A 42,547-nucleotide genomic window follows, 5' to 3' on the forward strand; every position below is an offset into this window, starting at 1 on the left:
GCTACCATTTACAGCTAAATTATTCCCTGAAAATTCTTCACTAGGAATTCCATTCAAAAAGGTAGATATTACTATATTTCCAAGAGCAGAAACGCTAACTAAATTAGAGTTTTCAATTTCAAAACCAGCATAGGTTCCTGATGGGTAATCTGTAATTTGGTCTTTAACAGCAATGCTTCCTGAAGCTTTTAAGTTTACCGTCAAATTAATGGACGCATAATCCGTTATGCTAGAGCTGATAACATTGTTAGGGTTGTCAATACTGCCCACTGTTAACAGTCCAGTAATTCCCGTATGTGCTAAATCAATTGCGACAGGGAAAGTAGGGAGGCTTAAAGTTGTTGCAATATTACAGTTTAATACTGGGCCGGCACAATATTCTCTAGTAACAGCATGATAAACATTAGTTGAACTTAATAAATTAACTCCACCGTTGAACACAATTTTAATTCCATCAAAAGATTCGTTAGTGTTGAAACCAACAATGTATTCATTAGAACCAGATAATAAATCGAGACTTAATAAAGAAGAGCCAGAGAAATTTTCTTTTACAGTGTCTCCGCTATAGGTTATTATTGAAATTCCATTTAATAAACTCAAAGAAAGTAAATTTCCACCAGTACCAATCTTAAATCCAGCAAAAGTCCCCGCAGCGTATGTTTTGCTAGTGTTTTTTACTTTTATTTCGTGAAAGACACCAACGCTTACTGCTCCAAAACTTGCAGTAGTATAATTAAATATGTCATTATCTATTGCATTGGCTTTATTTGATATGCCACAACCTAATAAAGGTAGGCATAGTCCTGTCGTTTTTGTCTCTATCTTTATATTAGTTGATGTTAGGGTATTAACAAGCGGAATTGGGATTTCAGCATTACATTGTCCATATGAATTTATGGACATCAAAATAACAGCTAAGTAGAATAGTATTTTGTTAAATCGTCTAAAACTGGTGATTTTACTAAATACTTCAATAAATGATTTTGGGTAAATTTTTCTCATAATCTATTACTTTAAATTTAATTTGAATAGGTAAAGATGACCCTTGTCAAATGCAAAATTTTGTATAGTATATGAGGTTACAAAATTGATTTAAGTGGGGCACAACTATCAACCTTTACCAAAATTAGCCCATTCCTAAAAGAATATGAATCGAAAGGTCTAGATATAAAACTACATATGAATAGAAATAAACCGATGCTTGTTAAAATAAAATCCGATAAATTAATCATATTAATTCTTACAAAATAAACTATAATTTTGTTATATTTGTTAGATACCATGGTTTCATTGTAGCAAAATAGTCACTCATTTATAGCGGCTAGTTTTTTAAAACAGTAAAAGTGTCTAATCAATTAAACTATTTTTTTTGAAAAAAATATTAAATGTATTGTTCTTTAGAAACTTAAAACAGACTAGAACAATAACCTTGTTTTTAATAATTGTCATTTCTTGTTCGATGTTGATATTGCTTAATTTTTATACAATTAAGACACTATCTGCTACTAGAGCCTATGTTAATGGAGAATCTCAGTATTCTAAAGGCCATAAAAGTGCTGTAACTAGCTTGATTTCCTATTTATTTACAGAGGAAGAAATTTATTGGATGGATTTTAAAAGAAATTTAGATATTCCATTAGGGGATGCAACAGCAAGAATAGCGATTCAAAGTAATTTGGATATTAATGTTGTAAAAAAAGGATTTCGAGCAGGAAAGAATCATGAAGAAGACTTAGACGATATGATCTGGATTTTTAAAAATTGCCAGTCTTTTTCATTTTTTAAAAAGGCTGTGGGAGAATGGGAAAAAGGAGATTATCTGAATATTCAGCTTTATAAAATGGGATATGAAATTCATTCAAACATAATACGAAAGAAGCTAGACAATGTTGACAAGAATACGTATTTGTCTAAAATATCAATCCTTACTCATAAAATCAACATTAATCAAGATGCTTTTTCAAATTCATTTGGAGATGGAACCCGAAAAATTAGAAACTACCTTATTTATACTAATGTTTTTTTTATTTTAATAATTATTTCTTCTGTTAGTTTTTATTATAGTAAAATGATACGGAAATTGGTTTATTCAAAACACAGACTTACTAGTCAGAAAAAACAGTTTAAACAAATTATTAAAGATTTAGAAAAAACAAAAGAAGATCTTTCTACGGGCATAATTCAACATAAAAAAATAATTGGAACCATTAGTCATGACATTAGAAGTCCTTTGAAATATATTCAATTAATATCTAAACATTTAGAGAAAGAAACTTTGAAAAATAAGGATTTGGTTTCCAATAAATATGCTAGTTCAATTTCAAAATCGAGTTCTCAATTGTATAACTTTACTAAAACTCTAATACAATATTCTAAGATTTATATGGAGGATAGAAGTTATGTTCAAAAACCATACTCCATTCATAGTTTATTCGAAAATAAAAAAGATTTCTTTGAGGAAATAGCATTAAGTAAAGAGACAATAATAAGAAATACAACGAGTAAAAGCTTACAGTCAACAGTTAATATCCGTATTATGTCCATCATAATTCACAATCTTTTGGATAATGCAATAAAGAATACTTCTAAAGGGAGTATTGAATTAGGGGCTAAATCAGTTGGTGCAAAAACAACTTTTTGGGTAAAAGATACAGGAATCGGGATGAATCAAGATATAATGGATTATTATGCCAATTTAATTAAAAACAAGGATCCTGAAAAACTAATTTTAAGCACATATGGGATAGGGCTTCATTTAGTTTTAGAGCTTTTAATAATTATTAAAGGGCAAATGTTTTTCTCTAGTATTCCAAATAATGGAACGACCATTACGATTGAAATAAATCAATCAAAAAAACAAATCACGAACTAAATTTTAAAAACATGCAAAAAAATATCTTAATTGTTGATGATCATTTAGTAGTTAGAACAGGGGTTTCTATAATTTTAGAAGAAAAATTCAAACATTTTACTATTTTTACAACTGAAGATTATAAGGAAACATTAGCAATACTGGAAGATCAGAAATTTGATTTAATTATTTTGGATATTAATATTCCAGGAGGTAAAAACACAACCATGATTCCTGAGATAAAAGAGATTCAGCCCCTTGCTAAAATTTTAATTTTCTCTGTATATGAAGAAGAAACCCATGCCTGTCCTTATATTGTTGCAGGAGCTAACGGTTACCTTAATAAATTGAGTGATAAGAAAAAAATTATTAATGCGGTAGACACCATTCTGAAAACAGGAAATTACCTTACTGCTGAAATTGTTAATGCACTAATCAATGCTTCAACTAATAAAGAAGCGATCAATCCACTCGATAAATTGTCTAAAAGAGAACTCGAGATTTCGGAACTATTAGTGAAAGGGGATGGTAATATTGAGATAGCTAATAAGTTGAATATCCAGCTAACTACTGTTAGTACTCACAAAAATAAAATATTTCAAAAACTACACATTAAAAACATTATAGAATTAATGTCTGTTTTTAATAAAACGATGGGGTTGTCAAAATAAAAATTAAAGGAATTAGATAGATGTTCCTCATGATACGTTACAGAATGATTTCCATAAAAAAAGCTCCTGAAACAATTTTCAAGAGCTTTTTATTATGTAAAAGAATCTAATTACTTGTACATATTTTGCATTTCGTATGCAAAAGTGTCATAATCTACTTTTTTGTCTACCAACGATAGTGCTTTTGTAATGATGTAGTTGATGTTACTTGGAGTGAAACCTAAACCAACACCAATTTTTTTCAACATCATTTCTTGTTTATCACCTAAATGGTGATCTACATGTACCATTCTTGCCAAGTCATATAAACGCTCCAATCTTTGCGTATATAGGTACGGTGGGTTGATTGGATATTTTGTTGGATTGTCTAATATCTCTTCATATTCAGAAGCCGAAATTTCTAGTTTCGTAGCTAGTTTGTCTAAGAAGTTTTTTTCCTCTGGCGCAACAACACCGTCAGCAAGGGCAACACGAACAATGGCAGAAAAATGACCTTTATTTCTCTGTTTGAATTCGCTATCAAATAAATCTGAAAATGACATAATTATTGTTTTTTTATGGTACAAATATAATCCATTTTTTAATTTTTTAAATTCTATTTATTATATATTTAAGACTAATAGATTTTTCTTCTTAAAATATAAAAGTACAGGACTATTTAAGACTCCAATCGGTCGTTTTCAAAAATAATTGTAAGTTTACAGTCCCATATCAATTTAATTTATATTTCCTATGTCAGAGTTTTGGATTTATTTTCAATTAGGATTAAAACATATTCTTAATGTGTATTCCTATGATCATGTTTTATTTTTAATTGCATTGTCTGTTCCCTTTAGTTTTAAGGATTGGATGCGTATTTTGCTGTTGGTTACTTTGTTTACCATAGGGCACACCATGTCACTATTATTAGTTGTTTTTGGTATAGTAGCCATCAAAGTAAGCGTGGTAGAAATGTTGATCCCTATAACAATATTAATTGTAGCGCTCTTCAATTTATTTACAGCGGGTAAAACAAATAAAAAGGAAAGCATCAACCTGATATTTTTTGTTACTTTGTTTTTTGGTATCATACACGGTTTGGGTTTTTCAACTTATTTTAAAACTATTGTAGGAGGTAGTACAACTTCTAAGTTGTTGCCAATGTCTGAATTTGCTTTGGGAATTGAAGCCGCTCAAATTATTGTAGTTTTTGTGGTGCTTATTCTCTCATATATTGTTCAAACTTTCTTTAGGTTTTCAAAAAGAGATTGGACATTGGTAATGTCTGCGTTTATAATTGGAGTGGTATTGCCGATGATTATTGGAAATGAAATTTGGTGGAGATAAAATGGAAAAAAATAAATTGAATAAATACGACAAGGCCTATCTTCGAATTGCCACTGAATGGGGATTATTATCTTATTGCAAACGTAAAAAAGTAGGAGCTATCATTGTTAAAGACCGAATGATTATTTCTGATGGTTATAATGGAACGCCTTCTGGATTTGAAAACTGTTGCGAAGATGAAGAAGGACTAACGCGTTGGGATGTTTTACATGCTGAAGCTAATGCTATTTTGAAAGTGGCTAAATCGACACAGTCTTGTGAAGGGGCTACATTATATATTACGCTTTCACCTTGTAAAGAATGCAGCAAATTAATTCATCAATCAGGCATAAAAAGAGTAGTTTATCATAATGGATATCGTGATGATTCAGGGATTCAATTTTTGAAAAAAGCAGGTGTTGTGGTTGATCAGATCTCAGAATTAGAGGAATAGATGAAATTTAGCCCAAAATATTTGCCTATTCTTATTAGCGTTACTTTTGCCATTGGTATCGTGTTGGGAGAATGGATGCATACCTCGGACGAAGGTGTTTTTTTGGCTAAAAATAGTTCCAAAACAAAACTTAATAAGCTAATTGATTTTATCGAAAATGATTATGTGGATGATGTTAATACGGATTCAATAGTGAATAGCACCGTCGATAGAATCATGGAACAATTGGACCCTCATTCTGTTTATGTGCCTCCTAGCGAGCAAGTTCGTGTTGCTGAGAATATGCGTGGGGATTTTGTAGGTATTGGTGTTAATTTTTATATGTTCAGAGATACTCTAGCGGTAATCCGACCAGTGGAAGGCGGTCCTTCGGCTAAAGCGGGGATCAAAGCAGGTGATCGAATTTTGTTTGCAAATAAAACGAAACTTTTTGGTCGTAAATTACCTTCGGATAGTTTGTACTCTAAATTAAAGGGTGTTTGTGGTTCTTCTATCCATCTTTTAGTGTATCGAAAATCAGAACAAAGAAAACTAAAAATTATACTTCAAAGAGATATTATTCCGTTGAAAAGTGTAGATGTTTCACTAATGCTGAATTCTAAAATAGGGTACATTAAAGTCAATCGTTTTGCTGAAACAACTTATAACGAATTCAGATCAGGTTTGTTGCGATTGAAAAAAGCAGGTATGAATAGTTTGATTGTGGATCTCCGTGAAAATGGTGGTGGATATATGGAAAAAGCTATTGAAATTGCAGATGATTTCCTGAAAGACAATCAATTGATTGTATTTACTAAAAATAAAAAAGGAATGATTCAAAAGACTTTTGCAACTAAAGATGGGATTTTTGAGCAAGGAAGACTTTATGTCTTGATTGATGAAAATAGTGCGTCTGCTAGTGAAATTTTAGCGGGTGCCATTCAGGATAATGACCGAGGAACGATTGTAGGACGACGTTCTTTTGGAAAAGGTCTGGTACAACGTGAAATGGATTTTGATGATGGATCTGCTGTCCGATTAACCGTGGCGCGTTATTATACCCCTACTGGTCGCTCGATTCAAAAATCGTATGAAAAAGGAGCAGATTCATATTTTAAAGAATCAGAATCTCGTTTTTTGACGGGGGAATTATACGAAAAAGACAGTATCAAAATTGCAGATAGCTTGAAGTTTAAAACACCAAAAGGACGAATCGTTTACGGTGGAGGAGGTATTGTTCCTGATGTTTTTGTGCCTATAGAGGTCGAAGATGCAAATGTTAATTATTTGATGCAATCAGGAATTGTTGGGAATTTTGTTTTTGAACAATTAGATCGTGATAGAACGCTGTTTAAAAATACAAGTTTTGATAATTTCCTTGCTAAAATGAATACAACGAATCTTTATTTTAATGAATTTCAGTATTTCATTTCTAAAAACAGATTAATGCTGAATTTAATCAAAAATAAAGAGGTTGTAAAAAGGTATCTCAATGCTGAATTTGCGAGACAACTCTATGGAGAAAATTACTATTATCAAATTCTATTGAAAGAAGATAAGATGGTAAAAGCAGTTTTGAGTAAAAAATGAGACAATTTTTGATTGTAGAGTAAACATTCTCGATCGCAGATTTTGTGTACAACAGACGCATAACTCTTGATTGATTCTTGACTTTCCTAACGCGTACTATCGTGTGCGTGCGTTTGTGTTCCGTCGTTCCAAAGCGTAAGAAGATCTGTGGCAACCGCTGCGCCACTACCGGCTGCAATCGCAAGTTGACTTCTCCATCCTGCTAATGTTCCTATAACATATATTCCGTCATTGACTAGGTGATCGTTGTTTTTTAACTGTATGCGTTGTTTTGCAGGAAGAGCCTTTTGATGTGTTTCTACATACTTCATCAATCCTTCGATGTCAAAAGTGTTTGCAGAGCCAATACCTACAACAATACTTTTTGTTTCGTAGCTGTTTTTATTAGTTATGACAGTGAAATCAGGAAATTCTCCTTCGATTTTAATAACTTTTTCTGCTGGGATTTGGGTGATATGTGGATACGTTTCGGCTAAATGTTTTGTTGAATTGTTTAACAAATCAGCGCCAAGTGTGCCTGGAGGGATTCCGTATGCATTATTAAAAAGAGCATCTTGAAGAGAAGAAGTTTTTTGGTGAGTAAAAATCCCGATTTTTTTTTGCGTGGCAAATGCTTTGTTTTTAGCAGAGCCTAAAACCAAGGCACAGGAAATACCAGATACACCACCGCCAATAATTAGAGTGTCAAATTTCATTAGGGTCTGTCATTCATTTTTTCTTCAATCTTTTTTGATATTCTAAAAATCAAAAGGATTAAAATAGCACAAAATGAAGCTGCAATTCCAATGAAGGCAACAGCACTATCGCCATGAAATGGATCTTTGAAATCTAACATTGTAATGTTAAAAATGATTAGTGCGACAGCCAAAAACACTAATATGTTGATTAAGATTTTCATAAAATGTTTATTTTTTTGTGATTGTCATAAAGGCTTGTATTTAGGGTATTTGCTTTTATTTTTAATTGAGTGTAATTGCCTTTACTTGTTATATTATGGTGTAAAATTATAAAAAATATATTTAAACGAAGAGACCTTTAACATTAGCAGCAAATAATTTAACAGCGATAGCAAGTAGAACAATACCAAAAGTTTTCCTAATGATACCTAGTCCGTTTTGACCTAATAATTTTTCAATTTTTGCAGAGGATTTGAGGACAACATATACGATTATAATGTTAAGAATGATTGAAATTACTATGTTTATAGTATGGAATTGGGATCGTAAAGAGAGCAATGTTGTCATGGTTCCTGCTCCAGCAATAAGAGGAAATGCAATAGGAACTATAGAGGCAGAACTCGCTTCTTCATCTCGATAAATACGGATTCCTAAAATCATTTCTAATGCCAAGAAAAAAAGCACAAAGGAACCTGCAACGGCGAAGGAGTGAACGTCAATACCTACAATTTTTAAAAATCCTTCTCCTATAAATAGAAAAACAAGCATAATAATTCCAGCAACGAGGGATGCTTTTTCTGATTCAATTTGTCCGTGCTTTTTGCGTAAATCAACAATGATGGGGATAGAGCCCACGATGTCAATTACAGCAAAAAGCACCATTCCAACGGTGAATATTTCTTTTAAGTCTAATTGCATATTGAATTTTTTACAAAGCTAGGGCTTTCCTTTTTAATAGAAAGTTATACTTTAATTGATTTGTTAAAATGTGGATTTTGTTTTTATCGCGTGTTAATGCTTCATTTTACAACTTTGTTTTGCTTTTGTTTGACTACCTTTGCACTTTATAATCACAGTATTTACAATCCATGTTTCAATTAGGAAAAACCATCGTTTCAGAAGATATTTTAGAGAAAGAATTTGTATGTAATTTATCTGCTTGCAAAGGAGCTTGTTGCGTTGATGGTGATGCCGGAGCACCTTTGAGTGAAGAAGAAACTAAGATTTTAGAATCCATTTATCCTAAGGTAAAACCTTTTCTTCGCAAAGAAGGAATTGCGGCGATTGAAGCACAGGGAACTTGGACTACAGGAACGGATGGGGATCTTGAAACACCGCTAATTGACAATAAAGATTGCGCTTATGTGATTTTTGATGGTAAAACTGCACTTTGTGGTATTGAACAAGCCTACAATCAGGGTATTGTAGATTGGAAAAAACCCGTTTCTTGTCATTTATACCCTATCAGAATTAAAGATTTCACAGAGTTTGCAGCAGTAAATTACGATAAATGGGAGATTTGTGACGATGCCTGTTCTTTAGGTAAGGAGTTAGAAGTTCCAGTCTATAAATTTGTCAAAGAAGCTTTGATTAGAAGATTTGGAGAAGACTGGTATGCGGAGCTAGATTTGGTTGCCCGAGAATGGAAAAAACAAGGTCCGAAAAAGCAATAAAACCCTTTGTTTATAGTCTTTTAGAGCTCATTTTGATTGTGTAATTCTTATTTTTAAGTAACTCCAACTATTTGTTTTGTAGCGGGTTACGATTTTAACAAATGACTTAGTTGTTTTTTTGTTTTGTTAAGAACTATGTTTGATTGTGGATAAGTTTGACTTTTAAAATCCGCAATATTTTGCCACCTTTGTATCTTCGAAAATGCAATTTTTCAACAATAATATTCATTAAAATAAACATATATATGTCTCAAGTTGAACCAATTTTACAAGAGAATAAAAATCGTTTCGTAATTTTTCCTATAAAACACCACGATATATGGGAGTTTTATAAGAGTATGGAAGCTAGTTTCTGGACTGCTGAAGAAATCGATTTATCACAAGATTTAAATGACTGGAATAACAAGTTGAGTGATGATGAAAGATATTTTATCAAACATATTTTAGCTTTTTTCGCCGCTTCTGATGGAATTGTAAATGAAAACTTAGCAGAAAACTTTGTGAATGAAGTACAATATGCTGAAGCTAAATTCTTTTACGGTTTCCAGATCATGATGGAAAACATTCATAGTGAGACTTACTCGTTATTGATTGATACGTATGTGAAAGATGAAACTGAAAAAGATGAATTATTCAATGCTTTAGAAGTTTTTCCAGCAATTAAGAAAAAAGCGGATTGGGCTTTACAATGGATTGATTCAGATTCATTTGCTGAACGATTGATTGCTTTTGCAGCAGTAGAAGGGATTTTCTTCTCAGGAGCTTTCTGTTCTATTTACTGGTTGAAAAAACGTGGATTGATGCCAGGTTTGACTTTCTCTAACGAATTAATTTCACGTGACGAAGGGGTTCACTGTGATTTTGCAGTGCATTTACACAACCACCACTTGATCAATAAAGTACCTAAAGAAAGAATCAGAACGATTATTGTGGATGCTTTGAACATCGAAAGAGAGTTTATTACAGAATCATTGCCTGTAAGTTTGATTGGAATGAATGCGACTTTGATGACACAATATTTAGAGTTTGTTGCTGATAGGCTTTTGGTAGAATTAGGTTGCGAAAGAGAATACAATATTGCGAATCCATTTGACTTTATGGACATGATTTCGTTGCAAGGAAAAACAAATTTCTTTGAAAAGAAAGTAGCCGAATATCAAAAATCAGGTGTGATGAATACGGATGGTGATGCTCAAAAAATTAGTTTCGACGCTGATTTTTAATTGGAATGTAAATTTCCTAGCCTCGATAGCAGTGGAAATCCTTTACGACAGCTTTTTCTGCTGGCATAAAGATTGAAACGAATTGCTTCGTCAGTTCGGCTTTCAGCCTCGTGTGCGGGATTAGCTCCAAAAAAATATAATGCCCGGGATTAGTTTCCCAAAAACAAATTAACAAATACCCAAGAAATAGAAAAGGGATTTTCTGTTTTGAAAAAAAAATGAGCTTATGTACGTAATTAAAAGAGATGGTAGGAAAGAACCGGTAATGTTTGACAAAATCACAGATAGGATTAAAAAACTATGCTATGGTTTGAATGATTTAGTAGATGCTGTGAAGGTGGCAATGCGTGTTATTGAAGGACTTTACGATGGAGTTTCGACATCAGAATTAGATAATTTAGCAGCAGAAACGGCAGCATCAATGACTATTGCGCACCCAGATTACGCACAACTAGCGGCTCGTATTGCTATTTCTAACTTACATTCTAATACAAATAAATCGTTCTCAGAAACAATGGACGAAATGTATCATTATGTAAACCCAAGAAATGGTCAAGAGGCACCGTTGTTATCTGAAGAAGTACATAAAGTAATACAAGAAAATGCGGAGTTTTTGAATTCCCATATTATATATAACAGAGATTTTAACTACGATTATTTTGGTTTTAAAACACTAGAGCGTTCGTATTTATTGAAAATTAATGGTAAAATCGTGGAGCGTCCACAACACATGTTGATGCGTGTGTCAGTTGGAATTCACTTAGATGATTTAGAGTCGGTTTTAGAGACGTATGACTTGATGTCTAAAAAGTTCTTTACGCATGCAACTCCTACGTTGTTTAACTCTGGAACTCCAAAACCTCAAATGTCTTCATGTTTCCTTTTGGCAATGAAAGATGATAGTATTGATGGGATTTATGATACGTTGAAAAACACGGCCAAAATCTCGCAATCAGCAGGTGGAGTGGGACTTTCTATTCATAATGTACGTGCCACAGGCTCGTATATTCGTGGGACTAACGGAACGTCAAACGGAATTGTTCCTATGTTGCGTGTCTTTAATGATACGGCGCGTTATGTAGATCAAGGTGGTGGAAAACGTAAAGGTAGTTTTGCGATTTACATCGAAACTTGGCATGCGGATATTTTTGAATTCTTAGATTTGAAAAAGAATACAGGGAAAGAAGAAATGCGTGCTAGAGATTTATTCTTTGCCATGTGGACTTCGGACTTATTCATGAAACGTGTACAAGAAAATGGAGATTGGACTTTAATGTGTCCTAACGAATGTCCTGGATTGTACGATGTATATGGTGAAGAATTTGAAAAAATGTACACCAATTATGAAAAAGCTGGAAAAGGTAGAAAAACCATCAAAGCTCATGAATTGTGGGAGAAAATTCTAGAATCGCAAATTGAAACTGGAACTCCTTATATGTTGTACAAAGATGCAGCCAACCGTAAATCAAACCAAAAGAATTTAGGAACGATACGTTCATCAAACTTGTGTACGGAGATTATGGAATACACTTCTGCTGATGAGGTAGCGGTATGTAATTTGGCTTCACTTTCATTACCAATGTTTGTAGAGAACGGGAAGTTTGACCACGAAGCATTGTTTACAGTAACCAAACGTGTCACAAGAAACTTAAATAAAGTAATTGATAGAAATTACTACCCTGTAAAAGAGGCGGAGAATTCTAATTTGCGCCACCGTCCAATTGGTCTTGGTGTTCAAGGTTTGGCAGATGCTTTCATCATGTTGCGCATGCCTTTTACATCGGATGAAGCTAAAAAATTAAATCAAGAAATTTTTGAAACGTTATACTTTGCTGCGGTAACCGCTTCGATGGAAGTAGCCAAAGAGGAAGGACCTTACTCAAGCTATGAAGGTTCACCAATCTCTCAAGGAGATTTCCAACATAATTTATGGGGAATTAAAGACGAAGAATTGTCTGGTCGTTGGGATTGGACAGGGTTAAGAAAAGAAGTATTGCAACACGGTGTTCGTAACTCATTGTTAGTAGCACCTATGCCAACTGCTTCTACTTCTCAAATTTTAGGAAACAACGAAGCATTCGAACCTTATACATCAAATATTTACACTCGTAGAGTACTTTCAGGAGAATTTATTGTCGTAAACAAGCATTTACTACACGATTTAGTAGAACGTGGATTGTGGAATGAAACGTTAAAACAAGAATTAATGCGTAACAATGGATCCGTTCAAGATCTAAACATTCCACAAGACTTGAAAGAATTGTACAAAACAGTTTGGGAAATGTCGATGAAAGATATTATTGATATGTCACGCCAGCGTGGGTATTTTGTAGATCAATCACAATCATTGAACTTGTTCATGCAAAATGCTAATTACTCTAAATTAACATCAATGCACTTCTACGCTTGGCAATCAGGATTGAAAACAGGAATGTACTATTTGAGAACCAAAGCAGCGGTTGATGCGATCAAGTTTACGTTAAACAACGATAAAAAAGAACAACCAGTTGCCGAAGAAGTAAAAACAGACTCGATTGATATTAACGAATACAAAAAGATGATTCTACAAGCTCAAGCAGGTGGACCAGAAGATTGTGAAATGTGTGGGTCTTAAATTTTCTTGAGAAAATAGAATAAAGAATAAAGAGAAGCAGCTATCCATTTTTGGATGGCTGTTTTTTTTGAAGCTAATCCCACTATTCGTTTCAATCTTTTTATTTTTAAAGAAAATAGTGATAGTACACAAAGTTAATTTTATCAAGAAGCATTATTAGATATTGAAGATGTCGTTCTTTGGTATAAAAAACAATGAGTAGTATTTCTTTATGATTTTGAACTTTGTATAGGAGTAGGAATTGCTATAATTAAAAAAAATAAATATGCTTTTCAGAAAACTCTGAAAATTTCCAATATGATTACGTATTCGTCTTAACGAATCCTTAAAATTCATTATTACTCGATGAAGTTCCGGGAAATTTTATCATTTCAGATTCTTTATGTGTCTTATTAGTAAAAATTAACCTAATGGATTGTAATTCGTCTATTCATCGATAATTATTTGTGCCTCTTTGTTGTTTTTTGTTCCATCAAGGATCCTAAATTAGTTGCATCGTCTTTATCGATAACCTTTACAATAATGCGTATAATTGCATTTTTTACTTAAAAAAAGAACCTCATTTTATAGAAGATAGACGCTTTAATCAATCTATGTCAGTTGTAAAATTTTCTTAAAAATCAAGCAAACTAAGGACGCTTTCCGAATTGCTTATCTTTCCATTTCTTTTTTTATTAAACATACGTATCTAGTCTTTTTAAAAAAGGGATAAGTCAATAATCCTATAAATAAAAAAAGGATAGTATAACATAAATGCGTTTCTATCCTTTTTTGTGACCGCGGAGGGGTTCGAACCCCCAACCCTCAGAGCCGAAATCTGATATTCTATCCAGTTGAACTACGCAGCCAATAATAATTTAAAATTAAGAAATTAGGATTTGGGATTTTGCAATTCCTTAATACTAATTCAAAAAACCTAATTTTTAAACTAATAATTTTTTAACAATCGAAGAAATGGTTTTACCTTCAGCAGTTCCACCTAATTGAGCAGATGCCAACCCCATTACTTTCCCCATTGAAGCAATTCCTGAAGCTCCAGAGTCTGCGATGATTTTTGCGATGATAACTTCGATTTCTGCTTCACTTAATTGGGCAGGTAAGAATTTCTCAATAACAGCAACTTGAGCTAATTCTGGCTCTGCTAAGTCAGGTCGGTTTTGTTCTGTATAAATACGAGCACTTTCTTTTCTAGTTTTCACTAAACGTTGTAGCAATTTAACTTCATCATCTGCAGTAATTTCTTCTTTAGATCCTGAAGCCGTTTGCGCTAGCAATATTTCTGATTTAATAGCTCTCAAAGCTTCTAAAGCTACTGTATCTTTTGCTCTCATGGCTGTTTTAATATCGTCCATGATATTTGCTGATAAACTCATATTCTTGTATTTATTTGATGTATCGTTATTCAATTCGATTGTTCCATTATTATTAAGCATTATCTTTTGCCCCAGATGGTAGTGAAAAGCATTTTGAGAGCCAATGGATTTTTTTCTTGTATTTAAAAAGCGACCGCAGGAAGCTCTTTTAAATACTTAGAAAAAACCATTTGGCGATAAAATCTTGTAACGGACAGCTGGATTAAGGCCCAAAAAATTTCTTCCTTAAAAATAGTGATGCGAAGATAAAAAAAATAACCCGAAAATTAAATTCAATTTTCGGGTTAACTTATTGAGATAAGCAGAATATTAATCTACGTTGTCGTGTAAGTAAGAATTATTAGAACGCAATTGCAAATCATTATTACTATCCGTACCAACTGATATTCTTGAGTTTGTATTGTTTGTTTGTTGATTAGAAATATCAATCCCTAAACGTTTGTATGCTGGCTCTTTTTCGTATTCATCTACTTTAGATACATTATTATGGAACTTATAGTTGAATTCTTTTAATTTTTTTCTTCTTTCGTCAGCTCTCAATCTCAAAGTTTCTTCGATCGTCATTTCCATTGGAGAAATATCTTCAAACTTTACTTCTTCTTTTTGAGACACATCTACTTGTTTCATAGTGATGTTCAATTCTTCAGGAATTACTTCTTCTACCACTTTAGCAACTGGCTTAGATGACATCAATTCGTTTTCAGCTTCCATGTACTCTTCTAACGAATATTTAATAATTCCGTTATCAGACAATTCAGTAACTGGAACAAATTGAACTGGTTGATTTACTTTGATTTCACGAGTTTCGTTAGTCAATTCAAAAATTGTATTCTCTTCCTTCACCTCTACTTTTGGCTTATCAATAGGCAAGTCAAAAGTAAAAGCTGTTTGTTCTTGTCTTTCAACAGCTTTTGGCTGTTCTACTTGTTTTGCTTCAACTGCTCTTGGCGCTGTAAAAGTAAAGTCAATATCTTTGATTGGAGAAACAATTTCGAAAGTAACATCTAAATTCTTAATGAATTCTGACATCATTACTAAATCATTGTTTTCAGCTACTGGAGTTACTACTGGAGCAACAGTAGCTACTGGCTCAGGAACAAACACTGGTTCAGGTGCAACTTCTTCTTCAATCAATTCAAAAACAACTCTTTTTTCTTCTTCTTTATTCGATACTGATAATTCAGCATTAACATCAAAAGATTGAACTGTATTTTGAGATAAGTTATACACACTTTTTTGTTCGTCTTCAAGCGTGTGGATAATCTTTTTTGGTTCTGTATTTACAATTCCATTTTGTTGTTCAATATCAAAACCTGTTGCAATAATTGTAACAGCAATAGCATCACCAAGAGTATCATCTTCACCAACTCCCATAATAATATTAGCATTGAATCCAGCTTCGGTTTGAATGTGGTCATTAATTTCACCTATTTCATCCAAAGTGATTTCATTTGAGCCAGAAACGATGAGCAACAATACATTTTTGGCACCTGTAATTTTATTATCATTTAACAATGGAGAATCTAAAGCAGAAACAATAGCTTCTTTCGCTCTATTTTGTCCTTCAGCAACTGCAGAACCCATTATTGCAGTTCCACTATTAGACAATACCGTTTTAGCATCACGTAAATCGATATTTTGAGTATAGTGATGTGTAATCACTTCAGCAATACCTCTAGAGGCAGTTGCTAATACTTCATCCGCTTTAGAAAAACCCGCTTTAAAACCTAAGTTTCCGTATACTTCTCTTAATTTGTTATTGTTAATAACAATTAATGAATCTACTTGCTTACGTAATTTTTCGATACCATTTAAGGCTTGCTCCTGACGCACTTTTCCTTCAAAACTAAAAGGTAACGTTACAATACCAACCGTAAGAATTTCTCTTTCTTTGGCTAACTGCGCAATTACTGGAGCAGCACCTGTACCAGTACCACCACCCATTCCTGCTGTAATAAACACCATTTTAGTGTTGCGATCCAACATCTTTTCGATATCAGCAATGCTTTCAATAGCCGACTGTTGCCCTACATCAGGATTTGCTCCTGCTCCTAATCCTTCAGTAAGATTTACACCTAATTGAATTTTATTTGGCACAGTACTGTTTTGTAATGCCTGTGAATCAGTATTACAAACAATAAAATCCACTCCTTTTATACCTTGCTTAAACATGTGATTGATGGCATTGCTTCCGCCTCCACCTACACCTATGACTTTGATTACATTTGATTGATTTTTTGGTAAATCAAATGAAATACTTCCAAATTCTGAGTTGCTCATCATTTTATTTGGTTTTTGATATTAATACTAACTATTATTATTACTGCGTTTCTTTTAGGGTAAATCCCTATTCTGCGTTATCTAAAAAATCTTTAATCTTATCTACATAACGATCAAAAAATGATCTCTTAATTTTATCTCCTGTAGATTCTTCATTTTTAGAATGCACCACAGCACGCTCTTCTTGTTCTTCTTCTTGCGGCATTCGCTCGTATTGATTAGTAATTTGTTGTACAGGTTCACGATAAAAAGCAGCCTTAGGTTGTACCAACTCTTCTAAACGTACAGCACTCTGTGAATTATTATCAATACTATTCATCACCAATCCCACAGCCGTTGCATATAATGGACTAGAAAATTCCTCATCTGAATCACCTGCTAAATGTTCATTTGGATATCCAATTCTAGTATCCATTCCAGTTATGTATTCTACCAACTGTTTGATGTGTTTAAGCTGTGCTCCTCCACCAGTAAGTACAATACCTGCAATTAGTTTCTTGCGAGGATCTTCATGACCATAAGCTTTTACTTCAGTAAAAACCTGTTCAATAATCTCCACTACTCTAGCATGAATGATTTTAGATAAGTTTTTCAACGAAATTTCCTTTGGTTCTCTTCCTCTTAATCCTGGAATTGAAACAATTTCATTATCTTTATTTTCACCAGGCCAAGCAGAACCAAATTTTACTTTTAATAATTCGGCTTGTTTTTCAATAATAGAACAGCCTTCTTTGATATCTTCTGAAATAACATTTCCTCCAAAAGGTATTACAGCTGTATGACGAATAATTCCATCTTTGAAAATAGCTAAATCGGTCGTTCCTCCTCCTATATCAATTAATGCTACTCCAGCTTCTTTCTCTTCTTGGCTCAAAACCGCATCCGAGGAAGCTAATGGTTCTAAAGTCAATCCCGATAATTCGATACCTGAACTTTGAATACAACGCCCTACATTACGTATTGATGATGCTTGTCCTACTACTACATGAAAACTAGATTCTAGTCTTCCTCCGTACATTCCTATTGGCTCTTTAATTTCTGATTGCCCGTCAATTTTAAATTCTTGTGGCAAAACATGAATAATTTCTTCTCCTGGCAACATTGCCAATTTATTCACTTGGTCAATCAATAATTGAATATCCGCACCTCCAATTACTTCTTCTGGATTATTTCGACTGATGTAGTCCGTATGTTGAATACTACGAATGTGTTGCCCTGCAATTCCGACTACTACATCTTTAATTTTATATCCTGAATTGTTTTCAGCTTCCTGAATAGCTTGTTGTATGGACTGAATAGTTTGAGTAATATTATTTACAACCCCTCTAGCCACACCTAAACTTTTAGATTTCCCGACTCCTAAAATTTCGAGTTTTCCATACTCGTTCTTTTTACCAATCATGGCAACAATTTTGGTCGTCCCAATATCTAGACCCACTGCAATGTTCTCTTTTTCCATTATCTATTATTTAGTGCAAACTACTTGTTGTGTAAACCTGAGATCAATTTTCGTATACTTGTATAAAGAACTATCTAAAATGGCTTTTTGAAAAAAAGCTTTATAATTTTTAAATTTCCCATCAACATTTATGATACTACCAAAATCTATTTGATAATTAAAATCTCTATTAAGCATTTTTAAGCTTCCGTTTGGCATAATTTGAATCGCAATGATATTTTTTTTCAAAAAATCATCGTCATAAATAATGCGAAATAAATCCGCTAATTTCTCTCTGTTTTTTTCATTAATCTTGCCCGAAACAAGTGGAACTCTAGCTGTAAAATTATCGGATAAAGGCATTCTACTTCCCTCATATCCAATATAAAAAGAACTATTACGATCAAAAACCCTAGCTATAGGAGTCTTTTGTTTAACCACTGCTTTAAGAACACCATCAACACTTACAAATACGTCTGATTTCTCAATCATTTCATTTGAATTTAGGGTATTCTCTAGCTTATTCAAAGCTAATTTATCTTTTTCAATGCTTGAAGCGTTCCTATTATTTTCTATTAACAATTTATTAACCGTTTCCTTTTTTAAAAAAAGAGCGTTATCCCCTACAAAAATAACCACAGATCCCTTCAGTTTTCTACTTTTATTTCGATATGAAGTAAACGAAAACATGGAAAACAAAATGACTAACATAAGAAACAGTCTAATATTTGTCCAATTAAATAGTTTTTTCATTTAATGCTGATTTTATTGTTCCTACTAACTCACCAATATCACCTGCCCCAATCGTAACAATTATTGCTGCATCAGAAGCTAAAATAGTTGGTATCAATTTTTCTTTTGAAACTAATTTCTTATTTTCAGAAGTCATTTTCCCCATCAACCATGTTGAAGTTACCCCTTCCATAGGCAGTTCACGAGCAGGATAAATATCCATTAGAAGCACTTCATCAAAAGCAGACAAACTCTTTGCAAAATCATCTGCAAAATCATTGGTTCTACTAAATAAATGAGGTTGAAAAACAGCTAACACTTTTTTATTTGGATACAACTCTCTTACCGCTTGATGCACGGCGTTAATCTCTGTTGGATGATGAGCATAATCATCAATATAAACTAAATTTTCTTTTTTAATTTGATATGAAAACCTCCTTCTAATTCCTTTAAATGAAGCCAAAGCCATAGCAATAGCATCAGTTGGAGTACCGTAAATATCAGCCATAGCAACAGCCATTAAGGCATTCATCAAATTGTGTTTTCCGGGTAAACCAAAACGAAAATCTTTCAAAATTCCATTTGGTGTTTTTATATCAAAAACGTAACTACTATTTTCGATTCTTACATTAAAAGCATTATAAACCGCTTCTTCATTGACCGCCACCGTAATCCCTTTTAAGGGTAATTCTTTGGTAATAATTAAATCCTTAGGATCTTCAATTTTATCGGCAAACTCTACAAATGATTTTTCTATTTCATCACTCGTTCCATAAATATCCAAGTGATCCGCATCCATTGATGTTACACAAGCAATATTGGGATGTAAATGCAAAAACGAACGATCAAATTCATCCGCTTCAACTACAGTAACTGTTTTCCCACTACCTATTAAATTAGAGTTGTAATTCTCAACAATCCCACCAATAAAAGCAGTAACATCAGCACCCGTTTCATATAAAATATGTCCCAAAATACTTGAAGTAGTCGTTTTTCCATGAGTTCCTGCCACAGCAAAACAAAAAGTATCTTTAGTAATTATCCCTAAAACTTCGGCTCTTTTCTTAACATTATAATTTCGCTCCAAGAAATAATTCCATTGTGAATGTGTTTTAGGAACAGCTGGCGTAATTATCACTAATGTATTTTCAACATAATAATTGGACGGAATCAAATTAATTCGATCTTCAAAATGAATTGAAATCCCGTTCTCTATTAACTCTGAAGTCAATAAAGTTGGCGTTTTATCATACCCAGAAACATCCTTGCCAATATTTTTAAAATATCGCGCCAAAGCACTCATTCCTATGCCTCCAATTCCAATGAAAAAGACATTTTGTATTTGATTTAAATTCATTTTAAAATTCAATTATAAGTAGTAATTTCAATGACAATATCAATTATCAAAAATCAAAACCACTACTCTATTAATTATTTACATTTACTATTATCATTGCTATTTTATCAATTTCACAATTTCGTCAGCAATTTGCTTTGTTGCTTCTGGCATTGCTAATTCTTTAATATTTTCACTTAACTGCAGTTGCTTTCCTTCGTCTTTAAGCAAAGCTTCAAAAACCACGCTGAACAAAGAATCAAGTTCATATTCTTTCAATAACAAAGCGCCTTTTTTATCTACAATAGCGTTTGCATTTTTTGTCTGATGATCTTCAGCTACATTAGGTGATGGAATAAAAATTACTGGTTTCCCAACAATACATAATTCCGAAACAGAGGAAGCACCCGCTCTCGAAATAATCACATCGGCCGCAGCATAAACCAAATCCATTCTTTCGATAAATGAAACAACTTTCACATTCTCTGAATTGTATTTTTTATATTCTTCAAAATAAAGTTTTCCACATTGCCATATCACTTGAACATTTTGAGCAATAATACTATCAAGTTCTTTTTCTATCAATTGATTGACTCTACGTGCTCCTAAACTTCCTCCTAAAACTAATAGCGTTTTTTTAGTTGTATCAAGTTTAAAATACAAAAGGGCTTCATTACGCTTGCTTCCAATAGCTATTAAATCCTGACGCACTGGATTTCCAGTTAGTATCATTTTTTCTTTTGGGAAAAACCGTTCTAAGTTCTCATAAGCCACACATATTTTATGGGCTTTTTTGCTCAATAATTTATTAGTAATTCCAGGGAAAGAATTCTGTTCTTGTATAACAGTTGGTATTCTTAGCATAGTAGCCATTTGCAATAATGGCCCGCTGGCAAAACCGCCAGTTCCTATTACCACATCCGGGTTAAACTCTTTAATTATTTTCCTAGCTCTCAGTAAACTATCTAACAATTTCACAGGAAACAACGCATTTTGCATCGTTAATTTCCTTTGCAATCCAGCGATCCACAATCCTTTTATTGCATATCCTGCTTGAGGAACTTTTTGCATCTCCATCTTATCTTCTGCGCCTACAAAAAGAAATTCAGCATCAGGGAAACGAGATTTTAATTCATTGGCAATAGCAATCGCAGGATAAATATGTCCTCCTGTTCCACCACCACTTAATATGAATTTATAAGGTTTCATTGTATCAAAATTTAGATTACTATTTATTCAAAACGGCATTCATAGGATTAGAAGATTTGTCTTCAATTGAATAATCACTCGCTACTGATCCTTCGTCAGCCGAGAGTTGCGCATCAATTAATTTCTGCAAAGCTTCTTCACGTTTAGCAGCTTCTTTTTGTTCTTCTTCAATTTCCTCTTCTTTTTTCGTTACACCAATAATGATTCCCAGTGCAATACAAGTCATCCAAATAGAAGTTCCTCCACTACTAATCAATGGCAACGTTTGTCCTGTTACTGGTAATAATTCAACTGCAACAGCCATATTAATCATGGCTTGGAAAATCATGGGAAAACCCAGACCTATTACTACTAATTTCCCGAAAAGCGTATTGGCTTTATGAGAAGCCACTACAAAACGAAAAAGCAATAATAGATACAACATCATAACACCAAATCCTCCAATAAGACCGTATTCTTCTACAATAATTGCAAAGATAAAATCAGATGAAGATTGAGGCAAGAAATTCTTTTGAACGCTTTTCCCTGGTCCTAAACCGTAAATTTTTCCAGATGCAATCGCTATTTTGGCTTTCTCAATTTGATAATCATCTTCATCAGGATTAGTACCGCTAAAGTTTTTAATTCGGCTTTCCCAAGTGGCTACTCTATTAAAAAATTTAACATCGGGAAAAGCTTTTGAAACCAATACAAAAAAAGTAAGAAAAACAATTCCTGAACCAACAATAATACCAATATATTTCAATGGATATTTACCTATAAAAACCAGCATTAATATCATTGAAAAAATCAACGCAGTAGTCGAAAAATTAGAAGGCAAAATCAACATTAAAGTAAAACCCACAGGTGCCCAAAGTTCTTTTATCGAATCCACAAACACAATAGGTTCTTCTCTAGTTTTTGACAGATAACGAGCAACAAAAACATACAAAACTAAGGCTGCGAATGTAGAAGGCTGAAATGACAATCCTACAACTGGAATTTGAATCCATCTACTCGCATTAGCTCCTCCAATCACAGTTCCTTTGACCATTGTAATCAATAAGATTACCCAAACAATAACCAACATCCACTTTGATATGTATCGAAAATATTGATAGGGAACTTTATGAACAAAATAAATAATCCCAAAACCGCAACATACGTGAAAAAAATGTTTAATCAAGTACCCTAATGTATTCCCGGTACCATGACCTAGATATGCCAAATTACTACTCGCACTAAAAACAGGCATAAACGAAAATAAGGCCAACAAAGCCACAAAGGACCATATCCCTTTATCTCCCTTTAAATTGTTTATTAGTTGTTTCATTTCTTTTTAGGTTATAGGTTATGTGTTATTAGTTATTAGTTAAGCGTTATGTAATAAGAAAGTCAAGCTCCTTCATAACTCTTAACTTCTAACTCCTAACATCCCTTTACAAATTCTGAACTGCTTGTTTAAACTGATTGCCTCTATCTTCATAATTTTCGAATAAATCGAAACTTGCACATGCTGGCGAAAGCAAAACCGAATCTCCTCTTTCTGTCAAACGTTGTGCCATAATCACCGCTTCGCGCATATTTTGTACCTCAATCATCATATCGACTACATTTCCAAAAGCATCGATAATTTTTTTATTATCAACACCAAGACATATAATCGCTTTTACTTTCTCACGAACCAATGACATCAATTCATTGTAATCATTTCCTTTATCAACTCCACCTACAATCCAAACCGTAGGCGTATTCATACTATCCAAAGCAAAAAAAGTAGCATTTACATTTGTTGCTTTTGAGTCATTAATATATTGTACATTTTGAATTTTCAACACTTTTTCCAAACGGTGCTCTACCCCTTGAAAATTAGATAAACTTTCACGAATTGTTGCTTTTCTAATTTGCATCAATTTTGCCACAGAAGTTGCTGCCATTGCATTTTTCATATTATGCTTTCCTTCTAAAGCAATAGTTTCCGTTTCCATTTTTAGTTCGTCTTGGTTGATTGTTACTTCCATAATGTTGTTTTGTATAAAGGCTCCTTCATTAAATGTTTTTGTTAATGAAAAAGGAATTAGTTTTGCTTTTGTATTGTTACTCTTTAACCAATTTGTTATTGCTTCATCATCTGCATCATAAATCAGATAATCTTCCTCCGTTTGATTCATTGTTATCCGAAACTTCGAATCGATATAATTTTCATATTTATAATCGTATCGATCTAAATGATCTGGACTTATATTGGTTATTATAGCAATATGCGGTCGGTAATTAATGATTCCGTCTAGCTGGAAACTACTTAATTCCAAAACATAGGAATCATAGTTTTCATCCGCTACTTGCCATGCAAAACTTTTTCCAATATTACCCCCTAAGCCGACATTCAATCCTGCTGATTTCAACAAGTGATAAGTCAACATCGTTGTGGTTGTTTTCCCGTTACTTCCTGTTATACCTATAGTAAGTGCATTTGTAAATTGAGCAGTAAATTCAATTTCCGAAATAACCGAAATTCCTTTAGCTACTAGTTTTTTTATTATAGGTGCCTTATCAGGAATACCAGGACTTTTCATTACAACATCCGCATTGAGCACTATGTCCTCAGTATGCTGTTCTTCTTCCCAGCTTATTTCATGATCTATAAGAACTTGTTTGTATTTATCTTTTATCTTTCCAAAATCAGATACAAATACGTCGTATCCTTTTTTCTTTCCAAGAATAGCGGTACCTACACCACTTTCTCCACCACCTAATACTACTAATCTCATCCTATCTTAATTTTAATGTCACAATAGACAAAATGGCTAGTAAGATGGCTACAATCCAAAATCTGGTAACAATTTTACTTTCGTGATATCCTTTCTTTTGATAATGATGATGCAAAGGAGACATCAAAAATATTCTTCGGCCTTCGCCAAAACGCTTTTTGGTATACTTAAAATAACTCACTTGTAAAACCACTGAGAGATTTTCAACCAAGAAAACCCCACACAATAAAGGAATCAACAATTCTTTTCTAACAGCAATAGCCAAGACTGCAATAATTCCTCCAATAGTCAAACTCCCTGTATCTCCCATAAAAACAGAAGCTGGATACGAGTTATACCAAAGAAAACCAATCAATGCTCCTACAAATGCAGAAATAAACACAGTCATTTCTCCAGAGTTAGGGATATACATAATATTAAGATAATTCGAGAAAATAATATTCCCTGAAAGAAATGTAAAAATACCCAATGCGAGCACCGAAATAGCTGATGTTCCCGCTGCCAAACCATCAATACCATCCGTTAGATTTGCTCCGTTAGAAACGGCAGTAATAATAAAAATTACAATTGGAATAAATACCAACCAAGCCCATTTCTCATATCCATCACCTGTCCATGCTAAAACTTCAGCATAATCAAATTCATTATTCTTAAAGAAAGGAATTGTTGTTGCTGTTGACTTCTCTTCTACTGGAGCAGGATAAATCATGTTTTCTGTTGGAACTTTAAACACGTCCCTTTTACTAGTATCTGTTCGAACTACAACATCTGGACTAAAATACAATACATAACCAACAATCAACCCTAAACCTACTTGCCCAAAAACTTTAAAAATACCTTTTAATCCTTCTTTATCTTTTTTGAATATCTTTATATAATCATCAATAAAGCCGATAGTTCCCATCCAAAGTGTGGTAACAATCAACAACACAATATAAATATTCTGTAATTTGGCAAACAAGATAACGGGAATCAAAGTAGCAAAAATGATAATCAATCCTCCCATTGTAGGCGTTCCTGCTTTTTCATTTTGTCCAGCTAAACCTAATTCACGAACCGTTTCACCTACTTGTTGTCTTTGAAGAAAAAGTATCACTTGCTTACCATAAATAGTAGATAACAAAAGGGATAAAATAAAAGCCAAACCAGATCTGAAAGTAATATACTGAAATACACCTGTCCCAGAAATGTTCAGCGTTTTGTTTAAATATTCAAATAAATAGTATAACATATATGTTGGTTTATTTAGTTAGTAGTTATTTACTAAGTAGTTCTAATAATTCTTTTACTGTTTCCATATCATCAAAATGATGACGAACACCATTAATCTCTTGATAGTTTTCGTGTCCTTTTCCCGCAATTAGAATAATATCATTAGACTGAGCTAATTGACAAGCTGTTTTTATGGATTGTTTTCTATCCGTTATTGCTAATACTTTTTTATAATTATGTGCCGCAATTCCTTGTTCCATTTCATTAATAATCACCTCTGGATCCTCATTCCTTGGATTATCTGATGTTAGGATAACTTTATCGCTCAATTCCGCAGCAATACTTGCCATTATAGGACGTTTGGTTTTATCGCGATTGCCTCCACAGCCTACCACGGTTATCAATTGTTCGTTTTTTGTTCGAATATCATTAATGGTTTTCAAAACGTTCTCAAGAGCATCAGGCGTGTGCGCATAATCAACAATCGCAGTAATATTAGTATCTGAAACAATAAATTGAAAACGTCCTGAAACACTTTCTAAATCAGACAATAATCGAAGTGCTTCCAAACTATCTAAACCAAGTTCCGTAGCTGTAGCATAAATTGCCAAAAGATTATAAGCATTAAAAGTACCAATCAACTTAACCCACACCTCATTATCATTTATTTTCAACAACAGTCCCGATAATTGATTTTCTAGAATTTGCGCTCTGAAATCAGCATACGATTTTAAAGCATACGTCAATTTTTTTGACACTGTATTTTGCAACATCACCGCACCATTTTTATCATCAATATTCGTGATTGAAAATGCCGTTTTAGGGAGGTTATCAAAAAATGATTTTTTCACATCTCTATATTCTGCAAAAGTGGCGTGATAATCCAAATGATCGTGTGACAAATTGGTAAACACACCGCCTGTAAAATGCAAGGCTTCAGTTCTTTTTTGATGTATACCATGAGAACTTACTTCCATGAAACAATAATCAACACCCCTTTCTTTCATTTCAGCCAAATAATGGTTGATAGTAATCGAATCTGGAGTAGTATGAGTGGCTTTATATTCGGTTTCGTCCACCATAATTTTGACAGTCGAAATCAAACCTACTTTGAAACCTGCTTTTTTAAACAATTGAAATAATAACGAAGCGATTGTAGTCTTACCATTCGTTCCTGTTATCCCAACCAATTTCATGTTTTGAGAAGGGTTACCAAAGTAATTTGCCGCCATAAAAGCTAGTGCTTTATTCGTATCCTCAACTTCTACATAAGTAATTCCAACTTCTAGCTTCTCTGGCAAAGTATCACAAACAATAGCAATAGCTCCTAATGAAATTGCTTTTTCAATGAAATCATGACCATCTGAAAGTGTACCGCGAATAGCGATAAAAACATCATTGGCCTCGATTTTTCTTGAATCAAACTCCATTTTATTTATCGCAATATCAGTTGAGCCTTTTAAAGATTCAATTGCTACTTTATACAATATGTCTTTTAATACAATCACAGTAATTCTAATGTTATGGTTGTGTTCTTAATTATATTTTGTCCCGCTTGAAGCGATTGTGTATTTACTTTACCTATTCCATTTGCAAAAACCCTCAATCCTAAATTTTCTAATAAAGCAATTGCATCCATCCCAGGCATTCCTTTTACATTAGGAATATGTTGCTGTGGTTTTTGTAAACTAACAAAGTAATTCTGATAACTTTTCTCTTGCTTTTCTATCTTTTTATTGATGTTTTTAATTTCGTTTGTCGAAGGAACATCTGTAAAAATTTTTTGTGCAATTCTTTTAAAAACAGGACCTGCTACATCAGCGCCATAGTAATTATTCATAGAAGTATTAGGCTTATGTACCACGACAATACAAGAATATTTAGGCTGATCCGCAGGGAAATACCCCACAAAAGAAGAAGCATAATACAAAGCTGACTTTCCTTCTTTTCCTCCATAATTCATCTGAGCTGTTCCTGTTTTTCCAGCCATAGAAAATTCTTTTGAATACAACTTAGAACCCGTTCCTTTTTTAACAACATTCTCTAAAACAGCTTTTAGTTTTTTAATCGTTTCCAGTGAACAAACCTTTGGATTAATAACTTCTGTATCGAATTTTTTAATTGTTTTGTTCCATTCTTTAATTTCCGATATAAATTGCGGTCTTACCATCACTCCATTATTTGCAACAGCATTATAAAACGCTAAAGTTTGCATAGGGGTAATTGAAACTTCGTATCCAAAAGCCATCCATGGAAGTGAAATTCCTGACCAGCTTTTATCTCCAGGATGTGGGATAATTGGCCTTCCTTCTCCTTTGAGATGCAATCCTAAAGTTTTATCCAATCCGAAATTTTTAATATGATTTACAAATTTTGATGGATTATTTTTATAATTATTATACACCGCCTGAACCATTACTGTATTTGATGATAGCTCAAATCCACGAGCTAAAGAAATCTTCCCATAACCACCCGTATGTGAATCCCGTACAGATCTTCCATAATATTTAACTACACCACCATGTGTATCATAGACGGTGCTGGTATCGGCTACTTTGTCTTCTAAAATTGCCATTAAATCAACTAATTTAAAAGTAGAACCAGGCTCATGAGATTCGGCTACTGCGTAATTGGTAGTTTCATAATAAGTTCCATCATTAGCTCTTCCTAGGTTCGCAATCGCTTTTACTTGACCCGTATGTGATTCCATTACCACAACACATCCATGATCTGCTTGATAATCCTCTAATTGTTTCAATAAAGCGTGGTGTGCAATATCCTGAATAAAGACATCAATAGTCGAAATCACATCATATCCATCCTGAGGATCTACTTCATTCAAATCCCGTATTGGTTTCCATTGACCTTTGGCAATTTTTTGTTTTAAAATCTTTCCATCTTTCCCGTTTAAGTAGTCACGATATGCCCATTCTATTCCTTTACCTTCAAAAGAATTTTCACCTATTTTCCGTTCGTAACCAATGGTACGCTCAGCTATTTTCCCTATTGGATGTTCCCTTACTGTTTTTTGTTCCACAATAATCCCTCCTTTATAGGCACCTAATTTGAATAATGGAAATCCTTTGATTTTAATATAATCTGTATAGCTCAAATCTCTAGCGATCAAATAATAGCGATTATTAGTCGCTCTTGCTCTACGAAGTTGGTTTTGATAAAAACTGCTTGATTTATCCAAAATTGTTGCCAATGAATCCGAAAGAGCTGCTACGTTTTTTTCAAACACTTCTGCTTTTGGTGCCAAAGCGTCAAAACGAATCACATAATTAGGAATAGAAGTCGCTAATAAACTCCCATCAGCTGAATAAATATTTCCTTTATTAGCAGGGATTACAAAATTACGAACCGTTCTTTCTTTTGCCAAACCTCTATAATACTCCCCTTCAACCCACTGAATATTAGTTAATTTCACAGCAATAGCTATTGCCATCAAAAAGATCACAAAAGCCACTAGGTACATTCTATACGATATGTTTTTATCCTCTACTGCCATATTTTTTTAAAAAAACCTTTTTCTTCTTCTTTTTTGACTTTAATCTTTACTGGAGGCACTGTTGCAGGATATATTTCCCTAGACTCCATTTTTGCAGAAACAGTAGACTCCATTTTTAATTTCATCAATTGTGAACGTCGGTCTACAAATTCCGAACGCAATTCTTTTACCTCGCCTGTTAGCGCTGCGATTGCAAATACCTTTTGTTCATATCGTTGCGTGTTTGCAATCATTATAATTGCCAAAACGATTATAAAAACAATAAAACGCCAATTCTTAATCGCATCATCATCGATAAGAAACTTTGCTTTCAATATGTCGTATAAACCGTGTTTCATTTTTCCTCTCCCCGACCCTCTCCAAAGGAGAGGGAGACTGGGCGTTATCAGTTAATATTGATTTTTTTTCGAATCTTTAAATAAATAATAAATTGTAATTATTATTTCTTTTCAGCTATTCTTAATTTTGCACTTCGAGCTCTATTATTGACTTTTATCTCGTCATTACCTGGAATGATTAATTTTCCAACCGACTTAAACGGAACTGAAAAATTACCAAAGAAATCACGTTCGGGTTCCCCTTCAAACATTCCATTTTTTATAAATCTTTTTACCAATCTATCCTCAAGAGAGTGATACGAAATAACACTTAAGCGTCCTTCTGGATTTAATATTTCTAAGGATTGTTCCAAGAACTCTTTCAAAACATCCATTTCTTTATTTACTTCAATACGAATAGCTTGATAAATTTGTGCTAATATTTTATTGCGAACTCTCTCTGGCAAATATTTCGCTAAAACTTCTTTTAAATCATCTGTAGTTTTGATAGGCATTTCCTCTCTTGCTTCTACAATTGTTCGTGCTAATGCTGGTGCATTTTTCAATTCACCATAATCATAAAACACCCGTTTTAGATTCGCATCATCATATTCATTAACTACTTTATAAGCGCTAAGAGTATTTTTTTGGCTCATTCGCATGTCCAAATCAGCATCAAAACGAGTTGAAAAACCTCTTTCAGGAACATCAAATTGATGTGAAGAAACTCCTAAGTCACCTAAAATCCCATCCACACTTCTTACTCCATAAAAGCGCAAGAACCGTTTGATGAATCTAAAATTTTCATTAATTAAAGTAAATCGTTCATCATCTAAAGCATTTGCTAAAGCATCTTCATCTTGATCAAAAGCAAACAATTTTCCGTTTGGCCCTAATCGACTCAAAATCTCTTTTGAATGCCCTCCTCCACCGAAGGTTACATCTACATATATTCCGTCTGGTTTGATATTCAAACCGTCAACTGATTCCTTAAGCAAAACTGGATTATGATATTCCATTGTCATCGTCATTTAAATTTCCCATTACATCCTCGGCAAGGTCTGCAAAATCAATATCGTCGCCATTTATTGATTGTTCATACAAGTCTTTGTCCCAAATTTCAACAATATTTACTGCCGATGAAAAAACAACATCTTTAGTGATTTTTGCAAAAACAACTAGATCTTTTGGCACTAACAATCGTCCCAAAGAATCGATTTCTACCATTTTTACCCCAGCGGTAAAACGACGAATGAAATCGTTGTTCTTTTTAACAAAACGATTGAGCTTGTTGATTTTAGCCATCATTAAATTCCATTCATCCATAGGATACAATTCCAAACAAGGTTGAAACACGGAACGCTTCAAAACAAAACCGTCTTGAAGAGATGCAGCAAGTTGCTTTTTCAAAGGTGCAGGTAAAAGCACCCTACCTTTGGCATCAACTTTACACTCATATGTTCCTACAATTGTATTCAAGAAAACTGTATTAAATGATTTAAGCAAAAATATAAAAAATTATACCACTTTCTACCACTTATTACCACTTTGTTGATAAGTTTAACCACTTTCCTTTAAAAGAGCTTAATTTTTAGACGCTCAGCTTGTTAGCACTCACAAGAAACCTGCGTAAGAATATTCATTGCCATGCAAAATCCATTAATTTTTTCGCAAAAAATTAACGATAAAATCCATTTATACACAAGCAAAAAAAGATCGCAAAAACTACATTTTCAGATTATCAAAATAGTATGCAAATAAAAAATACTAACAAGAAATATTCTAGTCAAAAAAGAGATTCAAAAATTCTTTTTTACTTATTAAATCCTATATTTGTGAAAATTGAAATCTGGAAGTATTAAAATGGAAGAAAACTATAAGAAAGAAGGTAGATACAGCTATTATGAAGCTGGCGAAGGAACACCTATTGTAATTTTACATGGTCTGATGGGCGGACTAAGTAATTTTGATGCTGTTGCTAGTTACTTTTCAGACAAAGGATACAAAATCGTTATTCCAGACTTACCTATTTACACCCAAAGCATATTAAAAACCAATGTAAAAGCTTTTGCAAAATACGTAAAAGACTTTATTACATTCAAAGGATTTGATAGAGTTATTCTACTTGGAAATTCATTAGGCGGACATATTGCCTTATATCATACTAAAATGTATCCTGAAAAAGTAGCCGGACTCGTAATAACAGGAAGCTCAGGTCTTTACGAAAGCGCCATGGGGGACAGCTACCCAAAAAGAGGTGATTATGAATACATCAAGAAGAAAGCCGAAGATGTGTTTTATGATCCAAAAGTGGCTACACCAGAACTAATTGACGAGGTTTACGCATCTGTAAATGATCGAATAAAATTGATTAAAACCTTGACTATTGCTAAAAGTGCAATACGTCATAATATGGCCAAGGATTTACCTAAAATGCACGTACAAACTTGTATTATTTGGGGAAAAAATGACAAAGTAACCCCTCCTGAAGTTGCTGATGAATTTAAAAAACTACTCCCCAATTCAACTTTATACTGGATTGACAAATGTGGTCATGCTGCTATGATGGAACAACCAGAAGAATTCAATCAATTACTAGAACAATGGCTTACTAAAACCAATTTATAAGCCTCCCTAGCTAATTTATATATTAAAAAACATGAAAATTAATACTGCCGAATTTATAATAAGTAATTCCGATGTTGCAAAATGTCCAAAAGACTTTTTACCCGAATATGCTTTTATAGGTAGATCAAACGTAGGGAAATCATCATTAATCAACATGTTGACTAACCAAAAAAAATTAGCCAAAACCTCAGGAAGACCTGGGAAAACACAACTTATAAATCACTTCTTGATTAATAAAAATTGGTTCTTAGTTGATTTACCTGGTTATGGTTATGCAAAGGTTTCTAAAAAAACAAAATCAGTTTTTCAGCAATTCATAACGGATTATTTTGAAACAAGAGAACAGTTAGCTTGTGCTTTTGTACTAATTGATATTCGTCATGATGCACAAGCAATTGATATTGAATTCATGTCCTATATGGGAGAAAGTGAAATACCGTTTTGTATTGTTTTTACTAAAGCAGACAAAATCAGCAAAACAAAAATAGACTCACATATAGCGGCTTATAAAAAACAAATGTTTGCGAATAACTGGGCCGAAATGCCTCCCTATTTTGTTACCTCTGCAACAGAAAGCCTTGGAAAAGAAGACTTATTAGGATACATAGACGAAGTCAATCAAGAAATATTCAAAAACAACAATCAGTTTTAATACCTTTTGAATACAAAATAAGAAACCCCAAAAACAGTATTTATTTGTTTTTGGGGTTTTTCTATAAAAGAGCTAACCTTAAAATATTACTTTACTTAAGAGACCATTCTAACAACTATTAATAAATAGTTTATAAAGCAACAAGAACTGTGAATTTTATTTCTTGACAAGTGTTATTTTCATTTCTTCATTTTCTAAAATTAACTTATCACTTTGAATTGTACTTTCATATAAAAATGGCGTACCTGTCTCATCCTTAATTGTCAAGTTTTTGCCCTTTTTTGTTAAAGTATAAATTCCATCTGTAAAATCCCTTTCTAAATGTCCGTTTACATGTCCATCGTGGGTAAAAGTTAAAACTCCATTGGTCAAAATATCATTTTTAACACTATCAGATAGAGGTGTTTTTGCTTCAACTTCGGTTATTTTCCAGGAATCAACTAATTTGTTTCGCTTTTTACCACACGAAACCATAAATACAGTTAATAACACAACTCCAAATAAAAATAGTTTAGATTTTTTCATAATTTTTCAGATTATTAAATTAAACATGAACAAGTTACAAAAAAATAAATTATTATTTACTATTTCAAAATATAGCGATACGCAAAACAAATTATTTATAAATCTATCACCTTTTAAAAACAAACCAATAAAAGTATTGATTTGTTTTTGAGGTTTTTCAATCGCTAATTTAAAATATGAATGCCATTCGTATTACAATTGCCCCAGACAGCGGCGACAGCCCAGACTGAAAAAATATTTTTTTTTAACAGGTGCTACAGAGCGACTAGAAGAAGCTCCTGTAATGACTTAGTAAAAAAAGCTGTTTAAAAGAGGGCTATAGCAAAAGGCTGATTGAGACTTTGAAAAACTATTTTCCTCCTGTCAATTCTAATTTCTCAGCAAAATACTCGCAGAAATCCTTCATAGTTGCTGCCATTTTTTCGTCACCAGTAGCGCGGTGAAAAGTATCAGACATAGCCACCAGTGTTTGATGAAAGAAAATCTTCATTTCGTCAACAGGCATGTCTTTTGTCCACAAGTCGATACGCATACTCTCTTTGGCTTTGCTATCCCAAATTGAAAGCATAATAGCTTTCGCTTCCTCTAAGGCAACTCCACCGTCCTGAGCTGACCACAATAATTTTTCAGGGATTCGGTTTTCATCTAATTCTACTAGAAATTTAATTTCTGATCTGTTTTTATCTGACATTATTTCTTGGGTTTGTATTTTGATTTTTCAAATATTTCTTTTGCTTCTATACTAAGTAGCTCTTTCAAAGAAACCTCATTATTATCCATAAACGATCGTACGATTTGCCAACCTATCCAAGCACCTACTTGTCCTGGACTTTCATTATCAATTTCTAAATAAAATTTAGAAAAAGGAGCTGCATTTACAAATCGAGAGCCTAATTTTTGATCATCACTATAAAGCATTTCTTTTTCTATAAAATATTCCCACATATAGACTTCATTTTCTTGACACCATAGTAATTGCTCTGGTGTATACCCTATTTTATCAGCATCAGAATAATTTGTAATCAGTTCATCCTTTAAGTACAATTCTTTTCCAGCATATATGATTTTTGAAAGGAAATTTTTCTCCAAATTAGGTTTCATCTTATATTTAAAAAAACTAGTAACCACATCAGGCATGATTTGCGTTTTTTCGAAATTTTGCTTAATATAATTCGGGAATTGATAAAAACGATGCTCTTTTCCTAGATATAATTCTAGGGCTATCACTACTAAACTATCTGTATAAATTACTTTATTATTATAATCCATATCACCAATAATAGTAACTACTTTAGGTGTTTTAGTCTCTGGGAAATAATATTTAATATGTTTAAAAGTGTCCTCAAATTCTGTTTTTACAGGTTCAAAATCAGCATATTTTTTTTGAACTTCTCGATACAACTCTCTCCATTGTGGATTTTGCATCTTTTCTAACCACACTTCATCATTATTACCCGCAGGAAAAAACAAAGGAAACACTTTTTTGATCTTATCTAAATCTTTAGGTGCTGTTTCAAAAAAAGCCTTATCAAAACGTTCCACCTTAATATTGACAGAAATATCATCTATTATCTTCTCGGATTTACTCTTTTTTCCACAAGACATAAAAAAGAAACTCAGAAGAATAGGAATAAAATATAATTTCATTTTATTTTAATTAAATTTGTATCGGAAAAATTATCCATTTGCATCACATTAGTAACTGATTGCAAATATACGGATTCCTACTTTTTAAAATTGAAACAAATATGACTAAAAAAAGTACAATTCCAGTTGAAAAGGTGAACACTCACATTGTCAACTGGTTAAAAACATATGCGGAATCCGCAAAAGCAAATGGTTTTGTTATTGGAATTTCGGGAGGAGTTGACTCTGCTTTGACTTCTACTTTATGTGCACAAACAGGTCTAAAAGTACTATGCGTTGAAATGCCCATACACCAACATGCGAGTCATGTAAGCCGTGGACGTGAACATATTGAACAATTAAAAAAACGTTTCCCAAATGTTTCTAATGTTGAGACCGATTTAACACCTGTTTTTGAAGCTTTCAAAAAAGAAGTTTCTACTGATTTTGACGAAAAAAAATTACAACTTACTTTGGCAAACACAAGGGCTCGTTTGAGGATGACTACTCTATATTACCATGGTGGTGTACATGGATTATTAGTTGCTGGAACAGGCAATAAAGTAGAAGATTTTGGTGTTGGATTTTACACTAAATATGGAGACGGAGGTGTTGATATAAGCCCAATCGCTGATTTATTAAAATCAGATGTATTTGCTTTAGCAGCTTTTTTAAAAGTTCCCGAATCAATATTAACAGCTATGCCTTCAGATGGCTTATTTGGTGACGAAAAAACAGATGAAGAACAGTTAGGCGCTAGCTATGATGAATTAGAATGGGCTATGTTAGCCAATGAAAAAGTACTAGCAACAGCTACCTTTTCAGAAAGAGAAAAAGTAGTTTTTGACATCTACAATCGACTAAACTTGGTCAACCAGCACAAAATGAATCCAATCCCTGTTTGTATAATCAATAATATTTATTAATTTTGTCGTAAAAAACTTGCTATATTGTTTTTTTTTGACTAATTTTATTTCCCCATCTCTAACAAACTCAACTTAAATATAAATAAATACCACATAAAATTAAATACCATGATAAAAGTTTGTTTAGCTGATAGCTTACCCGTAGTACACTTTGGAGTAAAATCATACTTCAAGGACCATGCCGATATTTCAATCGTTGCCAATGTTGGTAGCTTTTTGATGATTCGCGACATCCTTCTTACAAAAGAAATTGATGTTTTAATATTAGATTTAGAACTAGAAGGTCTTTCAAGCATTTTCGAAGTAAAATCGATTTTGAAAAACTTCCCTAAAACTAAAATTATAATTTTCAGTGGACTTTCAGAACAAATTTATGCCCCTAACGCAATTAAAGCTGGTGTATCAGGATATGTTCATAAGAAAGAAAAATTAGAAACTCTTGGACAATCCATTATTAAAGTAAACCAAGGAAAAATCATTATGAACGAAACCGTTAAGAAAAATTTAGCTTTAATTGCTAAACAAAACAAAAGCGAGCGTTTGTACAGAAAATTATCAAACCGTGAGGTTGAAGTTTTACGTTATTTAAGTGGTGGTAAAAAGAACCACGAAATTGCTGATATCTTAAACCTAAACGAGAAAACGATTAGTACCTATAAATTGAGATTGTTGACTAAATTAAACGTAACCAACTTGGTTGATCTAGTAAACAAAGCAAAAACATTAGAAATCGTTTAACTAAAACGAGACATTACTCTTCCTAATTTTTTTGAAAAAGAATTTGTAAGCGTAATGTAATCCATAATCATTAACAAAGACTCCGTATTATCTACCTCAGATGATATGGAGTTTTTTAGTTCTTCTATAATACTCCCCACTAAATACCATCTCATTGTTAGGATTGTTTCGCTCACATTCTGAGCAATAGTATCGTTCTTGGTCTTTGGAAAAATATTTTGTCCTTCCCAATTATGCATGACCAATTTCTCATCTTCCATCAAGATATCTGTAACTTCTTGCGCATATTCAGGGGGTAAATGCATTAAATACTGCTCTAAACTGAAACTTTCATTTTGCAAATAATGATTAATTAGATCATTAAAAATAGCTCTAAATAAAGAATTAGCCAACTCCACCTCATCTTCCTGAAGACTAAGATAAATACGCTGAAAAACTTTTAAGTTTTTTTTCTCGGTTACGGTTACTATTTCACCCTCATCATTAGCTTTTAAAAATGTATCTTCAAACTCCTCTTCTTTATTCCCATAAAGCAATAAAATTTCAATTATTTTGCGTTCCAGACGATATAAAATATCAACTTTTTCAGAGGATTGAGGATTTTCATTTTTTACAACTACAAAAGACTTTTGCTCCTTTTTAGCTTTCTTCTCTACCTCAACAACATCTTTCTGTGTCAATTGTGCCAAAGTACTCACTAAAACCTGTTCGGAAATATCCATGATTCTTGAACATTCCTGAATATAGACTTCACGTTGTATTCTATCTGGAATTTTAGAAATACTAATTACCATATCCCGAATCAAATCGGCTTTTTTGATAGGATCATTCTTTGCTTCATCCATCAAAAGAGAAGCTTTGAACTGAATAAAATCTTTGGCATTATTTTCTAAATAAGCCACTAAATCATCATAAGACGATTTTTTAGCAAAACTATCTGGATCTTCACCGTCAGGAAAGGTACATACCTTGACATTCATTCCTTCTTCCAGAATCAAATCAATTCCTCTAACCGAAGCTCGTAAACCCGCAGCATCACCGTCAAAAAGCACGGTAATGTTTTTTGTCAAACGATTGATTAATCGGATTTGGTCTGGCGTTAAAGCTGTCCCTGAAGAGGCTACAACATTTTCGATTCCGGATTGATTAAATTGAATGACATCCGTATATCCTTCTACCAAATAACAATTGTTTTGTTTTGCAATAGCTTGCTTAGCTTGAAAAATACCATACAATACTTTACTCTTGTGGTACAAATCACTTTCTGGTGAATTAAGGTATTTAGCCGCTTTTTTATCATTCGTCAAAATTCGACCTCCAAAACCTAAAATTCTTCCAGACATACTTTGGATAGGGAACATCACACGTCCTTTGAACCTGTCAAATGGACGATCGTCTTTTGGAATTGTAAGTCCGGTACTTTCTAAAAATTCTAACTTATATCCTTTTCCTAAAGCTTCTTTAGTGAAAGCATCCCAAGTTTCAGGAGAATAACCTAAACTAAATTTTTTAATGGTTTCATTAGTAAATCCTCTTTCTTTGAAATAAGAAAGCCCAATAGCTTTTCCTTCTTCAGTATTCAAAAGTGTTCTATGGAAATAATCTTTTGCAAATTCAGACACTAAATACATACTCTCACGAGCATCCATATTTGCTTTTTCTTCATTTGTTTGTTCGGTCTCTTCAATTTCAATATTATACTTTTTGGCTAAATACCGAATCGCTTCAGGATAAGTAAAATGTTCATGCTCCATTATAAAAGCAATCGCATTTCCTCCTTTTCCAGAACTAAAATCTTTCCATATTCCTTTAGCTGGTGAAACCATAAAAGAAGGAGAACGCTCATCTGAGAACGGACTCAAGCCTTTGAAGTTGCTTCCGGCACGCTTTAATTGCACAAAATCACCAATAACCTCCTCTACACGAGCAGTTTCGAAAACAGTATCTATGGTGGCTTTTGTAATCAAATGTAGAAATTTAAAGATTGTAGAATTTAAAGATTGCAAAATTACACAATCCGAATCAAAAGAATCTATTTTTTTCTTTCGATAACGTAATTCACCATTAAAACTAAGGCTTTTTTATATTCAGACTCAGGATAAGCATCCAAAAGAGAAAGGGCTTCTTGTTGAAAAGTAATCATTTTATTTTCGGCATACGCTAGACCATTATTATTTTTTACAAAAGCAATTACTTCTTTGACTCTTTTTTTGTCTTTATTGTGGTTTTTAATCGAATTAATCAACCACCTTTTTTCATTAGAAGTACAAGTATTTAAAACATGAATTAAGGGCAACGTCATTTTTTGTTCCTTGATATCGATACCTGTTGGTTTGCCAATAGCTTCCTCAGAATAATCAAACAAATCATCCTTAATTTGGAATGCCATCCCTATGAGTTCCCCAAATTTTCGGATATTCTCCACTTGAACTTCGTCGTCAATAACGGATTTAGCACCAAGAGCACAACAAGCAGCTATAAGTGTTGCTGTTTTTTTTCGGATAATTTCATAATAAACATCCTCTATTATATCAAGTCTTCGGGCTTTTTCGATTTGAAGTAACTCCCCTTCACTCATTTCACGCACTGCAACCGATATGATTTTAAGCAAATCAAAATCGCCATTATCTATAGAAAGTAATAATCCTTTTGAAAGTAAATAATCACCAACTAAAACTGCAATTTTATTTTTCCAAAGTGCATTGATAGAAAAGAAACCTCTTCTCCTATTACTATCATCCACTACATCATCATGTACCAAAGTAGCAGTATGAATTAGTTCAATTACAGAAGCACCGCGATAAGTTCGTTCGTTAACTTCGCCTCCTGAAACCATTTTGGCAGTTAAAAAAACAAACATAGGACGCATTTGTTTTCCTTTTCTATTGACAATATAATAGGTAATACGATTTAACAACGCCACTTGTGAAGTCATCGATTCATAGAACTTTTTTTCAAAAAGCTCCATTTCCTTAAAGATGGGTTGTTTTATTATAGTAGTAACATTCATTTCGATTTCAAATATACTATTTTAATAAAAAATACAACTCATTAATTTTTAATATAACACAGGCTACTTTTTTAAATTCAAAAAAAACAGTTCTAAAAATTAAATATAAGCGTTAGAATTTCTCTAATTTTAATTATTTTTTCTAAATTAGCCTATTAATTCAAAAAAACATTAATCACACTAAACCAACCCTTTATCAAAAACCAATTCTTATGAAAACAAAAACAAGAATACTAGGAATACTCCTTTCAATTGGATTATTTATTAGCTGTACTCCAAAGGATAACGCTGATACTGACAACACCCCTTTGGCGGCTGATGATGTAACCACTGAATCAAAAATTGACACTGCTATAGAAGATATTACACTCATTGTTGAAGATCAAAACGCATCACAACAATCTGCAGCTTCTAAATCAAATATTGCTGTTGTAAGGTTTCTACCTGACTGCGCTGAAGTAACTGATGCTTCAACTACTGAGAACTGGATTAAGATAATTAATTTTGGAGATACCCCTTGCACCCTTAGAAATGGCAATACTATTAAAGGAAAAATTACCGTTAGTTTTTTAAAAACAAAACAAGAAATTCTTGTTTTATCCTATAAATTTGAAAATTTTTACCACAATGGCAATCTTATAACTGGAGACCACAATATTGAATTAACCAATAAAAGCACCGCAACACTTGTCACATCTCACCCTGTTATGACTCATAATATTCAGACGACTGTTACACTAGAAAACGGAAAAAAATATATTAGAACAGGAACTATTATTAGAGAGCTAATCGAAGGATATGACAATTATACTTGGAGTGACAATGTGGTGTCTATCACAGGAAACACAAGTACAACACTTCCTACAGGAGCAAAAGTAAACAAAACAATAATAATTCCTTTTCTAATCAAATCGAGTTGTACTAAACCTTACCCAGTAAAAGGAAGTTTTACAATTGAAAAAAACAACATTGACGGTACAGTTGATTTTGGAGATGGCGAATGTGATAATAATGCCACTTTTAAATTTAAAGGTATCACTTTTCCTATCGTCCTTAGCGGTAAATAAAAAAGTAAAATTAAAAAATCCCTTTTAAAACTGAATGTTTTAAAAGGGATTTTTTTTGCCTTAAACTTCTTTATTAGCTAACTGTCCGCAGGCAGCATCGATATCTTTTCCCCGGCTTCGGCGTACTTTTACGACGATACCTATTGCTTGCAATCCTTTGATATACGCATTAATTGCTTCTTCTGACGCTTGTTGAAATTCGCCATCATCAATAGGATTGTATTCAATCAAATTGACTTTACAAGGAACGTATTTACAAAATTTAACCAAAGCATCAACGGATTCTTTATTATCATTTATTCCTTTCCAAACTACATACTCATAAGAAATTTTACTTTTTGTTTTTCGGTACCAATATTCTAACGATTCACGCAATTCAGCCAAAGGAAAATTAGCACTAAAAGGCATAATTCGTGCTCTGATTTCATCAATTGCAGAATGCAAAGAAACCGCTAGCTTAAATTTAACTTCATCATCAGCCAGTTTTTTGATCATTTTAGGAATTCCTGAAGTAGAAACCATAATTCGTTTTGGTGACATTCCTAAACCTTCCTCAGAGGTTATCATTTCAATTGCCTTCAATACATTGTTATAATTCATTAAAGGCTCACCCATCCCCATGAAAACGATATTAGACAAAGGATGATTGTAATATAATTTACTTTCTCTATCAATAGCTATTACTTGGTCGTAAATTTCAGCAGGTTCTAGATTACGCATTCTTTTTAATCGTGCAGTAGCACAAAAATTACAATCTAAACTACATCCCACTTGACTAGAGACACATGCAGTAGTACGTGTTGCCGTAGGAATTAAAACTGACTCAACCACTAAACCATCATGTAAACGAACTGCGTTTTTTACCGTACCGTCTTCGGAACGTTGCATCGTATCTACTTTGATATGATTGATTACAAAATGAGTTTCAAGCATTAATCTTGTAGCTTTGGCCAAATTGGTCATATCCTCGAAACTGTGAGCTCCCTTGCTCCACAACCATTCATACACTTGATTTCCGCGGAAGGATTTATCTCCATGGTTCACAAAAAAATCACGTAGTTGTTCTTTGGATAAGGCGCGGATGTCTTTTTTCTCGATTTGCATGGGGCAAATTTAAGGTTTTTTGATGATTTAAAGCTTTGTAGTAAATTTAAAAAAACACCGTCCGCTCTAAAAATAAAAAAACCACTATGAAACGATTCGTTTCATAGTGGTTTTTTTTTATTTAATTTGAGCTTTTAACTACTCATTCAACATTTTCCAAAGTTTGTCCTTTAACTCAACTAATCCTTGTTGTGCCATTGAAGAAATAAATAAATACGGAATATCTTTGAAAGCCACATCTAGTTCGACTTTTAATTCGGCTTTTAATTCGTCATCTAGCATATCACATTTGGTAATAATCAACAAACGTTCTTTATCAAGCATTTCAGGGTTGTACTTAGTCAACTCATTCACTAGAATATCATATTCGCCTTTAATGTCTGGTGTATCTACTGGTACCATAAACAATAAGGTTGAATTACGCTCAATATGACGCAAGAAATAATGTCCTAATCCTTTTCCTTCAGCAGCACCCTCAATAATCCCTGGAATATCAGCAATTACAAATGATTGAAAATCTCTGTAAGCCACAATTCCTAAGTTAGGTTTTAAAGTCGTAAACGGATAATCAGCAATTTTAGGTTTTGCAGAAGTTAAGACTGAAAGCAAAGTTGATTTTCCAGCATTAGGAAAGCCTACTAACCCAACATCAGCCAACACTTTTAATTCTAAAATCACATCCATCTCCACTCCAGGTAAACCTGGCTGAGAGTAACGAGGAGTTTGATTTGTTGAACTTCTAAAATGCCAGTTTCCTAATCCTCCTTTACCACCACGAGAAAGAACTTGTTTCTCACCGTGATCTGTAATTTCGAATAATATTTCGCCTGTTTCTTTGTCTTTAACAACCGTTCCTAATGGTACTTCGATAAATTTATCATCACCGTCTGCACCTGTACTTCGGTCACCAGATCCGTCTCCACCATTCCCAGCTTTGACATGACGAGCAAATTTCAAGTGAAACAACGTCCAAAGTGCTTTGTTTCCTACTAAAATCACGTGACCTCCACGTCCTCCATCACCACCATCAGGTCCACCTTTTTCAATAAATTTTTCTCTATGTAAGTGCGTAGATC

General features: G+C 33.1%; 39 protein-coding genes and 1 tRNA gene. 13 read left to right on the forward strand and 27 right to left on the reverse strand.

Translation table 11 applies throughout. The features are described 5' to 3' along the window. Nucleotides 1–1,002: hypothetical protein (locus WBQ70_RS06090; RefSeq protein WP_423911757.1), on the reverse strand; the 1,002-nt coding region annotated here is incomplete at its 3' end. A 367-nt stretch (nt 1,003–1,369) separates the two neighbouring features. Between WBQ70_RS06090 and WBQ70_RS06095 the strand changes: the two genes are divergently transcribed. Both WBQ70_RS06095 and WBQ70_RS06100 read left to right on the forward strand, forming a co-directional pair. Beyond that, nucleotides 1,370–2,872 (forward strand): sensor histidine kinase, encoded by a 1,503-nt coding sequence (locus tag WBQ70_RS06095; protein WP_423911758.1) that lies wholly within the window; start codon nt 1,370–1,372, stop codon nt 2,870–2,872. An 11-nt stretch (nt 2,873–2,883) separates the two neighbouring features. Further along, on the forward strand, nt 2,884–3,522 hold the full coding sequence (locus tag WBQ70_RS06100) for a response regulator (RefSeq protein ID WP_423911761.1): 639 nt from the start codon (nt 2,884–2,886) through the stop codon (nt 3,520–3,522). Between the two features lie 110 nt (nt 3,523–3,632). On the opposite strand, the gene WBQ70_RS06105 is transcribed toward WBQ70_RS06100, so the two are convergent. Next, nucleotides 3,633–4,064 carry a TerB family tellurite resistance protein gene (locus WBQ70_RS06105; RefSeq protein WP_423911763.1) on the reverse strand — a complete coding sequence of 144 codons (432 nt, stop codon included), beginning with the start codon at nt 4,062–4,064 and terminating at the stop codon, nt 3,633–3,635. A gap of 190 nt (nt 4,065–4,254) precedes the next feature. On the opposite strand from WBQ70_RS06105, the gene WBQ70_RS06110 reads away from it, so the two are divergent. From WBQ70_RS06110 to WBQ70_RS06120, 3 genes are read left to right on the forward strand one after another with little or no spacing between them, the layout of a single operon-like run. Continuing rightward, nucleotides 4,255–4,848, forward strand: a complete 594-nt coding sequence (locus tag WBQ70_RS06110; protein ID WP_423911766.1) for a HupE/UreJ family protein — start codon at nt 4,255–4,257, stop codon at nt 4,846–4,848. Between the two features lies 1 nt (nt 4,849). Next, the gene (locus WBQ70_RS06115) at nt 4,850–5,281 is read left to right on the forward strand and encodes a deoxycytidylate deaminase (protein ID WP_423911768.1); all 432 of its coding nucleotides are present in this window, start codon (nt 4,850–4,852) and stop codon (nt 5,279–5,281) included. Next, nucleotides 5,282–6,850 carry a S41 family peptidase gene (locus WBQ70_RS06120; protein ID WP_423911769.1) on the forward strand — a complete coding sequence of 523 codons (1,569 nt, stop codon included), beginning with the start codon at nt 5,282–5,284 and terminating at the stop codon, nt 6,848–6,850. 86 nt (nt 6,851–6,936) lie between these two features. Here the strand turns inward: WBQ70_RS06120 and WBQ70_RS06125 are convergent, their stop codons facing one another. The 3 genes from WBQ70_RS06125 to WBQ70_RS06135 all read right to left on the reverse strand — a co-directional run bounded on the left by WBQ70_RS06125 (nt 6,937) and on the right by WBQ70_RS06135 (nt 8,445). Continuing rightward, nucleotides 6,937–7,545, reverse strand: coding sequence for an FAD-dependent oxidoreductase (locus tag WBQ70_RS06125; protein ID WP_423911772.1), 609 nt, complete (start codon nt 7,543–7,545; stop codon nt 6,937–6,939). Next, on the reverse strand, nt 7,545–7,748 hold the full coding sequence (locus WBQ70_RS06130; protein ID WP_423911773.1) for a hypothetical protein: 204 nt from the start codon (nt 7,746–7,748) through the stop codon (nt 7,545–7,547). Before WBQ70_RS06130 ends, WBQ70_RS06125 begins: the two co-directional genes overlap by 1 nt. Before the next feature lie 121 nt (nt 7,749–7,869). Next, nucleotides 7,870–8,445 (reverse strand): MarC family protein, encoded by a 576-nt coding sequence (locus WBQ70_RS06135; protein ID WP_423911775.1) that lies wholly within the window; start codon nt 8,443–8,445, stop codon nt 7,870–7,872. A 170-nt stretch (nt 8,446–8,615) separates the two neighbouring features. On the opposite strand from WBQ70_RS06135, the gene WBQ70_RS06140 reads away from it, so the two are divergent. The 3 genes from WBQ70_RS06140 to WBQ70_RS06150 all read left to right on the forward strand — a co-directional run bounded on the left by WBQ70_RS06140 (nt 8,616) and on the right by WBQ70_RS06150 (nt 13,037). Beyond that, nucleotides 8,616–9,200: a DUF3109 family protein gene (locus tag WBQ70_RS06140; RefSeq protein WP_423911778.1), complete on the forward strand. Its 585-nt coding sequence runs from the start codon at nt 8,616–8,618 to the stop codon at nt 9,198–9,200. 245 nt (nt 9,201–9,445) lie between these two features. Continuing rightward, nucleotides 9,446–10,423: a ribonucleotide-diphosphate reductase subunit beta gene (locus WBQ70_RS06145; protein WP_423911781.1), complete on the forward strand. Its 978-nt coding sequence runs from the start codon at nt 9,446–9,448 to the stop codon at nt 10,421–10,423. A gap of 226 nt (nt 10,424–10,649) precedes the next feature. After that, entirely contained in the window at nt 10,650–13,037 is a 2,388-nt protein-coding gene (locus WBQ70_RS06150; protein ID WP_423911784.1) for a ribonucleoside-diphosphate reductase subunit alpha, read from the forward strand. Nucleotides 13,038–13,811: 774 nt separating this feature from the next. On the opposite strand, the gene WBQ70_RS06155 is transcribed toward WBQ70_RS06150, so the two are convergent. From WBQ70_RS06155 to mraZ, 15 genes are all read right to left on the reverse strand, one after another. Further along, nucleotides 13,812–13,885 (reverse strand) — tRNA-Arg (locus WBQ70_RS06155). A 75-nt stretch (nt 13,886–13,960) separates the two neighbouring features. Beyond that, the gene (locus WBQ70_RS06160; protein WP_423911849.1) at nt 13,961–14,410 is read right to left on the reverse strand and encodes a GatB/YqeY domain-containing protein; all 450 of its coding nucleotides are present in this window, start codon (nt 14,408–14,410) and stop codon (nt 13,961–13,963) included. A 309-nt stretch (nt 14,411–14,719) separates the two neighbouring features. Continuing rightward, the gene (ftsZ, locus tag WBQ70_RS06165; RefSeq protein ID WP_423911787.1) at nt 14,720–16,693 is read right to left on the reverse strand and encodes a cell division protein FtsZ; all 1,974 of its coding nucleotides are present in this window, start codon (nt 16,691–16,693) and stop codon (nt 14,720–14,722) included. 64 nt (nt 16,694–16,757) lie between these two features. Next, a complete protein-coding gene (ftsA, locus tag WBQ70_RS06170; RefSeq protein ID WP_423911790.1) occupies nt 16,758–18,149 on the reverse strand; it encodes a cell division protein FtsA in 1,392 nt (463 codons plus the stop codon). 6 nt (nt 18,150–18,155) lie between these two features. Further along, nucleotides 18,156–18,881, reverse strand: coding sequence for a cell division protein FtsQ/DivIB (locus tag WBQ70_RS06175; RefSeq protein ID WP_423911792.1), 726 nt, complete (start codon nt 18,879–18,881; stop codon nt 18,156–18,158). Next, nucleotides 18,865–20,217 (reverse strand): UDP-N-acetylmuramate--L-alanine ligase, encoded by a 1,353-nt coding sequence (gene murC / locus WBQ70_RS06180; RefSeq protein WP_423911794.1) that lies wholly within the window; start codon nt 20,215–20,217, stop codon nt 18,865–18,867. Before murC ends, WBQ70_RS06175 begins: the two co-directional genes overlap by 17 nt. Before the next feature lie 99 nt (nt 20,218–20,316). Then, nucleotides 20,317–21,405: an undecaprenyldiphospho-muramoylpentapeptide beta-N-acetylglucosaminyltransferase gene (gene murG / locus WBQ70_RS06185; RefSeq protein WP_423911796.1), complete on the reverse strand. Its 1,089-nt coding sequence runs from the start codon at nt 21,403–21,405 to the stop codon at nt 20,317–20,319. Nucleotides 21,406–21,424: 19 nt separating this feature from the next. Beyond that, on the reverse strand, nt 21,425–22,717 hold the full coding sequence (locus WBQ70_RS06190) for an FtsW/RodA/SpoVE family cell cycle protein (RefSeq protein WP_423911799.1): 1,293 nt from the start codon (nt 22,715–22,717) through the stop codon (nt 21,425–21,427). Nucleotides 22,718–22,823: 106 nt separating this feature from the next. Further along, complete coding sequence (gene murD, locus WBQ70_RS06195) at nt 22,824–24,155, reverse strand: UDP-N-acetylmuramoyl-L-alanine--D-glutamate ligase (RefSeq protein WP_423911802.1); 1,332 nt, start codon at nt 24,153–24,155, stop codon at nt 22,824–22,826. Nucleotide 24,156: 1 nt separating this feature from the next. Beyond that, complete coding sequence (mraY, locus tag WBQ70_RS06200) at nt 24,157–25,386, reverse strand: phospho-N-acetylmuramoyl-pentapeptide-transferase (RefSeq protein WP_423911805.1); 1,230 nt, start codon at nt 25,384–25,386, stop codon at nt 24,157–24,159. 25 nt (nt 25,387–25,411) lie between these two features. Beyond that, nucleotides 25,412–26,875, reverse strand: a complete 1,464-nt coding sequence (locus WBQ70_RS06205; RefSeq protein ID WP_423911807.1) for a UDP-N-acetylmuramoyl-L-alanyl-D-glutamate--2,6-diaminopimelate ligase — start codon at nt 26,873–26,875, stop codon at nt 25,412–25,414. Next, complete coding sequence (locus WBQ70_RS06210; protein ID WP_423911810.1) at nt 26,872–28,878, reverse strand: penicillin-binding protein; 2,007 nt, start codon at nt 28,876–28,878, stop codon at nt 26,872–26,874. Before WBQ70_RS06210 ends, WBQ70_RS06205 begins: the two co-directional genes overlap by 4 nt. After that, entirely contained in the window at nt 28,869–29,216 is a 348-nt protein-coding gene (locus tag WBQ70_RS06215) for an FtsL-like putative cell division protein (protein ID WP_423911814.1), read from the reverse strand. Before WBQ70_RS06215 ends, WBQ70_RS06210 begins: the two co-directional genes overlap by 10 nt. A gap of 101 nt (nt 29,217–29,317) precedes the next feature. Further along, on the reverse strand, nt 29,318–30,226 hold the full coding sequence (gene rsmH, locus WBQ70_RS06220; protein WP_423911815.1) for a 16S rRNA (cytosine(1402)-N(4))-methyltransferase RsmH: 909 nt from the start codon (nt 30,224–30,226) through the stop codon (nt 29,318–29,320). Further along, entirely contained in the window at nt 30,201–30,674 is a 474-nt protein-coding gene (gene mraZ / locus WBQ70_RS06225; protein ID WP_423911817.1) for a division/cell wall cluster transcriptional repressor MraZ, read from the reverse strand. Before mraZ ends, rsmH begins: the two co-directional genes overlap by 26 nt. A gap of 384 nt (nt 30,675–31,058) precedes the next feature. Here mraZ and WBQ70_RS06230 point away from each other — a divergent pair, with 384 nt between their 5' ends. Both WBQ70_RS06230 and yihA read left to right on the forward strand, forming a co-directional pair. Next, the gene (locus WBQ70_RS06230; protein ID WP_423911820.1) at nt 31,059–31,823 is read left to right on the forward strand and encodes an alpha/beta fold hydrolase; all 765 of its coding nucleotides are present in this window, start codon (nt 31,059–31,061) and stop codon (nt 31,821–31,823) included. Nucleotides 31,824–31,854: 31 nt separating this feature from the next. Continuing rightward, complete coding sequence (gene yihA, locus WBQ70_RS06235) at nt 31,855–32,475, forward strand: ribosome biogenesis GTP-binding protein YihA/YsxC (RefSeq protein ID WP_423911823.1); 621 nt, start codon at nt 31,855–31,857, stop codon at nt 32,473–32,475. A 156-nt stretch (nt 32,476–32,631) separates the two neighbouring features. Here yihA and WBQ70_RS06240 read toward each other — a convergent pair whose 3' ends face one another. The 3 genes from WBQ70_RS06240 to gldB all read right to left on the reverse strand — a co-directional run bounded on the left by WBQ70_RS06240 (nt 32,632) and on the right by gldB (nt 34,647). Further along, nucleotides 32,632–33,000 (reverse strand): hypothetical protein, encoded by a 369-nt coding sequence (locus tag WBQ70_RS06240; RefSeq protein ID WP_423911826.1) that lies wholly within the window; start codon nt 32,998–33,000, stop codon nt 32,632–32,634. A 349-nt stretch (nt 33,001–33,349) separates the two neighbouring features. Beyond that, complete coding sequence (gldC, locus tag WBQ70_RS06245) at nt 33,350–33,691, reverse strand: gliding motility protein GldC (protein ID WP_423911829.1); 342 nt, start codon at nt 33,689–33,691, stop codon at nt 33,350–33,352. Next, a complete protein-coding gene (gene gldB, locus WBQ70_RS06250) occupies nt 33,691–34,647 on the reverse strand; it encodes a gliding motility lipoprotein GldB (RefSeq protein WP_423911831.1) in 957 nt (318 codons plus the stop codon). The genes gldC and gldB overlap by 1 nt, the downstream gene beginning before the upstream one ends. A 101-nt stretch (nt 34,648–34,748) precedes the next feature. Between gldB and nadE the strand changes: the two genes are divergently transcribed. Both nadE and WBQ70_RS06260 read left to right on the forward strand, forming a co-directional pair. Next, nucleotides 34,749–35,552, forward strand: coding sequence for an NAD(+) synthase (gene nadE, locus WBQ70_RS06255; protein WP_423911834.1), 804 nt, complete (start codon nt 34,749–34,751; stop codon nt 35,550–35,552). A gap of 108 nt (nt 35,553–35,660) precedes the next feature. Next, complete coding sequence (locus WBQ70_RS06260) at nt 35,661–36,290, forward strand: LuxR C-terminal-related transcriptional regulator (RefSeq protein WP_423911835.1); 630 nt, start codon at nt 35,661–35,663, stop codon at nt 36,288–36,290. On the opposite strand, the gene dnaG is transcribed toward WBQ70_RS06260, so the two are convergent. Then, nucleotides 36,287–38,257 carry a DNA primase gene (gene dnaG / locus WBQ70_RS06265; RefSeq protein WP_423911837.1) on the reverse strand — a complete coding sequence of 657 codons (1,971 nt, stop codon included), beginning with the start codon at nt 38,255–38,257 and terminating at the stop codon, nt 36,287–36,289. The genes WBQ70_RS06260 and dnaG overlap by 4 nt on opposite strands. A gap of 65 nt (nt 38,258–38,322) precedes the next feature. Next, nucleotides 38,323–39,300, reverse strand: coding sequence for a polyprenyl synthetase family protein (locus WBQ70_RS06270; protein ID WP_423911840.1), 978 nt, complete (start codon nt 39,298–39,300; stop codon nt 38,323–38,325). Nucleotides 39,301–39,512: 212 nt separating this feature from the next. Between WBQ70_RS06270 and WBQ70_RS06275 the strand changes: the two genes are divergently transcribed. Then, nucleotides 39,513–40,367, forward strand: a complete 855-nt coding sequence (locus WBQ70_RS06275; protein ID WP_423911843.1) for a hypothetical protein — start codon at nt 39,513–39,515, stop codon at nt 40,365–40,367. Nucleotides 40,368–40,427: 60 nt separating this feature from the next. Here the strand turns inward: WBQ70_RS06275 and rlmN are convergent, their stop codons facing one another. Both rlmN and obgE read right to left on the reverse strand, forming a co-directional pair. Further along, the gene (gene rlmN / locus WBQ70_RS06280; protein ID WP_423911845.1) at nt 40,428–41,471 is read right to left on the reverse strand and encodes a 23S rRNA (adenine(2503)-C(2))-methyltransferase RlmN; all 1,044 of its coding nucleotides are present in this window, start codon (nt 41,469–41,471) and stop codon (nt 40,428–40,430) included. A 138-nt stretch (nt 41,472–41,609) separates the two neighbouring features. Further along, nucleotides 41,610–42,547 (reverse strand): GTPase ObgE (gene obgE, locus WBQ70_RS06285; protein ID WP_423911847.1); only part of this gene is annotated, 938 nt, incomplete at its 5' end.

Source organism: Flavobacterium sp., from assembly GCF_049590715.1.
Classification (GTDB): Bacteria; Bacteroidota; Bacteroidia; order Flavobacteriales; family Flavobacteriaceae; genus Flavobacterium.

Bases quoted from the DNA above. Each gene is read 5' to 3' on its own strand.
- WBQ70_RS06175 (WP_423911792.1), bottom strand. From the start codon at position 18,881: ATGAAAAAACTATTTAATTGGACAAATATTAGACTGTTTCTTATGTTA.
- WBQ70_RS06260 (WP_423911835.1), top strand. From the start codon at position 35,661: ATGATAAAAGTTTGTTTAGCTGATAGCTTACCCGTAGTACACTTTGGA.
- rlmN (WP_423911845.1), bottom strand. From the start codon at position 41,471: ATGCAAATCGAGAAAAAAGACATCCGCGCCTTATCCAAAGAACAACTA.
- WBQ70_RS06115 (WP_423911768.1), top strand. From the start codon at position 4,850: ATGGAAAAAAATAAATTGAATAAATACGACAAGGCCTATCTTCGAATT.
- ftsA (WP_423911790.1), bottom strand. From the start codon at position 18,149: ATGGAAAAAGAGAACATTGCAGTGGGTCTAGATATTGGGACGACCAAA.
- gldB (WP_423911831.1), bottom strand. From the start codon at position 34,647: ATGAAATTATATTTTATTCCTATTCTTCTGAGTTTCTTTTTTATGTCT.
- WBQ70_RS06135 (WP_423911775.1), bottom strand. From the start codon at position 8,445: ATGCAATTAGACTTAAAAGAAATATTCACCGTTGGAATGGTGCTTTTT.
- WBQ70_RS06100 (WP_423911761.1), top strand. From the start codon at position 2,884: ATGCAAAAAAATATCTTAATTGTTGATGATCATTTAGTAGTTAGAACA.
- WBQ70_RS06140 (WP_423911778.1), top strand. From the start codon at position 8,616: ATGTTTCAATTAGGAAAAACCATCGTTTCAGAAGATATTTTAGAGAAA.
- mraY (WP_423911805.1), bottom strand. From the start codon at position 25,386: ATGTTATACTATTTATTTGAATATTTAAACAAAACGCTGAACATTTCT.
- WBQ70_RS06275 (WP_423911843.1), top strand. From the start codon at position 39,513: ATGAAAACAAAAACAAGAATACTAGGAATACTCCTTTCAATTGGATTA.
- WBQ70_RS06145 (WP_423911781.1), top strand. From the start codon at position 9,446: ATGTCTCAAGTTGAACCAATTTTACAAGAGAATAAAAATCGTTTCGTA.
- WBQ70_RS06130 (WP_423911773.1), bottom strand. From the start codon at position 7,748: ATGAAAATCTTAATCAACATATTAGTGTTTTTGGCTGTCGCACTAATC.
- yihA (WP_423911823.1), top strand. From the start codon at position 31,855: ATGAAAATTAATACTGCCGAATTTATAATAAGTAATTCCGATGTTGCA.
- murG (WP_423911796.1), bottom strand. From the start codon at position 21,405: ATGAAACCTTATAAATTCATATTAAGTGGTGGTGGAACAGGAGGACAT.
- WBQ70_RS06270 (WP_423911840.1), bottom strand. From the start codon at position 39,300: ATGAATGTTACTACTATAATAAAACAACCCATCTTTAAGGAAATGGAG.
- WBQ70_RS06160 (WP_423911849.1), bottom strand. From the start codon at position 14,410: ATGAGTTTATCAGCAAATATCATGGACGATATTAAAACAGCCATGAGA.
- nadE (WP_423911834.1), top strand. From the start codon at position 34,749: ATGACTAAAAAAAGTACAATTCCAGTTGAAAAGGTGAACACTCACATT.
- WBQ70_RS06150 (WP_423911784.1), top strand. From the start codon at position 10,650: ATGTACGTAATTAAAAGAGATGGTAGGAAAGAACCGGTAATGTTTGAC.
- WBQ70_RS06120 (WP_423911769.1), top strand. From the start codon at position 5,282: ATGAAATTTAGCCCAAAATATTTGCCTATTCTTATTAGCGTTACTTTT.
- WBQ70_RS06230 (WP_423911820.1), top strand. From the start codon at position 31,059: ATGGAAGAAAACTATAAGAAAGAAGGTAGATACAGCTATTATGAAGCT.
- rsmH (WP_423911815.1), bottom strand. From the start codon at position 30,226: ATGACGATGACAATGGAATATCATAATCCAGTTTTGCTTAAGGAATCA.
- WBQ70_RS06215 (WP_423911814.1), bottom strand. From the start codon at position 29,216: ATGAAACACGGTTTATACGACATATTGAAAGCAAAGTTTCTTATCGAT.
- WBQ70_RS06105 (WP_423911763.1), bottom strand. From the start codon at position 4,064: ATGTCATTTTCAGATTTATTTGATAGCGAATTCAAACAGAGAAATAAA.
- gldC (WP_423911829.1), bottom strand. From the start codon at position 33,691: ATGTCAGATAAAAACAGATCAGAAATTAAATTTCTAGTAGAATTAGAT.
- WBQ70_RS06110 (WP_423911766.1), top strand. From the start codon at position 4,255: ATGTCAGAGTTTTGGATTTATTTTCAATTAGGATTAAAACATATTCTT.
- WBQ70_RS06125 (WP_423911772.1), bottom strand. From the start codon at position 7,545: ATGAAATTTGACACTCTAATTATTGGCGGTGGTGTATCTGGTATTTCC.
- murD (WP_423911802.1), bottom strand. From the start codon at position 24,155: ATGAGATTAGTAGTATTAGGTGGTGGAGAAAGTGGTGTAGGTACCGCT.
- murC (WP_423911794.1), bottom strand. From the start codon at position 20,217: ATGAATTTAAATCAAATACAAAATGTCTTTTTCATTGGAATTGGAGGC.
- WBQ70_RS06240 (WP_423911826.1), bottom strand. From the start codon at position 33,000: ATGAAAAAATCTAAACTATTTTTATTTGGAGTTGTGTTATTAACTGTA.
- ftsZ (WP_423911787.1), bottom strand. From the start codon at position 16,693: ATGATGAGCAACTCAGAATTTGGAAGTATTTCATTTGATTTACCAAAA.
- WBQ70_RS06210 (WP_423911810.1), bottom strand. From the start codon at position 28,878: ATGGCAGTAGAGGATAAAAACATATCGTATAGAATGTACCTAGTGGCT.
- WBQ70_RS06190 (WP_423911799.1), bottom strand. From the start codon at position 22,717: ATGAAACAACTAATAAACAATTTAAAGGGAGATAAAGGGATATGGTCC.